Source organism: Novosphingobium organovorum (assembly GCF_022832435.1).
In the GTDB taxonomy this organism is placed as follows: domain Bacteria; phylum Pseudomonadota; class Alphaproteobacteria; order Sphingomonadales; family Sphingomonadaceae; genus Novosphingobium; species Novosphingobium organovorum.
The window spans coordinates 55,411-101,663 of the sequence record NZ_JALHLF010000005.1; the positions used below are offsets into that span (position 1 = coordinate 55,411).

At 65.9% G+C, this 46,253-nt stretch carries 38 protein-coding genes, 4 tRNA genes and 1 pseudogene (1 of these 43 running past the window's edge); 22 read left to right on the forward strand and 21 right to left on the reverse strand.

All coding sequences use genetic code 11. The features are described from left to right. A protein-coding gene (locus tag MTR62_RS02660) for a response regulator (protein ID WP_244016735.1) crosses the window boundary here: on the reverse strand, positions 1-3,041 show its 5' portion. 79 nt of this gene lie to the left of the window's left edge; only the first 3,041 of its 3,120 coding nucleotides appear in the window; its start codon is at positions 3,039-3,041; its stop codon lies beyond the left edge, outside the window. A 236-nt stretch (positions 3,042-3,277) separates the two neighbouring features. Here MTR62_RS02660 and MTR62_RS02665 point away from each other — a divergent pair, with 236 nt between their 5' ends. From MTR62_RS02665 to MTR62_RS02685, 5 genes are all read left to right on the forward strand, one after another. Continuing rightward, the gene (locus tag MTR62_RS02665) at positions 3,278-5,254 is read left to right on the forward strand and encodes a TadE/TadG family type IV pilus assembly protein (protein WP_244016736.1); all 1,977 of its coding nucleotides are present in this window, start codon (positions 3,278-3,280) and stop codon (positions 5,252-5,254) included. Then, positions 5,251-5,895: a TadE/TadG family type IV pilus assembly protein gene (locus tag MTR62_RS02670; protein ID WP_244016737.1), complete on the forward strand. Its 645-nt coding sequence runs from the start codon at positions 5,251-5,253 to the stop codon at positions 5,893-5,895. The genes MTR62_RS02665 and MTR62_RS02670 overlap by 4 nt, the downstream gene beginning before the upstream one ends. Before the next feature lie 59 nt (positions 5,896-5,954). Then, a complete protein-coding gene (locus tag MTR62_RS02675) occupies positions 5,955-6,563 on the forward strand; it encodes a TadE/TadG family type IV pilus assembly protein (protein WP_244016738.1) in 609 nt (202 codons plus the stop codon). Positions 6,564-6,739: 176 nt separating this feature from the next. Next, on the forward strand, positions 6,740-7,288 hold the full coding sequence (locus MTR62_RS02680; RefSeq protein ID WP_244016739.1) for a hypothetical protein: 549 nt from the start codon (positions 6,740-6,742) through the stop codon (positions 7,286-7,288). Between the two features lie 425 nt (positions 7,289-7,713). After that, the gene (locus MTR62_RS02685; RefSeq protein ID WP_244016740.1) at positions 7,714-8,424 is read left to right on the forward strand and encodes a cistern family PEP-CTERM protein; all 711 of its coding nucleotides are present in this window, start codon (positions 7,714-7,716) and stop codon (positions 8,422-8,424) included. Between the two features lie 117 nt (positions 8,425-8,541). Here MTR62_RS02685 and MTR62_RS02690 read toward each other — a convergent pair whose 3' ends face one another. The 4 genes and pseudogenes from MTR62_RS02690 to MTR62_RS02705 all read right to left on the reverse strand — a co-directional run bounded on the left by MTR62_RS02690 (position 8,542) and on the right by MTR62_RS02705 (position 12,319). Then, positions 8,542-10,074, reverse strand: a complete 1,533-nt coding sequence (locus tag MTR62_RS02690; RefSeq protein WP_244016741.1) for a tetratricopeptide repeat protein — start codon at positions 10,072-10,074, stop codon at positions 8,542-8,544. Positions 10,075-10,250: 176 nt separating this feature from the next. After that, a tRNA-Pro gene (locus MTR62_RS02695) sits at positions 10,251-10,327 on the reverse strand. 85 nt (positions 10,328-10,412) lie between these two features. Beyond that, positions 10,413-11,009, reverse strand: a pseudogene (locus MTR62_RS21680) (methyl-accepting chemotaxis protein); the annotation flags it as partial. A gap of 947 nt (positions 11,010-11,956) precedes the next feature. Beyond that, positions 11,957-12,319 carry a hypothetical protein gene (locus MTR62_RS02705; RefSeq protein WP_244016743.1) on the reverse strand — a complete coding sequence of 121 codons (363 nt, stop codon included), beginning with the start codon at positions 12,317-12,319 and terminating at the stop codon, positions 11,957-11,959. A gap of 141 nt (positions 12,320-12,460) precedes the next feature. On the opposite strand from MTR62_RS02705, the gene thyA reads away from it, so the two are divergent. The 7 genes from thyA to MTR62_RS02740 all read left to right on the forward strand — a co-directional run bounded on the left by thyA (position 12,461) and on the right by MTR62_RS02740 (position 19,272). Next, positions 12,461-13,456 carry a thymidylate synthase gene (thyA, locus tag MTR62_RS02710; protein WP_268739624.1) on the forward strand — a complete coding sequence of 332 codons (996 nt, stop codon included), beginning with the start codon at positions 12,461-12,463 and terminating at the stop codon, positions 13,454-13,456. 138 nt (positions 13,457-13,594) lie between these two features. Then, complete coding sequence (locus MTR62_RS02715; protein WP_244016744.1) at positions 13,595-14,929, forward strand: thiamine pyrophosphate-dependent enzyme; 1,335 nt, start codon at positions 13,595-13,597, stop codon at positions 14,927-14,929. A gap of 44 nt (positions 14,930-14,973) precedes the next feature. After that, positions 14,974-15,984 carry an alpha-ketoacid dehydrogenase subunit beta gene (locus MTR62_RS02720; RefSeq protein WP_244016776.1) on the forward strand — a complete coding sequence of 337 codons (1,011 nt, stop codon included), beginning with the start codon at positions 14,974-14,976 and terminating at the stop codon, positions 15,982-15,984. A gap of 11 nt (positions 15,985-15,995) precedes the next feature. Next, entirely contained in the window at positions 15,996-17,312 is a 1,317-nt protein-coding gene (locus MTR62_RS02725; protein WP_244016745.1) for a dihydrolipoamide acetyltransferase family protein, read from the forward strand. A gap of 158 nt (positions 17,313-17,470) precedes the next feature. Further along, a tRNA-Asp gene (locus tag MTR62_RS02730) sits at positions 17,471-17,547 on the forward strand. Between the two features lie 102 nt (positions 17,548-17,649). Then, positions 17,650-17,726, forward strand: a tRNA-Asp gene (locus MTR62_RS02735). A gap of 235 nt (positions 17,727-17,961) precedes the next feature. Further along, positions 17,962-19,272, forward strand: coding sequence for an Hsp70 family protein (locus tag MTR62_RS02740; protein ID WP_244016746.1), 1,311 nt, complete (start codon positions 17,962-17,964; stop codon positions 19,270-19,272). Positions 19,273-19,281: 9 nt separating this feature from the next. On the opposite strand, the gene MTR62_RS02745 is transcribed toward MTR62_RS02740, so the two are convergent. From MTR62_RS02745 to MTR62_RS02770, 6 genes are all read right to left on the reverse strand, one after another. Next, on the reverse strand, positions 19,282-19,749 hold the full coding sequence (locus tag MTR62_RS02745) for a GNAT family N-acetyltransferase (protein WP_244016747.1): 468 nt from the start codon (positions 19,747-19,749) through the stop codon (positions 19,282-19,284). After that, entirely contained in the window at positions 19,746-19,961 is a 216-nt protein-coding gene (locus MTR62_RS02750) for a DUF2842 domain-containing protein (RefSeq protein ID WP_244016748.1), read from the reverse strand. The genes MTR62_RS02745 and MTR62_RS02750 overlap by 4 nt, the downstream gene beginning before the upstream one ends. 4 nt (positions 19,962-19,965) lie before the next feature. Beyond that, positions 19,966-20,544: a 5-formyltetrahydrofolate cyclo-ligase gene (locus MTR62_RS02755; RefSeq protein WP_244016777.1), complete on the reverse strand. Its 579-nt coding sequence runs from the start codon at positions 20,542-20,544 to the stop codon at positions 19,966-19,968. A gap of 286 nt (positions 20,545-20,830) precedes the next feature. Further along, positions 20,831-21,058: a hypothetical protein gene (locus MTR62_RS02760; RefSeq protein ID WP_244016749.1), complete on the reverse strand. Its 228-nt coding sequence runs from the start codon at positions 21,056-21,058 to the stop codon at positions 20,831-20,833. Between the two features lie 620 nt (positions 21,059-21,678). Next, on the reverse strand, positions 21,679-22,026 hold the full coding sequence (gene zapA, locus MTR62_RS02765; protein WP_244016750.1) for a cell division protein ZapA: 348 nt from the start codon (positions 22,024-22,026) through the stop codon (positions 21,679-21,681). Then, a complete protein-coding gene (locus MTR62_RS02770) occupies positions 22,023-22,277 on the reverse strand; it encodes a hypothetical protein (protein ID WP_244016751.1) in 255 nt (84 codons plus the stop codon). Before MTR62_RS02770 ends, zapA begins: the two co-directional genes overlap by 4 nt. A 237-nt stretch (positions 22,278-22,514) precedes the next feature. Here MTR62_RS02770 and tkt point away from each other — a divergent pair, with 237 nt between their 5' ends. The 6 genes from tkt to thiE all read left to right on the forward strand — a co-directional run bounded on the left by tkt (position 22,515) and on the right by thiE (position 29,149). After that, positions 22,515-24,503 (forward strand): transketolase, encoded by a 1,989-nt coding sequence (tkt, locus tag MTR62_RS02775; RefSeq protein WP_244016752.1) that lies wholly within the window; start codon positions 22,515-22,517, stop codon positions 24,501-24,503. Positions 24,504-24,518: 15 nt separating this feature from the next. After that, a complete protein-coding gene (gene gap / locus MTR62_RS02780) occupies positions 24,519-25,526 on the forward strand; it encodes a type I glyceraldehyde-3-phosphate dehydrogenase (RefSeq protein ID WP_244016753.1) in 1,008 nt (335 codons plus the stop codon). A gap of 62 nt (positions 25,527-25,588) precedes the next feature. Further along, a complete protein-coding gene (locus MTR62_RS02785; RefSeq protein ID WP_244016778.1) occupies positions 25,589-26,008 on the forward strand; it encodes an MOSC domain-containing protein in 420 nt (139 codons plus the stop codon). After that, a complete protein-coding gene (locus MTR62_RS02790; RefSeq protein WP_244016754.1) occupies positions 26,005-27,216 on the forward strand; it encodes a phosphoglycerate kinase in 1,212 nt (403 codons plus the stop codon). Before MTR62_RS02785 ends, MTR62_RS02790 begins: the two co-directional genes overlap by 4 nt. A 235-nt stretch (positions 27,217-27,451) precedes the next feature. Beyond that, entirely contained in the window at positions 27,452-28,363 is a 912-nt protein-coding gene (locus MTR62_RS02795; protein WP_244016755.1) for a fructose bisphosphate aldolase, read from the forward strand. Between the two features lie 141 nt (positions 28,364-28,504). Next, positions 28,505-29,149 (forward strand): thiamine phosphate synthase, encoded by a 645-nt coding sequence (gene thiE / locus MTR62_RS02800; RefSeq protein WP_244016756.1) that lies wholly within the window; start codon positions 28,505-28,507, stop codon positions 29,147-29,149. A 224-nt stretch (positions 29,150-29,373) separates the two neighbouring features. Here the strand turns inward: thiE and MTR62_RS02805 are convergent, their stop codons facing one another. Next, entirely contained in the window at positions 29,374-30,471 is a 1,098-nt protein-coding gene (locus MTR62_RS02805) for a helix-turn-helix transcriptional regulator (protein WP_244016757.1), read from the reverse strand. Between the two features lie 108 nt (positions 30,472-30,579). Here MTR62_RS02805 and cysD point away from each other — a divergent pair, with 108 nt between their 5' ends. Genes cysD through MTR62_RS02820 form a run of 3 tightly spaced genes read left to right on the forward strand, consistent with a single transcriptional unit; the run spans position 30,580 to position 34,183 of the window. Next, entirely contained in the window at positions 30,580-31,491 is a 912-nt protein-coding gene (cysD, locus tag MTR62_RS02810) for a sulfate adenylyltransferase subunit CysD (RefSeq protein ID WP_244016758.1), read from the forward strand. Continuing rightward, positions 31,491-33,446 (forward strand): sulfate adenylyltransferase subunit CysN, encoded by a 1,956-nt coding sequence (gene cysN / locus MTR62_RS02815; RefSeq protein ID WP_244016759.1) that lies wholly within the window; start codon positions 31,491-31,493, stop codon positions 33,444-33,446. Before cysD ends, cysN begins: the two co-directional genes overlap by 1 nt. Before the next feature lie 5 nt (positions 33,447-33,451). Continuing rightward, entirely contained in the window at positions 33,452-34,183 is a 732-nt protein-coding gene (locus MTR62_RS02820) for a 3'(2'),5'-bisphosphate nucleotidase CysQ (RefSeq protein ID WP_407672586.1), read from the forward strand. 119 nt (positions 34,184-34,302) lie between these two features. Here the strand turns inward: MTR62_RS02820 and MTR62_RS02825 are convergent, their stop codons facing one another. The 9 genes from MTR62_RS02825 to infA all read right to left on the reverse strand — a co-directional run bounded on the left by MTR62_RS02825 (position 34,303) and on the right by infA (position 43,525). Further along, a complete protein-coding gene (locus MTR62_RS02825) occupies positions 34,303-34,755 on the reverse strand; it encodes a MarR family winged helix-turn-helix transcriptional regulator (RefSeq protein WP_244016761.1) in 453 nt (150 codons plus the stop codon). Between the two features lie 282 nt (positions 34,756-35,037). Beyond that, entirely contained in the window at positions 35,038-36,492 is a 1,455-nt protein-coding gene (locus MTR62_RS02830) for an efflux transporter outer membrane subunit (RefSeq protein WP_244016762.1), read from the reverse strand. After that, positions 36,489-39,692 carry a multidrug efflux RND transporter permease subunit gene (locus tag MTR62_RS02835; protein WP_244016763.1) on the reverse strand — a complete coding sequence of 1,068 codons (3,204 nt, stop codon included), beginning with the start codon at positions 39,690-39,692 and terminating at the stop codon, positions 36,489-36,491. Before MTR62_RS02835 ends, MTR62_RS02830 begins: the two co-directional genes overlap by 4 nt. A gap of 7 nt (positions 39,693-39,699) precedes the next feature. Further along, positions 39,700-40,896, reverse strand: coding sequence for an efflux RND transporter periplasmic adaptor subunit (locus tag MTR62_RS02840; RefSeq protein ID WP_244016764.1), 1,197 nt, complete (start codon positions 40,894-40,896; stop codon positions 39,700-39,702). A gap of 393 nt (positions 40,897-41,289) precedes the next feature. Next, positions 41,290-41,365: transfer RNA gene (locus tag MTR62_RS02845), tRNA-Phe, on the reverse strand. A 98-nt stretch (positions 41,366-41,463) separates the two neighbouring features. Then, the gene (gene yacG / locus MTR62_RS02850; protein ID WP_244016765.1) at positions 41,464-41,655 is read right to left on the reverse strand and encodes a DNA gyrase inhibitor YacG; all 192 of its coding nucleotides are present in this window, start codon (positions 41,653-41,655) and stop codon (positions 41,464-41,466) included. Then, complete coding sequence (locus MTR62_RS02855) at positions 41,652-42,626, reverse strand: ribonuclease E/G (RefSeq protein WP_244016766.1); 975 nt, start codon at positions 42,624-42,626, stop codon at positions 41,652-41,654. Before MTR62_RS02855 ends, yacG begins: the two co-directional genes overlap by 4 nt. Before the next feature lie 10 nt (positions 42,627-42,636). Beyond that, positions 42,637-43,263: a Maf family protein gene (locus tag MTR62_RS02860; protein WP_244016767.1), complete on the reverse strand. Its 627-nt coding sequence runs from the start codon at positions 43,261-43,263 to the stop codon at positions 42,637-42,639. A gap of 10 nt (positions 43,264-43,273) precedes the next feature. Beyond that, positions 43,274-43,525 carry a translation initiation factor IF-1 gene (gene infA, locus MTR62_RS02865; protein ID WP_244016768.1) on the reverse strand — a complete coding sequence of 84 codons (252 nt, stop codon included), beginning with the start codon at positions 43,523-43,525 and terminating at the stop codon, positions 43,274-43,276. Between the two features lie 394 nt (positions 43,526-43,919). Here infA and MTR62_RS02870 point away from each other — a divergent pair. Next, positions 43,920-46,253 (forward strand): hypothetical protein (locus MTR62_RS02870; protein ID WP_244016769.1); only part of this gene is annotated, 2,334 nt, incomplete at its 3' end.

Consider the following 46,253-nt stretch of genomic DNA (forward strand, 5'->3'; position numbering starts at 1 on the left):
CCCGCATCGAGGCATTCGCGGTGGTCGCGTTCCATCGCCTTGGCGGTCAGCGCGATGATCGGCAGCGATTGCCACTGCACGTCCTTGCGAATTTCGCGCATGCAGGTGAGGCCGTCCATCTCGGGCATCATGATGTCCATCAGCACGAGGTCGACCGGGGCGCCGTCGCTGTCGGCCGAGCGGGCCAGCTCGCTCAGCGCTTCCAGGCCATTGCGCGCGATGCGCACGTTCACCCCGTGCGGTTCGAGTACCGAGGTGAGCGCGTAGACGTTGCGGATGTCGTCCTCGACCACGAGGATCTGGCGCCCCTCGAGTGCGGCGTCGCGGCCGAGCGAACGCGCCAGCAGTTTCTGCTTGTCGTCGGGCAGTTCGGAAACGACCTGGTGGAGGAACAGCGTCACTTCGTCGAGCAGACGCTCCGGGCTCTTGGCGCCCTTGATGATGATCGACTTGGAATAGCGGCGCAGGCGCATTTCCTCTTCGAGCGAGAGGTCGCGCCCGGTGTAGACGATCACCGGGGGGAAGCTGACGGCTTCATCGGTCGAGAGGCGCTCGAGCAGGTCGAGCCCGGTCATGTCGGGCAGGTTGAGGTCGAGCACCATGCAGTCGAACGTGTCGCTGCCCAGCCGTTCGAGGCAATCGGCGGCGGTCTGCACCTCGAGCGTTTCGACATCGCGCGAGGCGAGCAGGTGGTGAAGCGATTCGGCCTGGGTGGCGTCGTCCTCGACGATCAGCACGCGGCGCAGGCGCTGCGCCATGCGCGCCTCGAGCCCTTCGAGCATCGTCACCAGCGTCTCACGCGCGACCGGCTTGAACAGGTAACCGACCGCGCCGCTCGCCAGCGCGTCGTGATCGTCGTGATCGGCCGAGACGATATGGACCGGGATGTGGCGCGTGCGCGTGTCGCGCTTGATGCGGTCAAGCACCGAGAGCCCGGTGTGATCGGGCAGGTGCATGTCGAGGATCACCGCCTGGGGGAGGTACTGGCGGGCGAGCAGCGCGCCTTCGTCCGCCGTGCCCGCGATCAGCACCTGGAAGCCCACCTCGTGGGCGATGTCGGCGAGGATGCCGGCGAAGGCGGGATCGTCCTCGACGACGAGGATCGTGCGCGAATCCCCGGTCAGCGCCTCACGGTCGTCGGGGATGATCGGGGGCGAGGGGGCGAACGGCGCGCGCGCGGCGGTGGCCGGAGCGCTTGCCGGGGGTGTTTCGCGCAGGCCGAGCGGGGGGCGCGTGCGCTCCGTGTTCGGCGCGGTGAAGTGGCGCGGCAGGGTGATGGTGAAGGCGCTTCCCTGGCCGGGTTCGCTTTCCAGCGTGATCGCACCGCCCAGCAGGCCGGCCAGCTCGCGCGAGATCGACAGGCCAAGTCCGGTGCCGCCGTACTTGCGCGCGATGCCGCCATCGGCCTGGCGGAAGGCTTCGAAGATGGTCTCGCGCTGGGCTTCGGGAATGCCGGTTCCGGTGTCGCGCACGGTGAAGGCGAGCCGCTGCGCGTCGGGTGCGGTGACCGCGATCGCGACCTCGCCCTCGGCGGTGAACTTGAGCGCGTTCGAGAGGAAATTGCGCAGCACCTGTTCGAGCCGCAGGAAGTCGGTCTCGATCGTCTCGGGCGCGTCGGGCGCGGTCTCGAAGCGCAGGGCCAGCCCCTTGCGCTCGGCCGAGGCGCCGAAGGCGTCGCCCAGCTTGCGCAGCAGGTCGGCGATGCGCACGTCGCTGGGGTCGAGATCGAGCCGGCCGGCCTCGATCTTGGAAATGTCGAGCACGTCGTTGATGAGCGTGAGCAGGTCGTTGCCCGAAGTCTCGATCGTGCGCGCGTAGCGCACCTGTTCCTCGCTGAGGTTGGCGCCGCGGTTGTCGGCGAGCAGGCGTGCCATGATGAGCAGCGAGTTGAGCGGGGTGCGCAGCTCGTGGCTCATGTTGGCGAGGAATTCGGACTTGTAGCGGCTGGCCTGTTCCAGCTCGTCGGTCTGGGTGCGCAACCGGGCCTGCGCGCGGGCGAGTTCGTCGCGCTGCGATTCGAGCGAAGCGGTCTGCTCCTCGAGTTGGGCGTTCGTGCGTTCGAGATCGGCCTGCTGGCTTTCGAGCTGCGACTGCGAGGCCTGGAGGAGCTTGGCCTGGGCCTCCAGTTCGTCGTTGGTGGCGCGCAGTTCCTCGCTCTGGTTCTGCAGCTCCTCGGCTTGCTGCTGGGTTTCGGAAAGCAGCTGTTCGAGCCGCGCGCGGTACTTCGCGGCGCGCAGGGCGACACCCATGATGCCCGAGATGCGATCGAGGAATTCGGGGGCGAGATCGGCCTCGGCCTCCGGACTGTCGAGGAAGGCGATCTCGATCAGGCCGTTGGTGCGCGCGTCGATCGCGCTGGTGCCGATCACCAGCCGCTCGGGATGGCCGCGGCCCATGGCGCTGCCAAAGGTGATGTAGCCCTTCGGAACGCGGGTGATGGTCGCGCTGCGGCCATCGGCGATGGCCTCGCCGAGCAGGCCGTCGCCGCGCTCGATCGTCTCGGGCACGTCGGCGCCCGGCGGGATGGCGTAGCCCGCGATACGGCGGAAGACGCCATCGTCGTTGACGTAGAGCAGCGCGGCGCAGGCGCCGAAGCGGCGGGCGATGAAGGTCAGCGCCCGCTCGCCCAGGTCCTGCAGGCTGAGATTGCCCTGGAGCGCGCGGGCAATGTCGGTCTCGGCCTCGCGCAGGTGCTGCTCGCGTCGGCTGGCGTTGCGCATGGTGATGAACACCGTGCCGATGCCAGCCAGCATCATCGTCGTGGCGCAGGCCAGCGTGCGGTTGATGAAGGCGAAGTCGTCCGATGCGTTGGTCGGGGCGAGCATGAAGCCGGCGACGATCAGCAGGCACGCGCTGGCCCCGACGGTGACCGGGGCAAGCCGGTGGCGGGCGAGAAAGGCCAGCGTGGTGGGAATGAGGTAAAGAACCCAGATTCCCATGCCCAGGGGCGAGGTGGCATCGGCCGCGAAAGTGAGGCCCAGCAGGACGGCCAGCAGGGCGTAGAGCAGGGGGCGGGAGTCGAGTGCGCGTACGATCGTCATTCCAACTTCGACGCGCTGCCCGTTCGGCTGCGCGCCGTTAACCTCCTGATGCAGCTGCCTGGATCGCTCAACGCGTTTTCTTCCAAATGGTTCCAGACTTTTTTGCGATGCTCTGCCGCGGGTTCGCACAAGGGGTGAAAACGGGGGCGTGCGGGGGCTCCAAATTATCCTTAACCTTTTGGCTCTAAACGGTGAGGGGTGCGGCGCACGAAGGAATGAGGCTGGGGCTGGGACGAATGAAGTTGTCGGTTGTACGGGCGCTGGGCCGGATCATACGGGACAAGCGCGGCAATATCCTCCCCTTGGCCGCCATCGGCATGGTGCTGCTGACCGCGATGATCGGCGGCGGGGTCGATTTCAGCCGGGTCTACCGTGCGCGCAACCAGCTCCAGGCGGCTTGCGACGCGGGTGTGCTGGCCGGGCGTCATGCGGTGACGACCGACGGCTACGACGCCGATGCCGAGGCCGAGGCGGACAAGTTCTTCGAGGTCAATTTCACCTTCGGCGACGGGGCGACCTTCACCAGTTCATCCGACGATGATGGCAACAACGTCGAGGGCGTGGCGAGCTATACCGTCAACCTGCTGATCATGCGCCTGTTCGGGTTCAACAGCTTCGCCCTGACCACCAACTGCACCGCCTCGATGGGGGTGGGCAATGCCGACGTGATGATGGTGCTCGACACCACCGGCTCGATGACCACCGCGCTGGGGAGCACCACGCGCATCGCCGCGCTGCGCACCGCGATGAAGAATTTCTATTCCACGCTGTCGGGCTCGCTGGGCGATTCCAACGCGCGCGTGCGCTATGGCTTCGTGCCTTACAGTACGACGGTCAACGTCGGGCACCTGCTCTACAACCTCAACCCCGATTACATCGCCGACACCCACACCTACCAGTCGCGGGTGCCCTATTTCATCGACTATTCGACCGCGACCGAAACGGGCTCGAGCACGAGCACCGGGTCGAGCTCGCTGAGCAGCAGCGGCAGGTACTCCAACACCTCGTATTCCTCGCAGTCCAGTTGCGAGAGCGCGCTGCCGACGAGCGACACCTCCTATTCGGATTCGGGCAGCGCTTCGACCAGCACTTCGACCAGTTCGTCCTCGGATACCTCGGTCACGGTCACCCAGACCAGCTCGCAGCCCCAGACCATGACGACTTACGCCTGCGTCGCGTCCTCGAGTGGCGGTGGTGGTTACGGCCACGGCAGCAGCAGCACCAAGTACTATATTTATTATTACACCTACACGCGCACGTCCAAAACGACGACGACGTATAGTGCCTCGTACACCAACACGCCGACCTCGAACTCGACGTTCGACCACTGGAAGTACATGGCGGTCGACTACGATACGAGCACGTTCAAGACGTTCGCTTCGACGACCACCTACACCGGCTCGAGCGGCGCTTCGGTCAGTTCGACCTGGGACGGCTGCATCGAGGAACGGGCGACCGAGGCGGCCGATGCGGACGACATCGACTGGTCGTCGAGCGATGGCTATTCGCCCAGCGGGATGCTCGACATGGACATCGACACCGCGCCCGATGAAAGCGACGACAGCACCAAATGGGCGCCGCTGTGGTATCAGATCGTCTACACGCGTGCGGGAACGTCGACCAGCAACACCAACTCCTTCAGCCTCGCCACCTCGACCACGGGGTCGTCGTCGACGGTATCCGAAACCTGTCCTTACGCGTCGCAGGGACTGGAAGAGATGTCGCAGTCCGACTTCGATGCCTACGCCGATTCGCTGACGGCATCGGGTAATACCTATCTCGATGTGGGTATGGCCTGGGGCGGACGCCTCCTCTCGCCCGATGGTATTTTTTCCAGCACGGTCAACGAAGAGCCGAGCAATGGCGCGGAAGTGTCGCGGCATATCATCTTCATGACCGACGGCGAGATGCAGACGGCGCTCACCGTCAGCTCTGCGTGGGGGGTTGAGTGGTTCAACCGCCTGGTCACCGACAGCGGCGGCAGTGCCTCGCAGTCCGACGATCGCCACACCGCCCGCTTCCTCGCCGAATGCAAGGCGATCAAGGCCAAAGGTATCCGCATCTGGGTGATCGCGTTCACCTCGTCGCTGTCCGATGATCTGACGACCTGCGCCTCGGACGACAGTTCGTTCACCGCCAGCAGCAGCAGCGACCTCAACGACGCCTTTCAGGAAATCGCCAAGGAAGTCGGCGAGTTGCGGATCGTTTCGTGAGCAGGAGCGGCACCTTGCGCGCGCGGGGCCCGCGAAGGCGCCGGATCGCGCGGGCGATGGCGCTCGGGCGGGCCGGGCTGAGTGACGTTCGCGGGGTGACGGCTCTTGAATTCGCCGTGGCGGGGCCGATCCTGATCCTGCTCCTGTTGGGCTGCCTTGACCTTGGGCAGATGCTCTATGCCTCGGCGCTGCTGCGCGGCGCGGTGCAGCAAGTGGCGCGTGACGCGACACTGGAAACCGCCGACACGGATGATCTCGATACCTACCTGGAGAAGATCGTCGGCGATGTGGCACCGGGCGCCACCTTCACGATATCGCGTAAGAGCTATTACGATTTTTCCGACGTCGGACGCGCGGAATCGTGGGACGATTCCAACGACAACGACGTGTGCGATGACGGCGAGGCCTACGTCGATGAAAACGGCAACGGGCAATGGGACGAGGATATCGGGGTAAGCGGTAACGGGAGTGCGAGCGATTCGGTGCTTTACACGGTGACGATGACCTTCTCGCCGCTCTTCCCGGTTCCGTTTCTCTCCAGTTCCTCGAGCGAGCACACCCTGACCGCCAGCGCTTTCAAGAAGAACCAGCCCTATGCGTCGCAAGATGACTACGGCTCGTCGGCCGGGACGTGCGACTGATGGCCCGTAGGTGGCTTCGCGCTTTGGCCCGGCGGCGTTCGGGCATGGTCCGGCGTGCCTTGGAAATCGGACGGGACACGCGCGGTGTGTCGCTGATCGAACTGGCGATCGCCCTTCCGGTGTTGCTGACGCTTGGTCTCTACGGCGGCGAGATGGCCTACATGACGATGACCGACATGCAGGTAAGCATGTTGGCGACGTCCTTGGCCGACAACGCCTCGCGTCTTGGCCAGACCGACAACAGTTCGGTGACGCCGACCGTTACCGAGACGGAAATCAACTCGATCATGACCGGCGCACTGACCGAAGGTTCGCCGTTCTATTTCGAGAACCACGGCCGCATCATCCTTTCCAGTCTGGAATACGACAGCGATACCGGCGGGCAGTACATCCACTGGCAGCGCTGCTCGGGCGAGCTTGACCGCTCCTCGGCCTACGGCGAGGAAGGCGATACCGTGACCAGCATGGGCGCCTCGGGGCACACGGTGACGGCCAGCAGCGGATCGGCGGTGATGTTCGTCGAGGTTTACTACAACTACCAGCCGCTGTTCGGGAACATCTTCGTCAAGGACACCACGTTCTACCACGAAGCGGCTTTCCTCATTCGTGACGATCGCAATCTGACCAGTGGCGTGACCGGTAGCGGCAGCACGTCCGACTGTTCCTGAAGGCTCTCGGGCGGGCAGCTCCGCTTGCCTGTGGTGGTGCCTTTGCGGGTGCCCGTGCTGGTCTTTGCGACCGATCAAGGTTAGCCTTGCGCATCCAGGGTAGGGCAAGGGGCATGAACCGGCCCCGACCCTTTGCCAGCACCAGCGGGAGCATGACACTGGGCCAGCGTCAGCCCTTGACCGAACCGACCCGCGTGGGTGACGAACCGCTCGGGCGGGATGATGCGCTGCTGCGGGACAGGGCGGTGGTGCGCGCGCTGCGCGACATGGCGCTTTGTGCGGGCGGGACGGTGCTCGGCGCACGGCTCGACGGCCCGCTGGCTTTTCTGGCCATGCAGTCGATCTGCAGCGGCGACGGCTTCGATCCGATCGGCGCCATCGCGGTTCATGCCCGCGTGCTGCCGATGACGAGCGCGATCATGGCCGTCATCGCCCTCCTGTGCCAGTGGCCTGGGCCCATGCCTCGGGCAACGGCCTTGGCCATGACCGGGCGCGATCGCGCGCTGCGCTGGGTCGCGTTCGGGGTGCGCGCGATGATGCTGTTCGTTGCCATGATGCTGGTGATGAGCGTGATGCAGGCACCCTTCCGCCTGTTGGCCCCGGCGTCCGCGTCCGGCGCGGTGCTGGCGTCGGTCACGGGGATGTTGCTGCTCGCGGTGGTTACCGCCGTGGTGCGTCCGCTGGCGCTGCGCGTGCCGTTCCTCATTCCCTTCTGCTGCCGTTGATGGCCCCGATCCGCTCCGCGCTGGGTGATCCGGTTTTGCAGCTGTTAAATTGCGAATTGATCGCAGTAATTGTGCGCCTTATGCTTTGTTTTACACATTGGGGCGGCGTGTGTTCTTGATGTTGCCGGCGCGGCGGTAACATTGTTGCGGAGAGGCGGCGGTCCTCGCTGTGAACAGGTCGTGTATAATCGCTTTATATCAGCCTGTTGTTTGGCGTCGCTTGGCACGCGAACGGAGCGGCTGGCACTTGCCTGCGAGGGTGGGTGAGGACGCGCGACCCGGCCATTTTCTGCGGTTTGTCGGTATATTTTACAGATTTTCGGATCTGTGCGTTTCTGTGGTTAACTAGCAGGCCTTATTTCGAGGCTGGTACGGCTCTTGCTTAATGGATCTTCGGCTGATGTTAACCAAAGGAGGGGCGACCGGTGAAACGATTTTTGGGGATTTTGCTGGCAATGATCGGGGCGGCGCTGGCAACGCCGGCTCTGGCCGATGCCATTACGCTCGATGCCTCGGATGTGGGCAATAGCTACACGCTGACGTACGATGGCTACAAGGACGGCACCACCGTTGATGGCCTGACCGGGACGATCACGCTGACCCTGGTGGCCGTGACCGATACCGCCTACACCTTCTCGTACACGGTGACGAACACCACATCCGATCCGGTGACCGGTTCACGCATTTCGAGCTTCTCGCTCAACACCGATCCGACGATCGACACCGCGACGAGCACCGGCGCGTTCAGCTACACCACGCTCGATTCGACTTATCCCAACGGGATCGGCACTGTCGACGTGTGCTTCAAGGACGCGGCGACCGGATCGTGCGCGGGCGGCGGCAGTGGTGGTCTGACCCTTGGCGAAAGCGGATCGGGCACGTTCACGCTGACGTTTTCGCAAGCGGTCGATTCGATTACGCTGAGCGATTTTTATCTGCGCTATCAGTCGATCACCGGTGTCGACGGGGTCACTTCGGCCAGCGGTACGGGCACGCTTACCTCGACCAGCAGTGGCGGTACCGCGGTTCCCGAGCCGAGCATGCTCGTTCTGTTCGCCTTCGGCGTGCTGGCGATCCTGATCGGGCAGCGCAAGTCGTTTGCGCGGCGGCCGGCGCGGCGGATGGCTTTCGCCTGACCGCGCTGTTTACGGCGCATCGCCTCTCGTGGGGGGAGGGGGCGCCGGACGCGGTCCAAAAGCAAAAGGGCCCTTGGCGACAAGGGCCCTTTTTCGTGCGCGTGATCCTGGCTAGGGTCAGTCGTCGGTTGGTTTTGCCTGGGCTTCGACGGTGCGCAGGTGGCGCGCGATGGTGGTGTTTTCCGGCGCGGCGGCGGCGGCCTTGCGCAGCAGGGTGAGCGCGCGCGCCTTGTCCTTGCCGGTTTCGTAGAGCAGCCAGGCTGCGGTATCCATGACCGAGGCGTTGTCGGGCGCGTAGCGCAGCGCCTTGAGTGCAGGCTCGAGCGCGCCTTGCTTGTCACCGAGCTGGCTGCGGGCATAGGCCAGGTTGTTGAGGATGAGCGGGCTGGTGCCGTCGGTCGCGGACAGGATGTCCTGGTAGATCGCCGCCGCGTTGGCCCAGTTTCCGGCTTTGAGCGCGGCGTTCGCATCCGAGACGGCCGCACCCATCGATTGCGGGGTCGGAAAGCGGGCCTTGGCGGCCAGCGCGGCGGCGTCGGGTCGACCCGCGGCCTTGGCGGCCTGGGCGTAGAGGCGCAGGTCGGCCGCCGATGCGGTGCTGCTCTTGACCAGCGGGGCCATTGTGGCGAGCGCGTCGTTGCCATCGCTCAGCCGGATCTGGACCGTGGCCAGCAGCCGCCGTGCGTTGGCGCTGGCGGGGGAGCGGATGAGGACCGGGGCAAGCTCGGCACGGGCCTGTTCGTCCTGGCCGAGCCGGTGCAGCGCTTCGGCGTAGAGAATCGCCGCATCGTCACGATCGCGCGCGATCTGTTCGTTGGCCTGGAGAATGCGGCGGGTGCCTTGCCAGTCGCCACGCGCGGCGGCGGCGCGGGCCTGGAGATAGACCAGCGACGGGGTCTTTGCGGCAACCCCGGCGGCGCTGTCGAGCAGCTTTTGCATGTCCTTCGTCCGGCCAAGATCGCCCAGCACGCCCGCCTTGCCGACCAGTGCGGCGATGTTGCCGGGGTAGGATTGGAGTGCGCGCGAATAGGCCTCGAGCGCCTGCTTGAGGCGGCCCTGTGCGGTGGCGGTCTGTCCGTCCATCAAGAGCGCGTCGATCGAATCGGGCTCGCGCTTGAGCGCCTGGTCGACCAGTGAGCGCGCCCGGACGGTCTCACCTTGCTGAAGCAGGAAGCGGGCGTAATCGGCGAGCAGGTGCGCCGAGGGCGAACCGCTTGCCAGGCCGGTCTCGAAAGCCGTTCTGGCTGAGGCGGGGTCCTCCTTCGCCAGGTAGGCGAGCGCGCGCACGCGTTCGGCTTCGGGGCCGGTGGTGGTGGCGACCGCGCTCAGCGCCGCGTCGGGCAGGCCGCGCAATAAGGCCGCGTCGCCAAGCATCTGCGCCGCGTCCGCTGGCGCCTTTCCAGGCGCAAAGCCCTTTAGCGCCGAGGTCGCCGCTTCGCCATCGCCCAGCGCGAGATAGCTCTGCACGAGCAGGAGGCGGGCCTTGTCGTTTTCAGGCTGCTTGTCCAGAAGGTCGGTCAGATCGAGCTTGGCCTTGGTGAATTCATGGCGGGCATACGATTCTTGCGCGCGCGTGAACTGCTGTGCCGGATCGACCCCGCACCCGCTCAACGTAAGAAAAACGGCGGCGGCGGGAAGAATGAGACGCATGTTCGGACCGGGCTCCCGATGAAAAGACCCGGTATTTCTACTGATAAATGCGTTAACTATCCATGGGTGACGAAGTGGCGCTCTGGCCTTCGGGCGTGCCCGGCGGCTCTCTGTAAGGGCGGCGCCAGTCCATCCGCCAGAGGCGGAGTGTGTTCGCTACATCGCAATGAAGTAAATGGTCGGGGAGAGAGGATTCGAACCTCCGGCCCCTGCCTCCCGAAGACAGTGCTCTACCAGGCTGAGCTACTCCCCGACCGATGCTGGAGCGCCGAAGCGCCCCGGGGCAGGAGCGCGCCTATATAGGGCGATTCTTCAGGTGGCAAGGCCTGATTTCAATATTATGCAGCATGGCGAAGGCGTCCTCCCGAGGAAGCGCCGTTTCCAGCGCGGTCTTCTCCCGAAACCGCGAAGTGCGCCACGAGGCGGGCCATCGCTTCGGCCTCGCTCGACAGGTGGCGTGCGGCGGCGGTGCCTTCCTCGACCATGGCCGCGTTCTGCTGCGTTGCCGAATCGAGGCGGCCCATCCGTTCGTTGATTCGCCCGATTTCGCCGGCCTGGCCTTGCGACACGGTGGCGATGCGTCCGATCGATTCGTTGATCTGCGCAATCCCGTTGACGATCGTCATCAACGCTTCGCCCGACTGGCCCACCAGTCGCACCCCGCGCGACACCTGTTCGCTCGACGTGCTGATCAGGGCCTTGATATCGTTGGCCGCATCCGCCGAACGCTGGGCGAGCGCGCGCACTTCGGTGGCGACCACGGCAAAGCCCTTGCCCGCTTCGCCAGCGCGCGCGGCCTCGACCCCGGCGTTGAGGGCAAGCAGGTTGGTCTGGAACGCGATGCCATCGATCAGCGTGATGATCTTGCTGATTTCCTGGGCGGAATATTCGATCTCGCTCATCGCGTGGACCGCGCTTTCAACCACTTCGCTACCGCTCAGCGCGTCGTCGCGGGCCTTGGTGACATTGCCTTGCAGGTCGAAGGCCGAGGTTGCGTTCTCGGTCACCGTGACGTTGAGCGCGCGCAGGGTGTTGGTGATGTCCTCCAGCGTGGCGGCCTGTTCCTCGGTGCGCAGCGCCAAGTCGTCGGTCGCGGTGCGGATCTCGCGCGAGCCGGTCTCGATCTGCCCGGCCGAGCGGGTGACGTTGCGCACGATCTGGTCAAGCTCGCCCGCCGCGGCGTTGAAGTCGCGGCGCAGCGCCTCGTAGCTGGCGGGAAAGGCGCTGGTGATGCGCAGCGACAGGTCGCCGTTGGCCAGCGCGCGCAGCGCCGAGCCGATCTGGTCGATAACGCGGTTCTGCTCGTCGGCCGCGCGCTGGCGTTCCTCGAGCGCGAGTTCCTCGGTGCGTTCGCGCGCGTTTTGCGCGGCGGCCTGCTCGATCACCAGTGTCTCGAAGTTGCGGGCGATGAGGGTCAGCACGGCCGTCTCCGCGACCACGATCACCGCATGAAGGACGACGCGTTCGATGTCCGAACCATCGGGAAAGACCAGCGAGGGGGCCAGGAAGTTGGTGAAAAGGTGGTGCACGGCCGTTACCGCAGCGGCCAGCAGCACGGGGCGCCAATCGGCCAGCAGCATGAGCATCGCGATGGCCGCGAAGAACTGCATGTGCAAATCGAGCATCCAGTGCTGCCCGCTCCACTGCCACAGCATGATGGCCGGGTAGAGCGGGTAGGCAAAGCCGAGGGCAAGCCGGGCCTGTGACCCTGCGTTACCGCGCAGCACGAGCGTGGTGGGCACGATCGAGACTGCGGCGGCGAGCGCGGCGGGCATGAGGCCGGTTCCGGCGAAGAACGCGTTGGCGGTGATGACGAGGACACAGATCCATCCGATGGCGACCAGGATCGTTGCGCCTTTGCGGCGCAGTTCGTTGAGTTCGTTCATGAAGGTTTTGCCGTTTGCTGGGGGTCGGGGGCGCCGCAAAGGGCCTCGGGCACGGCAAGAAGCACGGCGCCGTCGCGCAGCGCCGCTGCGAACAATGGGCCTGAGGGGACGCGTACGTAGAAGGACCCGGCGGTGGGGCCGGGGCCGATGAGGCTGGCGCCGTGCGCGCGCGACCAGGCGATGGTCTGTGCGGGCCGGGTGGCGCCCAGCGGAAGGTAGAGCGCCGCGCCGCCCGCGACCGGCGAAAGCGCGGCCAGAAGCACGCACAGGGCGATCATGGCCTGGATCGCGAGGGGCCCCGGCAGCCGGAGGTGGGCGGATCGGCGATGGCCGACCGGAAGGCGTTGCAGGGCGTTCATGGGGGCACCATGGCGCAGCGCGCACTTCGATGGCGCAAAGGCGCGGCTAGAAGCATATACGTAGCTATCCGGTTCGCGCGGGTCCTGCCGTGTCCCCTTGACCTCTTTCGCGCCGGGACATCGGGGGCTAGTACCCTGGGCATGTCCGAGATTCTCACGCCCCCTTCCGCGCTTTCCCCGTCGCCTGCGCCCGCCGGTTCGCCCGCTGGGGCACCCGAACGCCATTGGGAGGAACAGTACCTCGACCTCATGCGCTATATTTGGGAGCGTGGTGACGCGCGTGGCGACCGCACCGGGGTCGGCACGCGCTCGGTCTTCGGGGCGACCATCCGCTTCGATCTGGCGGGCGGGGCGATGCCGTTGCTCACCACCAAGCGGGTCTACTGGAAGACCGCCACACGCGAATTGCTGTGGTTCCTGACCGGCGACACCAATATTCGTTCGCTGTGCGCGCAAAATGTCCAGATCTGGACCGACTGGCCGCTCGATCGTTACCGCCGGGAGACAGGCGCGGTGATCAGCCGGGAAGCGTTTTCGCAAGCCATCGTCGAGGATGAAGCCTTCGCGCGCGAATGGGGCGATCTTGGGCCGGTCTATGGCAAGCAGTGGGTGGACTGGCCGACTTATGAGCCCGTCGGAGAAGGGTTGTTTCGCAAGGGGGCGGGCGTCAACCAGGTGGCCGAGGTGGTGGAGAGCATCACCAACAATCCCGGCAGCCGCCGCCACATCATCGAGGGGTGGAACGTGGCCGAGCTTGGGTCGATGGCGCTGCCGCCGTGCCACAAGAGCTACCAGTTCCACGTCGCGGATGGGCGCCTGTCGTGCCTGCTCTATCAGCGCAGCTGCGATCTCGGGCTCGGCTTTGCCTTCAACATGTGGTCGCTCGCCGCGCTGACGCGGATGATGGCGCAGCAGTGCAACCTCGAGCCGGGCGAGGCCGTTTGGACAGGAGGCGATGTCCATCTCTACCTCAACCACGCCGAGCTGGTCGAGGAGCAGCTGTCGCGGCGCCCTTCGGGTGAGGCAAAGCTGACCTTCGCGCGGCGTCCGGCCTCGATCTTCGATTATCGCATCGAGGATTTCGAGGTCAGCGGATACGCTCCGCAAGGCGCGATTTCCGCCCCCGTCGCGGTGTGATCCGCTGCGGGGACTCGTTCGATTGACATTGCCATGGTTTGAAATATTATGACTTGACCGTGGAATTTTGATGCACTGCAACAGATAAGCGCAGGCAGCGGTTCTCACGGGTCCGGCAACGGCGGGAGAGAACGAACCATGGTCGACGAAAGGCCCTCCAGAGCAGCGCTTCGCGGCAACCTGCCGCCTCTGGCGTTGCATGTCCCCGAACCGCGTTTTCGCCCCGGCGACCGGGTCGACTATTCCTGGCTCGACATTCCCGAGGCGGGCGCCTTGCCCCGCTTCGACGAGGCCTGCGAGGCGCGCGAGACCTGGCCCGCGACGCTCGGCATGATCCGGGTGCTCGACGAGGAACACCGCGCGGTGGGGGGCTGGGACCCCCGGCTAGAACCCGAAACGCTGCGCCGCATGCTGCACACCATGGCGCTGACCCGTGCCTTCGACGATCGCATGTACCGGGGGCAGCGGCAGGGCAAGACCAGCTTCTACATGAAGTGTACCGGCGAGGAGGCGATTTCGGTGGCCTGCGCCTACGCGCTGGCGGGCGATGACATGGTGTTTCCCAGCTATCGCCAGCAGGGCATTCTCATCGCGCGCGGGTTTCCGCTCGTCGAGATGGTCAACCAGATCTATTCGAACCGCGCCGACCGGCTGAAGGGCCGCCAGTTGCCGATCATGTATTCGGCGCGCGATTATGGCTTCTTCACGATCTCGGGCAATCTGGCGACGCAGCTTCCCCAGGCGGTCGGCTGGGCCATGGCGAGCGCGATCAAGGGCGACACGCGCATCGCGACCGGGTTTGTCGGCGAAGGATCGAGCGCGGAAGGCGATTTTCACGCGGCGATGACCTTTGCCGCGGTCTACAACGCGCCGGTCGTTCTCAACGTGGTCAACAATCAGTGGGCGATCTCGAGCTTCTCGGGCTTCGCCGGGGCCGAGCGCTCGACGTTCGCGGCGCGTGCGGCGGGCTATGGCATTGCGGGGCTGCGGGTCGATGGAAACGACGCGCTGGCGGTCTACGCCGCCACGCGATGGGCCGCCAACCGCGCGCGGGCGAATCAGGGGCCCACGCTCATCGAGCATTTTACCTACCGTGCCGAAGGGCACTCGACCTCGGACGATCCTGCCGCCTACCGCTCCGCGCACGAGCGCGAGGAGTGGCCGCTGGGCGATCCGGTCATGCGCCTGGCGCGCCATCTCATCCAGCTTGGCGAGTGGGATGACGCGCGCCACGCGGCAATGGACCGCGAAGTCGCCGAAGAGGTCAAGGCCGCGGCGAAGGAGGCGGAGAAGAACGGCGTGCTTGGTCACGGCTTCCACCATCCGTTTCACACTATGTTCGAGGATGTCTTCGAGGAACTGCCGTGGAACCTGCGCGAACAGGCCGAGCAGGCGATCCGCGAGCGCGTGACCAAGTGGCCCGAGCGCGCCGGGGGGAATGACGGCAAGGGCAACACGGGAGGCGCGGCATGATCGAGGAAGACGTGGTGAGCCTCAAGGAAAGTCCGTCGCGGGCGATGACCATGATCGAGGCGATCAACGACGCGCTCGACGTGATGATGGGGCACGACCCTGATGTCGTCATCTTCGGTGAGGACGTCGGTTATTTCGGCGGCGTGTTCCGCGCGACCGCCGGGCTCCAGGCGAAATACGGCAAGACCCGTGTGTTCGATACGCCGATCAACGAATGCGGGATCATCGGCGCCGCGGTCGGCATGGCCGCCTATGGCCTGCGTCCGGTGCCCGAGATCCAGTTTGCCGACTATATCTATCCCGGTCTCGACCAGCTCATCTCCGAAGCGGCCCGGCTGCGCTACCGTTCGGCCGGTGAGTTTACCGCGCCGATTACCGTGCGCTCGCCCTTTGGTGGGGGGATCTTTGGCGGACAGACGCACAGCCAGAGCCCCGAGGCCCTGTTTACTCACGTCTCGGGGCTCAAGACGGTCATCCCGTCCACCCCGCACGATGCCAAGGGGCTGCTGATCGCGGCGATCGAGGACAACGACCCGGTCATCTTCTTCGAGCCCAAGCGCATCTACAACGGCCCGTTCGACGGCTATTACGACCATCCGAGCAAGACCTGGAAGAACCATCCGGGCGGGCAGGTGCCCGAAGGCTATTATTCGATCCCGCTCGGCAAGGCGCGCACCGTGCGAGAGGGGCAGGCGATGACCGTGCTGGTCTACGGCACGATGGTCCACGTCGCCGAGGCGGTGCTGGCCGAGAAGGGGGTGGACGCCGAGATCATCGACTTGCGCACGCTCTGGCCGCTCGATATCGAGGCTGTGGAAAAGTCTGTCCAAAAGACGGGTAAATGTCTGGTGATACACGAAGCGACGCGCACCTCGGGCTTCGGGGCGGAGCTGGTCAGCCTCGTGCAGGAGCGTTGCTTCTACCACCTGGAGGCCCCGGTCGAGCGCGTCACCGGGTTCGATACGCCCTATCCGCATAGCCTTGAATGGGCCTATTTTCCGGGGCCGGTGCGCATCGGCGAAGCGGTCGACCGGTTGCTGAACAGCGAGGCATGAGGGGGAGAAAGATGGCACGCTATACATTTCGCCTGCCCGACATCGGCGAAGGTATCGCCGAGGCCGAGATCGTTGCCTGGCATGTCCGCGTTGGTGACGTGATCGAGGAAGATGGCCGGCTGGCCGACATGATGACCGATAAGGCGACGGTCGAGATGGAAAGCCCGGTTTCGGGCCGGGTGCTCGAAATCGCGGGCGAAACCGGCTCGGTGATCGCGATCGGCTCGCCGCTGGTGGTGATCGAGGTCGAGAGCGGGGAGGAGGAGAGCGACGCCGAACCGGCGACTTCCCGTGAGGAGCCGGTGCCGGACGAAGGTTCGCGGGGCGAAGCGCCGGCCGTTGCGCAGAGCGAGGACCAGCCGGGGGCGGTGGAGGCGGCGCCGAGGGTGCCTGTATCGGCCTCTCCAACCGGGCCTGAGCCCGTGGCGGCGCCCGTTCCGGCGCGATCAGCGGGCGCGAGGGTCATGGCGAGCCCTGCGGTGCGCAAGCGCGCGGCAGACCTTGGCATCGATCTTGGCGAAGTGCGTCCGGCCGAGGATGGGCGCGTGCGGCATGGCGATCTCGACGCTTTCCTTGCCTACAACGCATCGGGCGGTTTCCAGCCCGCCGGGCGCAAGGGCGCGGACGAGCGGGTGCGGGTGATCGGCCTGCGCCGCCGCATCGCGCAGAACATGGCGGCCTCCAAGCGGCACATCCCGCACTTCACTTATGTCGAGGAATACGACGTTACCGCGCTCGAGGAGGCGCGCGCGCAGCTTAACGAGGGGCGGGGCGAGCGGCCACGGCTGACGATGCTGCCTTTCCTCATCACCGCGATCTGCCGGCTTGTTCCCAGGTATCCGATGCTCAACGCGCACTACGATGACGAGGCGGGCGTGGTGACGCGCTACGGCGCGGTGCATCTGGGCATGGCCGTGCAGACCGAGGCGGGGCTGATGGTCCCGGTCCTTCGCGACGCGCAAGGGCTCAATTTGTGGCAGCTCGCCGCCGAGATTCGCCGGCTGGGCGACGCGGCGCGTTCGGGCGCGGCCACGTCCGCCGAACTTTCGGGTTCGACGATCACCGTCACCTCGCTCGGCCCGATGGGGGGCGTTGCCACGACGCCGGTCATCAACCGGCCCGAGGTGTGCATCATCGGCCCCAACCGGATCGTCGAGCGCGCGATGTTCGTGCCGGACGGGCAGGGCGGCGAACGGGTGACCAAGCGCAAGACCATGAACATTTCGATGTCGTGCGATCATCGCGTCGTCGATGGCTGGGATGCGGCAAGTTTTGCGCAGGATCTCAAGGCCTTGATCGAGGCTCCGGCGCGTCTTCTGGCGGGCTAGGCGGGGCTCGGGAAAGGGGGCTCAGGACAAAAACGGCAGACTTGCGTGGGTTCGCGCAAGGCGCATAAAAAAAGATGCAAATCGTGGTGCAATCTTGTTGACAGGCCCGGCTCCCTGTCATAGTGGGCGGCTCCCAAGCGGACGCACCGCCCAAGTATGCGGGTGTAGCTCAGTTGGTTAGAGTGTCGGCCTGTCACGCCGAAGGTCGCGGGTTCGAGTCCCGTCACTCGCGCCACTTGGGACGTTGCTTCGTTCCTGCTTTTGCAGGGCGGGGTTTTCCGGGAAACCGGGAAAGTACATAGAAAAGACTGGTTGATCTGGTCTTTTTGATCGCTGCGCGGGTGTAGCTCAGTTGGTTAGAGTGTCGGCCTGTCACGCCGAAGGTCGCGGGTTCGAGTCCCGTCACTCGCGCCACTTTCCTCACCGAAAGTGGCTTGCACAGCGAAAGAAAGGCCGGGGTAACACCCGGCCTTTTCTTTTTGCATTCCGCCCCATCCTCATCGCCTGCAAAGAGAGCGCATCGCCATGGCCCCGAATCCTNTCCTCACCGAAAGTGGCTTGCACAGCGAAAGAAAGGCCGGGGTAACACCCGGCCTTTTCTTTTTGCATTCCGCCCCATCCTCATCGCCTGCAAAGAGAGCGCATCGCCATGGCCCCGAATCCTGCCCGCACGCTTGGTATCGATTTTGGCACCACCAATTCGGTCCTCGCGCTGGCCAGCGGGGAGACCGAGGCGGACATGGTGCGTTTTGCCGCGCCTGGCGGCACGTCCTCGGTCTTTCGCACCGCCTTGTGCTTCTGGCAGGAGGAGGGCGTGCGCGGCGGTCTGGCGCACGAGGCGGGGCCCTGGGCGATCGAGGAATTCCTCGAATTCCCGCAAGGCTCGCGCTTCATCCAGTCGTTCAAGTCGGTCGCGGCAAACGCCGCGTTCGAGACGGCGGGCCTGTTCGAGAAGCGTTTCCGGTTCGAGGAGCTGGGGCAGGTCTTTCTCGAGCATTTTCTCAAGCACGCCGGCGCTGCGGTGCGCCCGCTGCCCGAACGCGTGGTGGTCGGCCGTCCGGTGCGCTACGTCGGCGCGCGCGCCGACGAGGCTCTGGCGCGGCGGCGTTATGATGCGATGTTCGCCGCGCTCGGACGCGAGGTGCACTATGTCTACGAACCGGTTGGCGCCGCGTTCAGCTTCGCCTCGCGGTTGAGCGAACCGGCGACGATCCTGGTCGCCGACTTTGGCGGCGGCACGAGCGACTTCTCGATTGTCACGGTGCGCGAACCCGGCGCGCCGCAGCGCTGCGTGCCGCTCGCCTCGAGCGGTATCGGTCTTGCCGGTGACCGGTTCGACTTTCGCATCATGGATCGGCTCGTCCTGCCCCAGCTGGGCAAGGGGGGCACGTACCGTTCGTTCGACAAGGTGCTTGAAATTCCGCCGGGGCACTTCGCCGATTTCGGGGACTGGTCGCGCCTTGCGATGATGCGCAGCAAGAAGACCCTCGAGCGGCTTCACACGCTCAGGCAGAGCGCGACCGATCCGGAGGCCATCGCGCGGATGATCGCGGTGGTCGAAAACGAGCTGGGCTTCGGGCTCTACGAGGCGGTGGGGGGGCTGAAGCGCGCGCTGTCCTCGCAGGATCACGCCGAACTGGTATTCGAGGACGAGGGCCTCTCGATCCGCGCCGAAGTGACCCGCGCCGAGTTCGAGGACTGGATTGCGCCGGATCTTGCCCGCATCGGCGAGACGGTCGATGCGGCGATGGCGCAGGCCGGGCTTGCGCCCGAGGCGATCGACCATGTCTTCCTGACCGGCGGCTCCTCGCTCATTCCGGCCGTGCGCGCGCTGTTTTCGGCGCGCTTTGGTGAAGGGCGCCTGGCCAGCGGCGATGAGCTGACCTCGATCGCGCATGGTCTGGCCATGATCGGTCAGTCGGCCGATCTGGCGCAGTGGGTCGCGCGCGACGAGGCCTGATTTCACCGCCTAGATTTCATCCGGCCGGTGCGCGCAATAGGCGGTGCGCAGGCCGGGTACGAAGCCTAGCTTTTCGTAGAATTGATGGACGCGCGGATCGGCTCGCCCGCTTTGCAGGAGGACCTGGTGGCAGTTCGCTGCCCAGGCCGCGTCCAGGGCGCAGGAGACGACCGCGCGCCCATGGCCACGCCCTTGCCAGTCGCGGTGTGTCGCCACGTTTTCGAGGAAGGCGTGCGCGCGTCCCGCGCGCAGCAGATTGGGGGCGGTGATCAGCGTGCAGGTCGCAACGAGCTGATTTTCGACCGGCGAGACGAAAACGGTGAGCCCTTCGCGGGCCATGAGGCTCGCCCAGATTCGCTCTGATTCGGCTTCCTGTTTGGCTGGGCGACTAACGGCGCAATGCGCGAGCAGCGAGAGGAAGGCGTCCAGATCGTCCGGCCGGGCGGGGCGGGGTGTGGGGCGGCCGGCTGCGCTCACCGCCAGCGGCCGGTTTCCATCCATATCAGGAAGCGCTTGAGTGGCGCGATCCAGACGATGCCAAGCACCGCATAGAACGGCAGCTGGGCGAGGGCTGGCCAGGTGGCGATCAGCGGGTGCAGGTAGCGGGCGATGAGCATCGCGTAGAGGCCCAGCGCCAGGCAAAGGCCCAGGACACCCACGGGAATGCGCCATGTCGGGGTTTCGCGCAAGGGATCAGTCCTGCGGATGGTAGAAGCGGGTGGGGGTGACCACGGCGCTGAGCGGCTGGTCGTGGCTTTCGATCGGCAGATCCTCGGCCAGTTGGCAATCCCACGCCAGTCCGATCGCACGGGTGCCGGGGTGTGCCGCAAGCCAGCGGTCGTAGTGCCCACCGCCCTGGCCGAGACGATGGCCCGCCTCGGTGAACGCGATGAGCGGCACGATAACCACTTCGGGGGCGGCGAAGGGCGCGCTCGCGGCGGGTTGGGGCATGCGGTAGGGGCCGGGCGAAAGCTGGCTTTCGTCGAACGGATTGCTCCACACGCGAAATTCCATCGGCGCACTGCGCGAGGAAAAGTGGGGCAGGGCGACCGTGCGGCCATTTTCAGCAAGCCAGCGTGCCCAGCCGAGCGAAGGCGCCTCGGGGCCGAGTGGATAATAGAGGCCGATCGTCGCGCCCTTGGGCATGAGCCGGGTGACGGGGGCGGGAGGGCGGTTGAGGATGAGCGCGCGCATAGTGGCGGGCAGGGCTTCGACATGTTCGGCTCGTGCCTGCCGAAAGTCTTTTCGCAGCAAAGCCTTGCGGTCAATCATGGAAGGGGTCGTCACAATGGGGCGGGTCCTGGCGTTGGGGCGCGCGGCGTAAAGGGCGTGGAGCCGGGATACCCCAGGACGGCGGCGGCAACAATGGCGCGTGCCGGGTTTTCAAGGCGGCTTGTGAATAGCGACAAGCGGTGCCCGCCTGGCCACTCGGCAAGAGGTGGCGGGGTTCTTTGGCGCTGGTCGGCATTTTGTGTTTTGTCTGCCTGACGGCCGGAAGGCGCCTTGGGTGCCTTCCAGACATCCTCTCCATCATTTCATGTCACGATAATCGCGTGGGTCAGCAGCCGTTCGAGACGTTGACGTGCTGGCCAGCGTTGTAGAGGCCTTTGAGGGCGTGGGGATTGGCCTTGATCGTCGCAGCGTGGATGGCGCTGGCCGCATGCGACTTGCTCTTGAGTGAAGCGAAATTGAATTTGGAGGCCGAGGCGGGGGTTCCGGCCATGGCCGGTGCGGAAGCGCCCAGCGCGCAGGCGGCGACAAGAAGAGCGGTAGTGGCTTTTTTCATGACCCGTTGTCCAATCCTATTAGTTGGCGTTAGTTATCCCGACAAATTCAAACCTTTGAATGACGTCGGGTAAAACGATTGCACAGCAAAACGGGATGGCGCGTCAATGGCCTTCATCTTAATTTAACTACGCTTCGCAGGGTTATGTTATTTATGAGAGGTGAGTTGTTTAAGTATCTTGCCGTATATTGATCGGCTCGCACCTTCTCGGGAGCGATTTTGCAAGGCGATTGTGCGCTTGTGAGGCGGTTGTCTAACGCGAGGGAGCATGGCGCGAGCACGCGCGCGTGCAGATCCGTGCCGTCCGGCGGGTCCTGAGCGCGCGGGGCGATCGTCGCTGCAATGCCCGAAGCGGCGCCGCGCCCGCCGCCCATGCTGCGGGCGGGCGGTCAGGCGGCTGGGGCGGAGCCTGGGGCCGGGTGGCCGGGGCTGGGGTGCCGGGCGGGAAACGGTGACGGGTCCACCATGGATCGTTTCCTAGAAATCCTCTGACGCCTCAACGTCAGGTGGGAGCCATGTACGTCGGACCACGGTCCGGGCAGGGACAGCCCCCTTGGATTGCTTATAGCCTCAGGGATGTTCGAACGGCACGTGTCGGGCAGATCCCGTCGCGGCCCTAATTAGAGACTGTCTGTGGCATTCTCAAGAAGCGCGGCAAGTTTTTCCATGCGCAAGGCGATCCTTTCGAGCGCGGCGTCGGTCTGCGCGTCTTCGGGCGGTGGCGAGGCCAGCGCGAGTTCGGGTTCGTCCGGCTTTTGTGCGGCCGCGGCCCGGCGCATTTCGTCGTTCTCGTCGGCAAGGAGGAGAGCGGCGAACAGCAGCATCCGGGTTTCCGACAGGCCGCGCACGCCGGCGGCCGCGATCTTTTCCTCAATCCGCCGGCCGAGCAGCAGCAGGTGGTCCTCTTCGCCCGCCGCGCATCCGACGAGGAATTCGCGCCCGCCGATGGAAAGTGGGACGTTGTTCATGGCGCGTGCTCCGGCGCCGATGGTGCGGACAGTGCTTCGGGCGTCGGTGTGGTGCGCGTGATCAGCGTGTCGAGTTCGGCCATCGTCTCTTCGAGCGTTTCGCGCAAGGTGGCGTGGCGCGCGGCCAGTCCCTCATGCGCGCAAAGCAGGGCCGGGCCGGCCTCTTCGATCCGGGCGAGTGCCGCTTCGATCCGGGCGAGGGTCTCGCTCCGGCGCGAAGGCGCGGCGGGCTGCGTGTCTGCCTCTTTCATGTCATCTGGCTATCGTACTGGCGTAATAAGGCAACATCGCAGCGCCTTTTGTTCACAATGGCGCCGCTGCGTTTACACGGCTGGACTTATACACGAAGGTCCTGGCGCGCGGCTATGGTGCTGGCTTCGTCAATTTGGACCAATTCGGGGGGTAAACTTGACGCGAAGGCGGCTCGCCCTAAAGGGGGTCGGCAAGTTCGAATCACAGTGTAATAGTCCCTTTGTGGAGCCCGTTTGATGACTCTTGCCCCCGACCGCCTCGCGCCGATGGCCAACGCCATTCGGGCGCTTTCCATGGACGCGGTCCAGGCCGCGAATTCGGGCCACCCCGGCATGCCGATGGGCATGGCCGATGTGGCGACCGTGCTTTACGCCAAGTTCCTCAAGTTCGATCCGGCCGCGCCCAAGTGGGCCGATCGTGACCGTTTCGTGCTGTCGGCCGGCCACGGCTCGATGCTGATCTATTCGCTGCTTTATCTCACTGGGTACGACAAGCCGACGATCGAGGACATCCGCAATTTCCGCCAGATGGGCAGTCCCTGCGCAGGCCACCCCGAAAACTTCCTGCTCGACGGCGTGGAATGCACCACCGGCCCGTTGGGCCAGGGTGTGGCGATGGCGGTTGGCATGGCGATGGCCGAGCGTCAGCTCAACGCCACGTTCGGCGACGCGCTGGTCGATCACAACACCTGGGTGATCGCGGGCGACGGTTGCCTGATGGAAGGCATCAACCACGAGGCGATCGGCCTTGCCGGGACGCTGGGCCTGGGCAAGCTCAAGGTCCTGTGGGACGACAATTCGATCACCATCGACGGCGCCACGGACCTGTCGACTTCGGAAGACATCCGCGCGCGCTACCGCGCCTCGGGCTGGGACGTGTTCGCGTGCGATGGGCATGACTTCGCCGACATCGAGCGGGCGCTGGGTGAAGCCGCCGCTTCGGACAAGCCCTGCCTCGTCGCGTGCAAGACGATCATCGGCAAGGGCGCACCCAACAAGCAGGGCGGTTCGGGCGTCCACGGCGCCGCGCTGGGCGATGCCGAAGTGGCCGCCGCGCGCGAATACCTTGGCTGGACGGCCGAGCCTTTCGTGATCCCCGAGGCTATCCTCGCCGACTGGCGCTCGCTCGGTACCAGGGGCGCCGAGGCGCGCCAGGCCTGGGAAGCGCGCAAGGTCGCGCATCCTGAAGCCGCCGAATTCAGCCGCCGCATGGCGGGTGAACTGCCCGAGGGCGAAGAGGTCGCCAAGACCTTCGCCAGCTGGCTTGAGGGTGACAGCAAGGTTGCCACGCGCAAGGCCTCGGAAAACTGCCTCAACGTGCTCGCGCCCGCGATCCCCGAGATGATCGGCGGTTCGGCGGACCTCACCGGCTCGAACAACACCAAGGCCAAGTGCCAGGAGCCGTTCACGGCCGAGAACTACGCGGGCCGTTACGTCTATTACGGCATCCGCGAATTCGGCATGGCCGCCGCGATGAATGGCATGGCGCTGCACGGCGGGGTGATCCCCTATGGCGGCACCTTCCTGATCTTCTCGGACTACTGCCGCAACGCGATCCGTCTCTCGGCGCTCCAGCAGGTCCGCGCGATCTACGTGCTGACTCATGACAGCATCGGCCTTGGCGAGGATGGCCCGACCCACCAGCCGGTCGAGCAGGTCATGTCGCTGCGCCTGATCCCCAACCTCAACGTGTTCCGTCCGGCCGACGTGATCGAGACGGCCGAGTGCTGGAATGTCGCGCTCCAGTCGACCGAGACGCCTTCGGTGCTCGCGCTGACCCGCCAGAACCTGCCGCAGCTGCGCACTTCGGGCGAAATGCTTTCGGCGCGCGGGGCCTACACGCTGCGCCACGCCAAGGCCGACCGCAAGGTCATCCTGATCGCGACCGGTTCGGAAGTCGAACTGGCCTGCGGCGTGCGCGACGAGCTTGAAGCGCAGGGGATCGGTGCGGACGTCGTCTCGATGCCGTGCATGGACCTGTTCGAGGCGCAGGAAGACGCCTACAAGCACGAAGTGCTGCCCAACGATGCGTCGCTGCTCAAGGTCTCGATCGAGGCCGGTTCGACGCTGGGCTGGCAGCGCTACACCGCGATGAGCCGCAACGGCGGCCTCAATATCGGACTGGACCGTTTCGGCGCGTCGGCTCCGGCAGAGCAACTTTTCGCACGCTTCGGTTTCTCGGTGGAATCGATCGTGCCCAAGGTTCTCGAAAAGCTCAGCGTTTAAAGAGGAGATGTGAATATGGCGACCAAGGTTGCGATCAACGGTTTCGGACGTATCGGGCGGCTTGTTGCGCGCGCCATCCTGGAGCGCCCGGACTGCGGTCTGGAGCTGGTTTCGATCAACGATCTGGCCGACACCAAGTCGAACGCTCTCCTCTTCGGCTTCGACACCACGCACGGGCGTTTCCCCGGCACGGTCGAAGCTGGCGAAGGCAAGATCACGGTCAACGGCAAGGACATCATCGTCACCGCCGAGCGTGATCCCGCCAAGCTGCCGCACGCCGCGCAGGGCATCGACATCGTGCTGGAATGCACCGGCATCTTCCAGTCGAAGGAAGCCTCGCAGCCGCACCTCGACGCGGGCGCCAAGCGCGTGCTGATCTCGGCTCCGGCGACCGGCGTCGACAACACCGTCGTCTTCGGCGTGAACCATGAAACGCTGAGCGCCGAGCACATCGTCGTCTCGAACGCTTCGTGCACGACCAACTGCCTGGCGCCCGTCGCCAAGGTGCTCAATGACACCGTGGGTATCGAGCGTGGCTTCATGACCACGATCCACTCGTACACCAACGACCAGCGCATGCTCGACCAGATCCACAAGGACCTGCGCCGCGCGCGTGCGGGTGCGGCGAACATGATCCCGACCACCACCGGCGCCGCGCGCGCGGTCGGCCTCGTCCTGCCCGAACTCAAGGGCAAGCTCGACGGTTCGTCGGTCCGCGTGCCGACCCCCAACGTCAGCCTCGTCGACCTGTGCTTCGTCCCCAAGAAGGACACCACCGTCGAAGAGATCAACGCCGCGCTCAAGGCCGCTGCTGAAGGTCCGATGAAGGGCGTTCTGGCCTTCACCGACCAGCCGCTGGTGTCTTCTGACTTCAACCACTACCCCGCCAGCTCGACGGTCGACAGCCTCGAAACCGCGGTGATGGAAGGCAAGTTCGTGCGCGTCGTGTCGTGGTACGACAATGAGTGGGGCTTCTCCAACCGCATGCTCGACACCGCAGGGGCGATGGCGAAGTTCCTCTGAAGGTGCTTGCGGCACCGGGCACTCTGGTCGGTATCGCGCGGCGGCAAGCGCCGCGCGCCGCGATGGAGCCATTGCTGTCCGTTGCCGTTACGCGCGCCGCGGGAATCCAGGGGGATTCCCGCGGCGTCGTGTCTCGGGGCAAGATTCCCAGACGGCAGGTCGCCTTGATCGAGGCGGAAAGCTGGCAGGAGGCCATGGACGAGCTGCGCCTGTTCGAAGGCATGGCGCTGCCCTGGTTCGCCCGCCGGGCGAATTTGTGCGTCCAGGGGCTGCGGCTCCCGCGCGAACCCGGGCGGGTGATTGCGATCGGGCGCTCGTGCCGGATCGAGACGACCATGGAATGCGATCCGTGCCGGCGCATGGATGAATTGGCACCCGGTCTCATGGCCGCGCTGACGCCCGACTGGCGCGGCGGCGTGCTGGGCCGGGTATTGGACGACGGACCGATCAGTGTCGGTGGCGAGGTGAGGATAGAGAGATGAGCGCTTTCAAGACCCTTGACGATCTTGGGGATGATCTGGGTGACGTGGCTGGCAAGGTGGCGCTGGTTCGCGTGGACCTCAACCTGCCGATGCAGGACGGCGTGGTGACCGACGAGACGCGCATCCGCGCCGCGCTGCCAACCATCAACGACCTGACCGCAAAGGGCGCCAAGGTGCTGCTGCTGGCGCACTTCGGCCGCCCCAAGGGCGAGCGCAACTCGCAGATGTCCCTGTCGATGGTGGTCGGCGCGGTCGAGAAGGTGCTGGGCAAGGAAGTGATGTTCGTGCCCGAAATCGCGGGCGACGTGGTCGCGCAGGCGGTTGGCATTCTCAAGAGCGGCGATGTCGCCATTCTCGAGAACACGCGCTTCTGGAAGGGCGAGGAAAAGAACGATCCCGAACTCGCAAAGGCGATTGCGGCGAACGGTGATTTCTACGTCAACGACGCCTTCTCCGCCGCGCACCGCGCGCACGCGACGACCGAGGGGCTGGCCCACGTCCTGCCTGCTTACGCCGGTCGTTCGATGCAGGCCGAGCTCGAAGCGCTCGACAAGGCGCTGGGCAGCCCGGAAAAGCCTGTCGCCGCGCTGGTCGGCGGGGCCAAGGTGTCCTCCAAGCTCGACGTGCTCACGCACCTCGTCAAGCAGGTCGACCATCTCATGATCGGGGGCGGCATGGCCAACACGTTCCTCGCCGCCAAGGGCGTGGACGTGGGCAAGTCGCTGTGCGAGCACGATCTGGTCGATACCGCGAACGCGATCCTCGCCGCGGCGGACGAGAGCGGCTGCACCGTCCACCTGCCCTACGAAGTGGTGGTCTCGAAGGAATTTGCCGCCAACCCCGCTTCGCTGCGCACCTGCAACGTCCACGAGGTTGCGGCTGACGAGATGATTCTCGATGCCGGGCCGCTCGCGGTCGAGGCGCTCGCCGACGCGCTCAAGACCTGCCGCACGCTGGTGTGGAACGGCCCGCTTGGCGCGTTCGAGATGGAGCCCTTCGATGCGGGCACGGTTGCGCTCGCCCGCACCGCGGCGGCGCTCACGATCGAGGGGACGCTGACGTCGGTTGCGGGCGGCGGGGATACCGTCGCCGCGCTCAACCACGCGGGTGTCGCGAAGGACTTCTCGTACATCTCGACCGCGGGCGGCGCTTTTCTCGAATGGATGGAAGGCAAGGAACTGCCCGGCGTGGCGGCGCTCTCGGCCTGATCGCTGGTGGGGGGAGCGTCATTACGCTCCTGCTGCGTTGCAACACGATGAGTGGCGCGCGCGGAAAGGGGGGCCTTTCCGCGCACACACGCCACGATGCCTGTCGTCGGCCTTTCGCGAAGAAGCGAAGCCGTGCTGCGGCAGGCCGCGCCTGCGGGTCCATACCGCAGTTGCGAATTTACAGGGTGGGCTCTAGCCTGCCCTCCACACGACGCATGACTTGAGGAGGAGTTTTATGCAGGTTTCGGAAATGACGGCCAAGATGGCCGACGGCGACGGTTTCATTGCCGCGCTGGACCAGAGTGGCGGGTCGACCCCCAAGGCGCTCAAGGGATACGGCATCGAGGATGATGCCTGGAGCACCGAAGAGGAGATGTTCGGCCTGATCCACGCGATGCGCAGCCGGATCATCTCCTCGCCCGTGTTTACCGGCGAGAAGGTCATCGGCGCGATCCTGTTCAAGCGCACCATGGACGGTGCCGTGGACGGCGTGCCGACCCCGGCGGCGCTGATCGCCAAGGGCATCGTGCCCTTCATCAAGATCGACAAGGGCCTGGAGGACGAGGCCAATGGCGTTCAGATGATGAAGCCGATGCCCACGCTCGACGCGCTGCTCGACCGGGCCAGCGCGCTGGGCGTGTTCGGGACCAAGGAACGCTCGGTGATCCACTCGGCCAACGCGCAGGGCATCGCGGCGGTGGTCAAGCAGCAGTTCGAAATCGGCGAACAGGTGATCGCGCACGGCATGATGCCGATCATCGAGCCCGAAGTGAACATCAAGAGCGAGACCCGCGCCGAGTGCGACGCGATTCTGGCCGCAGAAATCCTCAAGTGCCTCGATGCGCTGGACGAGGACAAGAAGGTGATGCTCAAGCTCTCGCTCCCGGTCGTTCCGGGCACGTTCGACGCGCTGGTCGATCACCCCAAGGTGCTGCGCGTGGTCGCTCTCTCGGGCGGTTATTCGCGCGACGAGGCCTGCGTCGAACTGGCCAAGAACAAGGGCATCATCGCCAGCTTCAGCCGCGCGCTGCTCAACGATCTGCGCGCCACGATGAGCGATGCCGAATTCGACGCCGCGCTGAGCGAAGCGATCGAGGCGATCTACAAGGGCTCGACCCAGAAGGTTGACGCCGCGGCCGCCGCATAAGGCTGTCCGGCGGCCCCGTGTGGGCCGTGAGTCACAAAGACGGGCGCTTCCTTTTCGGGGAAGCGCCCTTTTTCGTGCCTCTATGCGGCGCGCTGCGCTCACCGCTTCCCTTGGGCTTCGGATTTTTCTAAAGCGTAAGCCATGAACGAAGATGTCGAAATCGAACGCGAGCCCACGCAGCTTTACCTCATCTCCCCGCTCGAGGTTGGCGGGGACTTCCCGCAGCGCCTCGAACGCGCGCTGAGCGCCGGTGACGTGGCCGCCTTCCAGTTTCGGGTGAAGGACATCGACCAGCACGAGGCCGCGCGTCTGGCGCAGCCGCTGCAGGCGATCTGCGCCGCGCACGAGGTGGCCTTCATCGTCAACGATTCGATCAGCCTGGCAAAGCGGATCGGCGCCGACGGCGTGCACCTGGGCCAGGACGATGGCAGTGTCGAGGAAGCGCGCCAGGCGCTCGGTCCGGATGCGCAGATCGGCGTGACCTGTCACGATAGCCGCCATCTGGCGATGGAAGCGGGTGAGGCCGGTGCGGACTACGTGGCCTTCGGGGCTTTCTTTCCGACCAAGACGAAGGAAACCAAGCACACCGCGGGTCCCGACCTGCTCACCTGGTGGCAGGGGATCTTCGAAATTCCCTGTGTCGCGATCGGCGGGATTACCCCTGAAAACTGCGGCGATCTGGTCAAGGCCGGGGCGGACTTCATTGCGGTTTCGGGCGCGGTGTGGAGCGGCGATGAAGCCGAGGCCGTGCGCGCGTTCAACGCGGCGATGGCGGATCAGGGCTGAGCTTCCCGGCGGATCGAAAAAGGTTGTGTCCGAGGGCCACGGCCCTCGGGCTCCCCAAGACGGCCCTCGGGCTCCCCAAGGTTGGGGGAGGGGGGGTAACGCCGTAAATCGAAGTTCGTGCTATTGTGAGCCGCCCCGTCGACGCGGACCAAAGGCTTCAGGAGCGACGTGCGCTCGACAGTACGCTGGGTCAAGGGATGGCAAATCCCTTGAATCCCTTTTTCCTAATTCATCCCGGCCGTCCCCTGCAGGACCAGCCGCACCAGTTGGGCTTTGCCGCTCACGCCCAGCTTGGCGTAGATGCGCTTGGAGTAGTTGCGCGCGGTTTCGACGGTCAGGCCCATGGCCTCTGCGGCCTCGGCGATGGTCAGGCCTTCGGCGAGCCTGAGCGCGAGTTCGGCTTCGCGGCGGGGCAGGGCGTGGATGGTCTGGAGCCGTTCGCGCGCTTCGGGAGAGGCGGTGCGGGGCAGGGTGAACAACGCCATCGTCAGGGGGCGTTCGTTTGCGCCGTGCGATTCGAGCGGCAGGAGCAGCGCCTCGACGCGCGGCTCTTCGCTCAGGAGCATGGGGCGCGGGGGCAGGGCGGGATCGTCGGTCATCGCTTCGGCTGCTGCGAGAAGCGTGCGTTCGGCGGCGCGGGGCAGGCCCAGCAGGCGCTCGCCGGGACGTGGCGGCGGATGGCCTTGCGCTTCCCACCACTGCGCGGCCTGCGGACCGATCGCGGCGAGGCGTGCGTCGCGTTCGAAGGCCATCCACCCGTTTCCGGCACGCGCAAGGCCGGTCAGGCTGATGGCGGCCTGACGCGCCTCGTGATCGAGCGCGCGTATCGTGCGTAAGGCTTCGGCGATGTAGGGCGCAAGGCTGGAAAGCAGCGCGCTGTCGGCGGCGCGGCAGGGGGCGCCGCGCGCCAGGACCAGCCAGACGTTGAAGTCGCGTTCGGCCAGCACGCGCACGATCCGCTCGTCGGCGAGGCCGAGTGCGGCCATCTGCTGGCGGCGCTGGCTGCGGGCGAGCGGGTCGTGGTCGATCAGCTCGGATATCGCGTAGACGCGCCCCGGCCGCAGCGAATCGTAATGCGCGCGGTCGAGCGCGAAGAGATCGGGAATCCCCGCATCCTGCGCGCGGCGGTGCAGGTCTTCGCCCGCGAAATAGGTCTGCGTGGCCGCATCCTGGCTTTCGCCCTGGCGGACCAGGAGGGCTACATAGCGCGCCTCGGTCCGGCGTCGCAGCCGCTCGAGGAAGGTTGCAAAGCGCGGATTTTCGCGCATCGCACCGAACAGCGGAAGGAGTAGATCGGTTTCGGTGCCACTAGCCAGAGCCATACCCTCCCATATGGGAGGTTCGTGCTTTTGTCATCCCTGCAATCTTCACCGCATCGCCTTCCGTTGCCGGACGGGCAGCCCTGCGCACGCGCACAAAAAGGGATTTCGATGAAGAAACTTACGCATCTGGAACGACTGGAAGCCGAAAGCATCCAGATCATTCGTGAAGTGGCCGCCGAAGCCGATAAGCCGGTAATGCTCTACTCGGTCGGCAAGGACAGCGCGGTCATGCTGCACCTCGCGCGCAAGGCCTTCTATCCCTCTCCGCCGCCGTTCCCGCTGCTCCACGTCGACACGACCTGGAAGTTCAAGGCGATGTACGAACTGCGCGACAAGATGGCCGAGATGTCGGGCATGGAGCTGCTCGTCTACAACAACCCCGAAGCCAAGGAAAAGGGGATCAACCCCTTCGACCACGGCTCGCTCCACACCGACATGTGGAAGACCGAAGGGCTCAAGCAGGCGCTCGACAAGTACGGTTTCGACGCCGCTTTCGGCGGTGCGCGCCGCGACGAGGAAAAGAGCCGGGCCAAGGAGCGCATCTTTTCGTTCCGCACCTCCTCGCACGGGTGGGACCCCAAGAACCAGCGCCCCGAGCTGTGGAACCTCTACAACGCCAAGAAGGCGCGCGGCGAATCGATCCGCGTGTTCCCGATCTCGAACTGGACCGAGCTCGACGTGTGGCAGTACATCCGCCTCGAGAACATCCCCATCGTGCCGCTCTATTTTGCGCAGAAGCGCCCGACCTTCGAGTGGGAGGGGGGGCTGTTCATGGCCGATGATCCCGAGCGTCTGGAAAAGGTGCTCGGCTACATGCCCGAGATCACCGAAAAATCGATCCGCTTCCGCACGCTCGGCTGCTTCCCGCTGACGGGCGCGGTGGAAAGCACGGCCTCGACGCTGACCGAAGTGATCCAGGAAACCCTGCTGACCACCACCAGCGAACGGCAGGGCCGCGTGATCGACAAGGACGCCGGCGGTGCCGGCATGGAAGTCAAGAAGCAGCAGGGGTACTTCTGATGGCCGATATCGATACCCAGACGCAGGACCAGACCAAGGAAACGTCCTATGTCGTCGACAGCCTCATTGCTGAGGACATCGACAGCTACCTCGATCAGCACGAACACAAGACGATGCTGCGCTTCATCACCTGCGGGTCGGTGGACGATGGTAAGTCGACGCTGATCGGGCGCCTGCTCTACGATTCGAAGATGATCTTCGAGGACCAGCTCGACGCGCTCGCCAGCGATTCCAAGAAGGTCGGCACGCAAGGGCAGGAAATCGACTTCGCCCTCCTCGTCGACGGGCTTGCCGCCGAGCGTGAGCAGGGCATCACCATCGACGTCGCCTACCGCTTCTTCAACACCGAGAAGCGCAAGTTCATCGTCGCCGACTGTCCGGGCCACGAGCAGTACACCCGCAACATGGTGACCGGCGCCTCGACCTCGGACCTCGCGGTCATCCTGATCGACGCGCGCAAGGGCGTGCTCGTCCAGACCCGCCGCCACAGCTACATCTGCAAGCTGCTGGGCGTGAAGAACATCGTGCTTGCGGTCAACAAGATGGATCTGGTCGACTACAGCCAGGAGGTCTTCGACGCGATCCTCGCCGACTACAGCGCGTTCGCCGCCTCGATCGGGATCGACAGCTTCACCGCGATGCCGATCTCGGGCTTCAAGGGCGACAACATCACCACGCTGTCCGAGAACACGCCCTGGTACAAGGCGCCCGAATACGCGGGCGTGCCGCTGATCGAGCACCTCGAGACGGTCGAGGTGATGACCTCGGACGATGCCGACAAGCCGTTCCGCATGCCGGTGCAGTGGGTCAACCGCCCCAATCTCGATTTCCGGGGCTTCTCGGGCCAGATCGCGACCGGCGTGGTCAAGCCAGGTGAGAAGATTCGCGTCCTGCCTTCGGGCAAGACCAGCACCGTGTCCAAGATCGTCACGTTCGACGGCGACCTGGAAGAAGCGGTCGCGGGCCAGTCGGTCACGATCTGCTTCGAGGATGAGATCGACTGCTCGCGCGGGTCGGTGATCGCGATCGCCGATGCGCCGCCGCAGACGGCCGACCAGTTCGAGGCGACCTTCGTGTGGATGGCCGACGAGGCGATGGTGCCCGGCCGTGCCTACTGGATGAAGATCGGCACGCAAATGGTCTCGGCCTCGGTCGCCGAGCCCAAGTACGAGATCAACGTCAACACGATGGACGAACTCGCAGCCAAGACGCTCGAGCTCAACTCGATCGGCGTGGCCGAGCTGACCACCGACAAGGCGATCGTGTTCGAGCCCTATGCCGAGAACCGGCAGCTGGGCGGGTTCATCCTGATCGACAAGATGACCAACGCCACGGTGGCCGCGGGCATGATCCACTTCTCGCTGCGCCGTTCGCAGAACGTGCACTGGCAGGCGGTCGACATCAGCCGCAAGCAGCACGCCGATCTCAAGAACCAGAAGCCGGCCGTGCTGTGGTTCACGGGGCTTTCGGGTTCGGGCAAGTCGACGATTGCCAATATGGTCGAGAAGAAGCTGCACCGGATGAACCGGCACACGTTCCTGCTCGATGGCGACAACGTGCGCCATGGTCTCAACAAGGACCTGGGCTTCACCGAGGCCGACCGCATCGAGAACATCCGCCGCGTGGGCGAAGTCTCCAAGCTGATGACCGATGCGGGGCTGATCGTGATCACTGCGTTCATCTCGCCGTTCCAGGCCGACCGTGAACTGGTGCGCGCGATGCTGCCCGAGGGCGAGTTCCTCGAGGTGTTCATCGACACCCCGCTCAAGGTGGCCGAGGCGCGCGACGTCAAGGGTCTCTACAAGAAGGCGCGTGCAGGTGAACTGAAGAATTTCACCGGCATCGACAGCCCTTACGAGGCGCCGCGCAGCCCCGAAATCCGTATCGACACGACCAAGCTTTCCCCTGAGGAAGCGGCCGATCTTATCGTCGATACCCTGCTGGGAGACGTCTGATGACCATGAGCGATGGTGATCTCGCGGCCCACCTGGCCGATGTCGCAGGCAAGATCCTGATCGAGGTGCGCGAATCGGGCATGTTCGAAGGCAAGTCGCTCGGCAAGGCTGGCGACCAGACTGCGAACCAGTTCCTCGTCCACGCGCTGCGCCAGCAGCGCGCCGAGGACGGTCTCCTGTCCGAAGAGGAAAAGGACAACGCCGAGCGCCTGGCCAAGGAGCGGGTGTGGATCGTCGATCCGGTCGACGGCACGCGCGAATATGGCGAGGCGCGCGCCGACTGGGCGGTCCATGTCGGCATGGCGGTGAACGGGGTGCCGACACTGGGCGCGGTGGCGCTGCCCGGAGCCGGTCTCGTGCTGCGCTCGGACCAGCCGGGCGAAGTGCCGCCCGCACCCGAGACGCTGCGCATGGTCGTGAGCCGGACGCGTCCGGCCAAGGAAGCGACCGGGGTGTGCGAGGCGATCGGCGGCGAGCTGGTGCCGATGGGCTCGGCGGGCGCCAAGGCCATGGCGATCCTGCGCGGCGAGGCGGACATCTACCTCCATTCGGGCGGGCAGTACGAGTGGGACAGCTGCGCTCCGGCCGCCGTGGCACTGGGCTGGGGATTGCACGCCTCGCGCATCGACGGCAGTCCGCTGGTCTACAACCAGCAGGACGTCTACATGCCCGACCTGCTGATCTGCCGTAAGGAACACGCCGAAATGGTGCTGGAGAAGGTCAAGCCCTTCCTCTGATCCGGCTGTCGGCTTGCCGACACGAAAAGGCCCGCCCTTTGTCCTGCCGTGCAGGGGAAAGGGCGGGCCTTTTGCGTTCGCGGCGATTGCTTGCCGCCCGTTGGGGCGGCAGACCGGCGTCAGGAATGGCGTACGGAATTTTCATAGATCCGGTCGAGCAAGCCGAGGAGCTGCTTCATTTCCGCGTCGCTGAAGCCTTCGAACAGCTCGGCCTCGCTCAGGCTGGCGACATGGCTGAGCTGGGCCAGCAGCGGATCGGCGGCCCTGGTCGGATAGACCGCGCGCGCGCGGCGGTCCTCCTTGTGCGCTCGGCGTTCGAGCAGCCCTTCGGTGCACAGTTTGTCGATCAGGCGACCGGCTGAAGCTTCGGAAATTTCGAGATATTCGGAGATGATGCGCTGTGTCGAACCGGGATAGCGCGTGACGACCGCCATCATCGACCACTGCGAACGGGTGACGTGAAGCACCGATACCTTGCGGTCAAAATTGTTGCGCATCACGCGCGCGAGCACGTTGATCTGGATCGTGGCCTTGCGGCGCAGCGATTCCTCGGCTGCGATGATCGAGCGCATCAAGCAGAGTTTGTCTCTTTTGGGCGCATCCTCGTTCAAGCGCTTGTCCCTGTCATCTTTCCTGAGCCGTGCGCGGCAAGGGCGCATCCGGCGATTGTCCAGTGTGTCGGGCCCTTCTAGCCTTGTCGGGCACCTACACGCAAAGGCAATGCACGCACAGCGGGTTTCCCATCCTGTGCAGACGGTGCCGCCGGGCACGCCGTGGCAGGGCAAGGCGCGGACTGCGTGCGTAAGGACCGGGCTGCGCGTGCGATGCCGCGCGGGCAGCCGGGTTGGGGCTGGTTATTCCACTGGCGCCGTGGCGGTCTTCTCACCGGGGAGCGGCAGGCTCGCCTGGTCGCCGCCGAGCACCTGATAGAGCGTGATGCGGTTCGAGGCGAGCGCGAGGCGGGTGGTGATTTCGGCCTTGCGTGCCGAATAGAGCGAGCGCTGCGCTTCCAGATTGTCGAGCGAACTGGCGATGCCCTGACGGTAGGTCGCCTCGATCAGCCGCGCGTTATCGGCCGAGGCCTGGGTATAGGCGCTCGCCGCACGCAGACGTTCGTCAATCGTGCCGCGATCGGCCAGCGCGTCGGCCACTTCGCTGAACGCGGTCTGGATCGCCTTTTCGTAGGTTGCCAGGGCCGCGTCGCGCTGCGCCTTGGCGATCGTGACGTCGGCCTTCTGGGCACCGGCGTTGAAGATCGACCAGTCGCCGCTGCCGCTCACCGTGTTGGTTTCCGACGCGCTCTTGAACAGGCTCGACAGCGAGGTGCTGGCAAAGCCGACGAGCGCGCTCAGCGAAATCGTCGGGAACAGTTCGGCGCGGGCGACGCCAATGTCGGCGTTGGCGGCCCGCAGGTCGTATTCGGCCTCGAGCACGTCGGGACGGTGGAGCAGCACGCGGGTGTCGGTTCCGGCGGGCACTTCGCCAAGGCTTGCGTTGACTTGCGTGATGCTGGTGGCGAGCTGGGAGGGATCGAAATCGGCGCCGACCAGCAGGCGCAGCGCGTTCTTGTCCTGCGCCAGCGCGGTCTGCTGGCTGGCGAGGTCGCTCCTGGCGGTTTCGAGCACGAGCTGGGCCTGGCGCAGTTCGGTGCGCGCGGCAACACCGCCCTTGAGACGCGCCTCGCTCAGCCGGACGGTGTCCTGGGCGCTCGTCGCCGTATCGGCCGCGATGCGCAGCAATTCGCTGTCGGCGGCGTAATTCGCCCAGGCCTGGGCGACATCGGCCACAAGGCCCAGCCGCACGGTGCGCGCCGCCGCCTCGGTCGCCAGCGCGCTGTCGCGCTCGGCTTGCGTGGCGTTGGCGAGCTTGCCGAACAGGTCCAGCTCGAAGCTCGAGACGCCCGCGCTGACCGAGTGGCTCCAGCCGTTGAGGCCAAAGCCGCCGCCGGTCTCGCTGTCGGTCGAAGTCGCCGAGACGCCGACGGCAGGCAACTGGTCGGCGCGGGTCACGCGCACTTGCGCGCGGGCGGCCGTGATGTTGGCGGCGGCGACCCGCAGGTCGCGGTTGTTGACCAGCGCTTCCGCGATCAGCTGGCGCAGGCGCGGGTCCTGGAATATCTGCGTGTAGGCAACGATCGGCAGTCCGGCTTCGCTTTGTGCAAGATAGGCATCGCCGCTCGGCCACGAGGCGGGCACGGGCGCGGCGGGCTGGACGTACTTGGGCGCCATCGAACAGGCGCCGAGCGCGATCGCGGGGAGCAGGGCGGTTCCCAGGCGCCGTGCGCGCCGAGGCAGGGCGGTAAAGGTCATGCCGCGTCTCCCGATGCGCCGTCGCGGCGCTGCTTGAGGTAGGCGTGGGCCCTGGCCAGACCGTCGCGCACGCTGCGCCGCACGATCACGAAGAACAGCGGGATGAAGAAGATTGCGAGCAGTGTCGCGCTCAACATGCCGCCGATCACGGCGGTGCCGATCGCGATGCGGCTGTTGGCGCCCGCGCCGGTCGCCGTGGCGAGCGGCAACACGCCGAAGATGAAGGCGAAGCTGGTCATCAGGATCGGACGCAGGCGAATGCGCGCGGCCTCGACCGCAGCCTCGATCACGCGCATACCCTGCCGTTCGGCCTGTTCGGCAAATTCGATCATCAAAATCGCGTTCTTCGCGGCGAGACCCATGGTGGTGAGCAGGCCGATCTGGAGATAGACGTCGTTCTCCAGGCCGCGCAGCGTGACCGCGAGGATCGCGCCGAGCAGGCCGAGCGGAATGATGAGAATGACCGCGACCGGGATCGACCAGCTTTCGTACAGCGCGGCCAGGCACAGGAACACGACCAGCAGCGAAAGCGCGTAGAGCAGCGGGGCCTGGCCCGAGGACAGGCGCTCCTGGTACGACGAGCCGGCCCAGGCGACGCTGACGCCGGGGATCTGCTTGGCGAGCTGTTCCATCACGTTCATCGCGGTGCCTGAGCTGACCCCGGCTGCGGGCGAGCCTGAGAATTCATAGGCCATCAACCCGTTGAAGCGCGAGGTCGAACTGGGGGCGGTGGACCAGCTGGTGTGGGCAAAGGCCGAGAAGGGCACCATCTGTCCGTCGGTTCCACGCACGTACCACTTGTAGAGGTCTTCCGGGCGCGAGCGCGCATCGGGTTCGCCCTGGACGTAGACCTTCTTGACGCGGCCCTTGTCGATGAAATCGTTGACGTAAGTGCCGCCCCAGGCGGTCTGCAGCGTGGAGTTCACGTTGGCCGGGGTGAGCCCGTAGGCGGTCAGCGCGTGGATGTTGGAATCGACCTTGAGCGTCGAGACGTCGGGCAGGTCCGACAGGCGCACGCTCGACAGGCGATCATCTTTCGTTGCCATCTCGAGCAGCTTGTCGCGCACGCCTTCGAATTCGGTGCGCGACATGCCCGACTGGTTCTGCAGTTCCATGGTGAAGCCCGAGGACTGGCCAAGGCCGCGGATGGCGCCGGGGACCAGCACGAAGACTTGCGCGTTGCGAAGCCCGGCGAACGCCTTCTTGGCGCGTTCGACGATCGCGAACGCGCTCTGGTCGGCGTTGGGGCGCAGGTCCCAGTCCTTGAGGCGCACGAAGCCCGAACCCGCGTTCTGGCCCGAACTGCCCATGCCGCCGCCGACGATCGTGAAGATACCCGTGACGTTGTCGGCTTCCTTGGTCAGGAAGTAGTTCTGGATGACGCGCTGGACCCGCTCGGTTTCCGAACGTGGCGTGCCCGACGGCAGGCGCCACTGGACCATGACATTGCCCTGGTCCTCGTTCGGCAGGAAGCCGGTCGGCAGGCGCTGGAACAGCACGAAGGTTCCGATACAGGTCAGCGCGAACAGCGCCAGCCAGCGCCACTTGTGCGCGACGACCACCTCGATCCGGCGGGCATAGGCACCGCTCATGCGCTCGAAGCCCGAATTGAAGCCGGTGTGGAATTTTTCCCACCCGCGCGCGAGCCAGGGCAGGCGGCGTTCGACAAAGGTGCGCGGGCGGTCGGGCGCGCGGTTCTTGCCCTTGAGCAAGGTCGCGCAAAGCGCCGGGCTGAGCACCAGGGCGACGAGCACCGACAGCGCCATGGCGGTCACGATGGTGAGCGAGAACTGGCGGTAGATCACGCCGGTGGAGCCGCTGAAGAAGGCCATCGGCATGAACACCGCCGACAGCACCAGGCCGATCGCGATCAGCGCGACCTGGATTTCCTTCATCGATTCGATCGTCGCGTCGCGCGCGCTCATGCCCGGATTTTCCTCGAGCAGGCGCTCGACGTTCTCGACCACCACGATCGCGTCGTCGACCAGCAGGCCGATCGCCAGCACCATGCCGAACAGGGTCATGGTGTTGAGCGAGAAATCCATGAGGTAGAAGATCGCAAAGGTGCCCAGCAGCACGACCGGAACCGCGATCGCCGGGATCAGCGTCGCGCGCCAGCTCTGCAGGAACACGAACATGACGATGACGACGAGGCCGATCGCCTCGAACAGCGCCTTTTCGACTTCCTCGACCGAAAGCTTGATGAACTTGGTGCTATCGGTGCCGTACTGGTAGGCCAGCCCTTCGGGCATGTTCTGCGCCAGTTCGTCGACCCGTGCCTTGACGCGCTCGGCGGTCTTGAGCGCGTCCGCGCCGGGCGAGAGCGAGATGCCCATGCCCGAAGCGGGATGGCCGTCGAAGCTGGTGGCCATGGTGTAGCTCTCGGCGCCCATCTCGACGCGCGCGACGTCGCCGACGGTGACGGTCGAGCCATCCGAATTGGTCTTGAGCACGATCGCGCGGAACTGCTCGGGGGTCTGGAGCCGCGAGCCGGCGCGCACGGTCGCGGTGATCGCCTGGTCCTGCGGTGCGGGCAGATCGCCGATGGCCCCGGCGGCCACTTCGGTGTTCTGCGCCGAGATGGCCGACGTGACGTCGCTGGGCATCAGGCTGACCGCGGAGAGCTTGGCCGGGTCGAGCCAGATGCGCATCGCGTGCGCGCCGCCGAACACGTCGACCTCGCCCACGCCTTCGACGCGCGAGAGGGGATCTTGCAGGTTGGAGGCCAGGTAGTCCGACACGTCCTGGTTCGAACGGGTGTCGGTGGTGTCGTAGACGGACAGCACGAGCAGGCGGTCGGGGTTCGACTTGGTGACGCGCACGCCCTGCGACTGCACCGATTCGGGCAGGCGCGAAAGCGCGGCCTGGACCTTGTTCTGGACCTGGACCTGGGCGATGTCGGGATCGGTGCCCTTGGCGAAGATGGCGCTGATCGTCGCCTTGCCGGCGTTGGTCGAGGACGAGGTGAAGTAGAGCAGGCCGTCGATGCCGGTCAGGTTCTGCTCGATCACCTGGGTGACGCTGTTCTCGATCGTTTCGGCCGAGGCGCCGGTGTAGGTGGCCGAGATGTTGACCTGGGTGGGCGCGATGTCGGGGTACTGCTCGTTGGGCAGGAACATCAGCGCGCCGAGCCCGGCGAGCATCACGACGATGGCCAGGACCCAGGCGAAGATCGGCCGGTCGATGAAAATGCGTGACATGGGTGGCTCAGCTGCCCTTCGCGGCCGACGCGCTTGCGCCGACCTTTTCTTCGGACGAAGCCGCAACCGCCTTGAGCGCGGCGCCCTGGCGCAGGCCATTCAGGCCCTGGACGATGATCTTGTCGCCCGTCTGCACGCCCTTGGTCACCACCGAATAGGTCTTGTAGGTACGCTCGGCGGTGACGTTGCGGCGCACCGCCTTGCCATCGTTGCCGACGACCATGATGTAGCCGGTCCCGTCGAAATCGCGCTGGATGGCGCCTTGCGGAATGAGATAGGCGCCCGGTGCGTTGGCCTGGTCGAACTGCGCGGTCACGAACATGCCGGGCAGGAGCAAGCCGTCGGGATTGGGGAACTGCGCGCGCAGCGTCACCGTGCCGGTATCCTCGTCGACGGTTACCTCGGAGAACTTGACCGTCCCGGCGAGCGGGTAGATCGACCCATCGTCGAGCTTGAGGTGGACCTGCGTGCTGCCCGGTGTCACCCCGCCCGTGCGCAACTGGCGGCGCAGCGCGACGAGCTCGGAAGCCGACTGCTGCATGTCGACATACATCGGGTCGCTGCGCTGGATGACCGCAAGCGCATCGGTCTGGCTCGCGCTGACGAGCGCGCCGACGGTCGACAGGTTGCGCCCGATGATCCCGCTGATGGGGGCCGGCACGGTGGTGTAGCGCAAGTTGATCCGCGCGGTGTCGAGCGTGGCCTTGTATTGCGCCACCGCCGCATCGGCGACGCGCGCATCGGCCAGGGCGTCGGTGTAGTCCTGCTTGGCGACGGCTTCCATGTCGGCCAGCGGCTTGTAGCGATCGGCTTTGAGCCGGGCCGCGGCGGCCGAAGCCCTGGCGCTGGCGAGGTTGGCCTGGGCCTGGTTGACCGCGGCGCGATAGAGGCTGGGGTCGATCTGGAACAGCGGCTGCCCGGCGCGGACGCGGGTGCCCTGGGCAAAGTAGACCTTCTGGATCACGCCGGTCACCTGCGGGCGCACTTCGGACGTTTCGAACGCGACGGTGCGGGCGTTGAGCGCGACCGGTATCGGCACCGTGCTGGGCTTGGCCACGACGAAGCCGACTTGCGTTTCGCGTGCCTCCTTGCGCGTGTCGCCGTCGCTTTGCGAGCAGGCACCGAGCGCGAGCGTTGTCAGGGCAAGCGCCGCCAGCGCCGGCTTGGAGGACAGGGAGGCGCGCGTGAGAAGGAAATGTTTCAAGCCGGTAACCTTGGTCGCAGGGAGTGCGCCGTATCGAAAGAAATGCCGCGCAGCGCAAGCGTTACAGCATGGCGTGCGACAATTTGCTACGAGGCGGACGTGAGGGCGGTTATGCACGTCAAGCATAACACGAACCTGTCGCGGTCAAGGCGTGCGTGGGTTTTTTCGCGTTTGGCTGTGTACCGGCTCCGGCGTGCAGGCGGCGCGCACGGGCCATCTGCCAAGCCGTGCTTGTGTGCGTAAAATGCAACAAGGTGGCGATGGCGACGGGGCTGCGAGGGCACCGGCATGGGCTGGCCGCGCGGTCGCTCCACTTGTCGGAGCGCTGGTCCGCACCGGCTCGGCGCGTCGCGCAAAGAGCGCGCTTGCCACATTTTTTCAAGGTTAAGGGAATGGTGCCCGGGGGCGGATTCGAACCACCGACACTGCGATTTTCAGTCGCATGCTCTACCAACTGAGCTACCCGGGCATGGGCTTGATCGGTGTTTTTCAGTACCGCCGATCAGCTGGTTGCGGGCCTATGGCGAAGCGCGCGGACCTTTGCAACCCAAAAACGACACGAAATTTTCAATCATCCTGTGGATTGTTTGGAAAGCCCTCGATTTCCGCGGATGACAGGTCCGGCGGACCGGGCAGGGCGTAGCCGTCGTCGAGCCAGTTGATGAGATCGCGGTCGCGACAGGCCTTCGAACAGAACGGGGTGTGGTCGGCCTGGCGGCTCTTCCCGCAGATCGGGCATTTGCGCTTGGGATGGGTCATGCGCTCAGCGCCTGCGCGAATCCGGCGCCAAGGGCAAGGGCGGGATCCTCCTTCCAGCGAATCGTTCGTCCGGTGCGGCGAATCAACTCGGCTTCCCATTGCGGCGTGACGGCCCGGCGCACCGCGGGCGCGCAGGTGAGCAGCAGCACGCCGGGCTCACGAACCGCCTCGGCGTAACGCAGCAGCAGCCGGGCGCCGCAGCGCGCCGGATCGGCACGCACGCGGTGCAGCAGCGAAGGCCCTTCGCTGCGCGCGACCAGCTGGACGAAACCGAAGCCGTTCATCGCGGTCGACTGGTGGGGCCAATGGTCGAGCGCTTCGGCCAGCGCGGCATCGACGCTGCGCCGGTCCTCCTTGCGCTCGAGCGTCGGGAAATCGATGCCGATCGAGCCGCCAAGGGCGAACAGGCCGATCGCCTGCGCGATGGCCGGCACGGCAGCGCGGGCGAGTTGGGCGGGCGGCAGCGTGCCGTCGATGTCGATCAGGGTCATCGCCGGGGTCGGGCTGACGATCAGCGCGCCGCCGTCGAAGGCGATCGTTCCCTCGATCGCCTGCGCGATCAGTTCGGGCCAGGGATCCTCGGGAAAGCGTTGCACGCGCCTCGCGCTCACCCCCTCGGCGCCGAGCAGGGTGGCCGGATCGGGCGCGGCGCCGGGCGGGGCGCTGGTCGGGCGGACCTGGGCGCGTTTGGTGCGCTGCGATTCTGTGATTGCCGCACGGGTCACTACCACGCGCAGCGGGGCGCCCTGGCTCGCCTCGCGCGGCAACGCGTCGACCAGCGCCTCCTCGCCCGAAGCCAGGCGCACGGTACCGCGGCGTGAACCGCTCTGCCGGGCGATGAGAAGCGCGTCCTCGACCTGTCCGGCGCGGGTCTCCCCGGCCAGGAACAGGCGTGCGGCGATCGCTTCGCCGCGATCGAAAAGGATCGCGCGGGTCTCGCCGATGCCCTCTTCGATGAGCCACTCGGCCATGGTGGTGCGCTTAGATGAGCGCGAAGCCCGCGGCCTTGAGCAGGCCACGCGTTTCGAACAGCGGCAGGCCGACGACCGCCGAATGGCTGCCCGAAATCCAGGCGATCAGGCCTTCGGCGCAGCCCTGGATGGCGTAGCCGCCCGCCTTGCCGTCCCATTCGCCGCTGGCGATGTAGGCGTCGATCTCTTCGGGGCACAGGTTCTTGAAGCGGACCTGTGTTTCGCTCAGCCGTGCGTGCAGCGTGCCGTCGGGCGCCTTGAGCGCGACCGCCGAAAGCACCCGGTGGCGCCGCCCTGAAAGCAGCGCAAGGCACTGGCGGGCGGTGGCTTCATCCTCGGCCTTGGGCAGGATGCGCCGCCCGCAGGCGACGACGGTATCACCGGCCAGGACATGCAGGTCCGCGCCGTCGATCGTCTCGGCCTTTTCGCGGGCCATGCGCGCGGCATAGGCGCGCGGCGTCTCGCGCGTGGCCGGGGTCTCGTCGATGTCGGCCGCGGCGATGCGTGCGGGCACCACGCCCAGCCGCGAAAGCAGTTCGCGCCGACGCGGGCTGGCCGAAGCCAGGATCAATCCCGAGGGGCGCAACTGTGTCGAAGGCGGGCGGGGCGAGAGCGGGGCCGGTGGCTCGCCGGTCATGCCGAACCGATTACGAGGAGTAGCCGCCGGGGCCACCGCGACCGGGCATGAAGCGGTAGGTGATGCGACCCTTGGTGAGGTCGTAAGGGGTCAGTTCGACGAGCACTTCGTCGCCGACCAGCACGCGAATGCGGTTCTTGCGCATCTTGCCAGCGGTATGGCCGAGGATCTCATGGCCGTTTTCCAGTTCGACGCGGAACATGGCGTTGGGCAGGAGCTCGACGATCTTGCCGCGCATTTCGAGAAGTTCTTCTTTCGCCATTGGCGATCATATTCCATTCGGTTCGTGGGGTGATTGCGGCGCGACATAGCCATCAAACCGCCAAAATGGAAGCCTTCACGCAAGCCGAGTGACCGATCAGGGCATATTCATAGGCAAGGGCGCAACACCTTTGCGACAAACTGATACTGCAAGACGGCTTGTTCGCCCGATCAAGTCACGGCAGCACGGGGCTGGAGCGGAGGGGATCAGTTCTTGGCGGAGAAACTGTTTGCGACTTACCTGTTTACTGGTGCTGGCGACGAGTGTGTCGATGCCGGTCCTGGCCCATGCCGAACAAACCCGGCCTGCAACGCCGGCCACCTCCACGGCTATTGACGAGGAGGAAGACCACCGCGCGAGCGGTGCGACGCCGGCCGTGGGCAACGAAATCGTGGTGACTGGAACGACTGTGCTGCCCGGTACCGTCGACACGCCCTACAAGCCGGTCGAGACCTTCGACGAACAGGACATCGCCGCTTACGGCGCCTCCTCGATCGAGGAACTGCTCGATGCGATTTCCCCGCAGACGGGCAGCGGGCGCGGGCGCGATACCGGCCGCCCGATCATGCTCATCAACGGCAAGCGGATCACCAGCTGGCGTGAAATGCGCGACATTCCGCCCGAGGCGATTCGCCGGCTCGAAGTGCTGCCCGAAGAGGTCGCGCTGCAATTCGGCTATCCGGCCGACAAGCGCGTGGTCAACATCATTCTCAAGGAGCACTTCGCCGCGGTCACAGGTGGCGGCGAATACAATCGCCCGACGCGCGGCGGCTATGACAGCTATGAACTGAAGAGCGGCATCTTCCGCATCGCCGGGCCGCGCCGCTACAACCTCTCGGCCAAGCTCACCGAAACCTCGATGCTGACCGAGGACGAGCGCGGCATCGTGCGCTCGGCCGACGAGATGCCGACGGTGGCGAGCGATCCCGATCCGCGCCGCTTTCGCAGCCTCGCCGACGGCGAATCCGAGATCGAGGTCAACGGCACGATGACGCAAGGGCTGGGCGATGGCGGGCTCGGCGGCCAGTTGACCGCCAATCTCGCGTTTACCCGCGACATCACGCGTGCGCTTTCGGGGCTGGATACGGTCACACTCGAATCGCCTTCGGGCGAGACCGCGATCCGCACGCTCGACGGTCCGCTCGCGACGCGGGTGGAGGCCAACACGTTCGAGGCGGGCCTGGGCTACAGCACCCTGCTGGGCGACTGGCAGCTGAGCCTGACCGGCGATGGTTCCTATGCCGACACGACGACGCGGGTCGATCGCAATCGCGATACCAGTTCGCTCAGCGAGGCGGCGCTGGCGGGCGATCTCGCCATCACTGGGGCCTTGCCCGCGCTGGCCGATGCCGGCGCGGACACCGCGCATAACCGCGCGCTGACGGTCAGTTCGCTCGCCACGCTGTCGGGCCGCCTGCTGAGCCTGCCTGCAGGCGATGCGAACCTGACGGTCAAGGCCGGCTACGACTATTCGCATACCTCGAGCAGCGACACCGCGAGCGAGCTTGGCACGGTGCGTTTGACGCGCGGCGATGTCTCGGGCGGGGTGAATCTGGGCATTCCGCTGACCAGCCGCAGCTACGGCGTGCTGGGCGCGCTGGGCGACATTTCGCTGAACGTGGGGGGCGGGCTCAACCACCTGTCGGACTTCGGCACGCTCGCCAACTGGACCGCCGGGGTCAACTGGGCGCCGCGCGACACGCTGACGCTTCAGGCGACCTATATCGTCGAGGATGCCGCGCCCACGCTCGCGCAGCTGGGCGCGCCGCAGGTCGAGACGTACAACGTCTCGGTCTACGATTTCGTCAATTCGACCACCGCACTGGTCACCACCACCACCGGTGGCAATCCTGATCTCCAGAAGGAGCGTCGGCGCGACTGGAAGATTTCGGCGAACTGGAAGCTGCCCTTCCTCGACCGTTCGAACCTGCTGGTGGAGTATTTTCGCAACCGCTCGAACAATGTCTCGGAATCCTTCCCGTTGCTGACCTCGGCGGTCGAGGAGGCCTTTCCCGACCGCGTGACGCGCGATGCCTATGGCAATCTGGTGGCGATCGACCGGCGCGCGGTGACTTATGACGAGGTTTCGAGTTCGAGCCTGCGCTGGGGCCTCAACCTCAGCGGACGGATCGGCAGCGCGATGCCGCAAGGTGGCGCACCGCGTGGGGGCGCTCCCACTCCGGCTCCCGTGCCGCGCCCGCAAGGTGAGCCGTCCGCGCCTGTCGCTGCGATGGGAGCTTCCGGCGGTGATCGTCCTGCGGGTGGTCCAGCCTTTGATCCGGCGCGTTTCGAGGCGCTCAGGACCGCCCTGTGCGCGCCGGTCAAGGACGGCGAGGAGCCCGATCTTTCCGCGCTTCCCGAAGGGCTTCGCGCGCGCCTGACGGGCGAGGACGGCAAGATCGATCCGGCGAGGCTGGCGCGGCTGAAGCAGCGGGTCTGTTCCGCCGAGGGCGCGGCGGCGTTCGATCCGGCGCGTTTTGCCGCGATCCGCACCGCGCTGTGCGCGCCGCGCGCTCCGGGAGGGCAGGTCGACATCGCGGACTTGCCCGAGCGGATGCAGGCGCGTCTGCGCAAGGAGGATGGCACGATCGACACCGCGAAGCTCGACGCGATGCGCGCCAACATCTGTTCGGCGACGCAGGGGCAGGGCGGCGTGGCTCCGGAAGGCCAGACGCCTTCGGCTTCAACGCCCGGTAGCGCGCCCGGCGGCGCGCGCGCGCAGGGCGGC

Excerpts from the sequence above, each read along its gene's own strand:
- MTR62_RS02665 (WP_244016736.1), top strand. The coding sequence starts at position 3,278 with ATGAAGTTGTCGGTTGTACGGGCGCTGGGCCGGATCATACGGGACAAG.
- MTR62_RS02690 (WP_244016741.1), bottom strand. The coding sequence starts at position 10,074 with ATGCGTCTCATTCTTCCCGCCGCCGCCGTTTTTCTTACGTTGAGCGGG.
- MTR62_RS02705 (WP_244016743.1), bottom strand. The coding sequence starts at position 12,319 with ATGAACGCCCTGCAACGCCTTCCGGTCGGCCATCGCCGATCCGCCCAC.
- thyA (WP_268739624.1), top strand. The coding sequence starts at position 12,461 with ATGTCCGAGATTCTCACGCCCCCTTCCGCGCTTTCCCCGTCGCCTGCG.
- MTR62_RS02715 (WP_244016744.1), top strand. The coding sequence starts at position 13,595 with ATGGTCGACGAAAGGCCCTCCAGAGCAGCGCTTCGCGGCAACCTGCCG.
- MTR62_RS02720 (WP_244016776.1), top strand. The coding sequence starts at position 14,974 with ATGACCATGATCGAGGCGATCAACGACGCGCTCGACGTGATGATGGGG.
- MTR62_RS02725 (WP_244016745.1), top strand. The coding sequence starts at position 15,996 with ATGGCACGCTATACATTTCGCCTGCCCGACATCGGCGAAGGTATCGCC.
- MTR62_RS02740 (WP_244016746.1), top strand. The coding sequence starts at position 17,962 with ATGGCCCCGAATCCTGCCCGCACGCTTGGTATCGATTTTGGCACCACC.
- MTR62_RS02755 (WP_244016777.1), bottom strand. The coding sequence starts at position 20,544 with ATGATTGACCGCAAGGCTTTGCTGCGAAAAGACTTTCGGCAGGCACGA.
- MTR62_RS02760 (WP_244016749.1), bottom strand. The coding sequence starts at position 21,058 with ATGAAAAAAGCCACTACCGCTCTTCTTGTCGCCGCCTGCGCGCTGGGC.
- zapA (WP_244016750.1), bottom strand. The coding sequence starts at position 22,026 with ATGAACAACGTCCCACTTTCCATCGGCGGGCGCGAATTCCTCGTCGGA.
- MTR62_RS02770 (WP_244016751.1), bottom strand. The coding sequence starts at position 22,277 with ATGAAAGAGGCAGACACGCAGCCCGCCGCGCCTTCGCGCCGGAGCGAG.
- tkt (WP_244016752.1), top strand. The coding sequence starts at position 22,515 with ATGACTCTTGCCCCCGACCGCCTCGCGCCGATGGCCAACGCCATTCGG.
- gap (WP_244016753.1), top strand. The coding sequence starts at position 24,519 with ATGGCGACCAAGGTTGCGATCAACGGTTTCGGACGTATCGGGCGGCTT.
- MTR62_RS02785 (WP_244016778.1), top strand. The coding sequence starts at position 25,589 with ATGGAGCCATTGCTGTCCGTTGCCGTTACGCGCGCCGCGGGAATCCAG.
- MTR62_RS02790 (WP_244016754.1), top strand. The coding sequence starts at position 26,005 with ATGAGCGCTTTCAAGACCCTTGACGATCTTGGGGATGATCTGGGTGAC.
- MTR62_RS02795 (WP_244016755.1), top strand. The coding sequence starts at position 27,452 with ATGCAGGTTTCGGAAATGACGGCCAAGATGGCCGACGGCGACGGTTTC.
- thiE (WP_244016756.1), top strand. The coding sequence starts at position 28,505 with ATGAACGAAGATGTCGAAATCGAACGCGAGCCCACGCAGCTTTACCTC.
- MTR62_RS02805 (WP_244016757.1), bottom strand. The coding sequence starts at position 30,471 with ATGGCTCTGGCTAGTGGCACCGAAACCGATCTACTCCTTCCGCTGTTC.
- cysD (WP_244016758.1), top strand. The coding sequence starts at position 30,580 with ATGAAGAAACTTACGCATCTGGAACGACTGGAAGCCGAAAGCATCCAG.
- cysN (WP_244016759.1), top strand. The coding sequence starts at position 31,491 with ATGGCCGATATCGATACCCAGACGCAGGACCAGACCAAGGAAACGTCC.
- MTR62_RS02820 (WP_407672586.1), top strand. The coding sequence starts at position 33,452 with ATGAGCGATGGTGATCTCGCGGCCCACCTGGCCGATGTCGCAGGCAAG.
- MTR62_RS02825 (WP_244016761.1), bottom strand. The coding sequence starts at position 34,755 with ATGCGCTCGATCATCGCAGCCGAGGAATCGCTGCGCCGCAAGGCCACG.
- MTR62_RS02830 (WP_244016762.1), bottom strand. The coding sequence starts at position 36,492 with ATGACCTTTACCGCCCTGCCTCGGCGCGCACGGCGCCTGGGAACCGCC.
- MTR62_RS02835 (WP_244016763.1), bottom strand. The coding sequence starts at position 39,692 with ATGTCACGCATTTTCATCGACCGGCCGATCTTCGCCTGGGTCCTGGCC.
- yacG (WP_244016765.1), bottom strand. The coding sequence starts at position 41,655 with ATGACCCATCCCAAGCGCAAATGCCCGATCTGCGGGAAGAGCCGCCAG.
- MTR62_RS02855 (WP_244016766.1), bottom strand. The coding sequence starts at position 42,626 with ATGGCCGAGTGGCTCATCGAAGAGGGCATCGGCGAGACCCGCGCGATC.
- MTR62_RS02860 (WP_244016767.1), bottom strand. The coding sequence starts at position 43,263 with ATGACCGGCGAGCCACCGGCCCCGCTCTCGCCCCGCCCGCCTTCGACA.
- infA (WP_244016768.1), bottom strand. The coding sequence starts at position 43,525 with ATGGCGAAAGAAGAACTTCTCGAAATGCGCGGCAAGATCGTCGAGCTC.